This window comes from Parabacteroides sp. Marseille-P3160 (assembly GCF_900162725.1).
Classification (GTDB): Bacteria; Bacteroidota; Bacteroidia; order Bacteroidales; family Tannerellaceae; genus Marseille-P3160.
This window is the reverse complement of record NZ_LT799418.1, coordinates 1,475,754-1,533,424: the sequence shown is the minus strand read 5'-3', so window position 1 is coordinate 1,533,424 and position 57,671 is coordinate 1,475,754. Positions and strand designations below refer to the sequence as shown.

Annotated in this window: 35 protein-coding genes and 1 pseudogene; 17 read left to right on the top strand and 19 right to left on the bottom strand. The window is 42.8% G+C overall.

Annotated features, from left to right (window positions below; genetic code table 11):
- Nucleotides 1–100: 100 nt before the first annotated feature.
- The 3 genes from BQ8014_RS06165 to BQ8014_RS06155 form a co-directional block, all read right to left on the bottom strand.
- Nucleotides 101–484 (bottom strand): VOC family protein, encoded by a 384-nt coding sequence (locus BQ8014_RS06165; protein ID WP_080903606.1) that lies wholly within the window; start codon nucleotides 482–484, stop codon nucleotides 101–103.
- A 16-nt stretch (nucleotides 485–500) separates the two neighbouring features.
- Nucleotides 501–1,223 carry an MBL fold metallo-hydrolase gene (locus tag BQ8014_RS06160; protein WP_080903605.1) on the bottom strand — a complete coding sequence of 241 codons (723 nt, stop codon included), beginning with the start codon at nucleotides 1,221–1,223 and terminating at the stop codon, nucleotides 501–503.
- A gap of 256 nt (nucleotides 1,224–1,479) precedes the next feature.
- A complete protein-coding gene (locus BQ8014_RS06155) occupies nucleotides 1,480–1,728 on the bottom strand; it encodes a hypothetical protein (RefSeq protein WP_080903604.1) in 249 nt (82 codons plus the stop codon).
- Nucleotides 1,729–1,987: 259 nt separating this feature from the next.
- On the opposite strand from BQ8014_RS06155, the gene BQ8014_RS06150 reads away from it, so the two are divergent.
- Both BQ8014_RS06150 and BQ8014_RS06145 read left to right on the top strand, forming a co-directional pair.
- Complete coding sequence (locus BQ8014_RS06150) at nucleotides 1,988–3,211, top strand: aminotransferase class V-fold PLP-dependent enzyme (RefSeq protein ID WP_080905847.1); 1,224 nt, start codon at nucleotides 1,988–1,990, stop codon at nucleotides 3,209–3,211.
- Nucleotides 3,212–3,220: 9 nt separating this feature from the next.
- Nucleotides 3,221–3,820 (top strand): ribonuclease HII, encoded by a 600-nt coding sequence (locus tag BQ8014_RS06145; RefSeq protein WP_080903603.1) that lies wholly within the window; start codon nucleotides 3,221–3,223, stop codon nucleotides 3,818–3,820.
- Between the two features lie 5 nt (nucleotides 3,821–3,825).
- On the opposite strand, the gene BQ8014_RS06140 is transcribed toward BQ8014_RS06145, so the two are convergent.
- The 8 genes from BQ8014_RS06140 to BQ8014_RS06105 form a co-directional block, all read right to left on the bottom strand.
- Nucleotides 3,826–4,251, bottom strand: coding sequence for a SufE family protein (locus tag BQ8014_RS06140; RefSeq protein ID WP_080903602.1), 426 nt, complete (start codon nucleotides 4,249–4,251; stop codon nucleotides 3,826–3,828).
- Between the two features lie 17 nt (nucleotides 4,252–4,268).
- Nucleotides 4,269–5,261: a M20 family metallopeptidase gene (locus tag BQ8014_RS06135; RefSeq protein ID WP_080903601.1), complete on the bottom strand. Its 993-nt coding sequence runs from the start codon at nucleotides 5,259–5,261 to the stop codon at nucleotides 4,269–4,271.
- A 15-nt stretch (nucleotides 5,262–5,276) separates the two neighbouring features.
- Nucleotides 5,277–7,061, bottom strand: a complete 1,785-nt coding sequence (locus tag BQ8014_RS06130; RefSeq protein WP_080903600.1) for a gamma-glutamyl-gamma-aminobutyrate hydrolase family protein — start codon at nucleotides 7,059–7,061, stop codon at nucleotides 5,277–5,279.
- On the bottom strand, nucleotides 7,061–9,016 hold the full coding sequence (gene gyrB / locus BQ8014_RS06125; protein ID WP_080905846.1) for a DNA topoisomerase (ATP-hydrolyzing) subunit B: 1,956 nt from the start codon (nucleotides 9,014–9,016) through the stop codon (nucleotides 7,061–7,063). Before gyrB ends, BQ8014_RS06130 begins: the two co-directional genes overlap by 1 nt.
- Nucleotides 9,017–9,117: 101 nt before the next feature.
- Complete coding sequence (locus BQ8014_RS06120) at nucleotides 9,118–9,888, bottom strand: TatD family hydrolase (protein ID WP_080903599.1); 771 nt, start codon at nucleotides 9,886–9,888, stop codon at nucleotides 9,118–9,120.
- A complete protein-coding gene (locus tag BQ8014_RS06115; protein ID WP_080903598.1) occupies nucleotides 9,888–10,862 on the bottom strand; it encodes a polyprenyl synthetase family protein in 975 nt (324 codons plus the stop codon). Before BQ8014_RS06115 ends, BQ8014_RS06120 begins: the two co-directional genes overlap by 1 nt.
- Nucleotides 10,863–10,994: 132 nt before the next feature.
- Nucleotides 10,995–14,336 carry a DUF5107 domain-containing protein gene (locus tag BQ8014_RS06110; RefSeq protein ID WP_080903597.1) on the bottom strand — a complete coding sequence of 1,114 codons (3,342 nt, stop codon included), beginning with the start codon at nucleotides 14,334–14,336 and terminating at the stop codon, nucleotides 10,995–10,997.
- A gap of 7 nt (nucleotides 14,337–14,343) precedes the next feature.
- Nucleotides 14,344–15,729: a sugar porter family MFS transporter gene (locus BQ8014_RS06105; protein WP_080903596.1), complete on the bottom strand. Its 1,386-nt coding sequence runs from the start codon at nucleotides 15,727–15,729 to the stop codon at nucleotides 14,344–14,346.
- Nucleotides 15,730–15,888: 159 nt separating this feature from the next.
- Here BQ8014_RS06105 and BQ8014_RS06100 point away from each other — a divergent pair, with 159 nt between their 5' ends.
- Complete coding sequence (locus BQ8014_RS06100; protein ID WP_080903595.1) at nucleotides 15,889–16,779, top strand: AraC family transcriptional regulator; 891 nt, start codon at nucleotides 15,889–15,891, stop codon at nucleotides 16,777–16,779.
- Here BQ8014_RS06100 and BQ8014_RS06095 read toward each other — a convergent pair whose 3' ends face one another.
- The 7 genes from BQ8014_RS06095 to BQ8014_RS06065 all read right to left on the bottom strand — a co-directional run bounded on the left by BQ8014_RS06095 (nucleotide 16,780) and on the right by BQ8014_RS06065 (nucleotide 32,088).
- Complete coding sequence (locus BQ8014_RS06095; RefSeq protein WP_080903594.1) at nucleotides 16,780–17,835, bottom strand: aldose epimerase family protein; 1,056 nt, start codon at nucleotides 17,833–17,835, stop codon at nucleotides 16,780–16,782.
- Between the two features lie 14 nt (nucleotides 17,836–17,849).
- Nucleotides 17,850–20,198 (bottom strand): T9SS type A sorting domain-containing protein, encoded by a 2,349-nt coding sequence (locus BQ8014_RS06090; RefSeq protein WP_080903593.1) that lies wholly within the window; start codon nucleotides 20,196–20,198, stop codon nucleotides 17,850–17,852.
- Between the two features lie 546 nt (nucleotides 20,199–20,744).
- On the bottom strand, nucleotides 20,745–22,325 hold the full coding sequence (locus tag BQ8014_RS06085; protein WP_080905845.1) for a RagB/SusD family nutrient uptake outer membrane protein: 1,581 nt from the start codon (nucleotides 22,323–22,325) through the stop codon (nucleotides 20,745–20,747).
- Between the two features lie 35 nt (nucleotides 22,326–22,360).
- Nucleotides 22,361–25,402 carry a SusC/RagA family TonB-linked outer membrane protein gene (locus tag BQ8014_RS06080; RefSeq protein ID WP_080903592.1) on the bottom strand — a complete coding sequence of 1,014 codons (3,042 nt, stop codon included), beginning with the start codon at nucleotides 25,400–25,402 and terminating at the stop codon, nucleotides 22,361–22,363.
- Nucleotides 25,403–25,423: 21 nt separating this feature from the next.
- Nucleotides 25,424–27,430 carry an alpha-galactosidase gene (locus BQ8014_RS06075; RefSeq protein WP_080903591.1) on the bottom strand — a complete coding sequence of 669 codons (2,007 nt, stop codon included), beginning with the start codon at nucleotides 27,428–27,430 and terminating at the stop codon, nucleotides 25,424–25,426.
- A 19-nt stretch (nucleotides 27,431–27,449) separates the two neighbouring features.
- Nucleotides 27,450–29,657 (bottom strand): alpha-galactosidase, encoded by a 2,208-nt coding sequence (locus tag BQ8014_RS06070; protein WP_080903590.1) that lies wholly within the window; start codon nucleotides 29,655–29,657, stop codon nucleotides 27,450–27,452.
- A gap of 16 nt (nucleotides 29,658–29,673) precedes the next feature.
- Nucleotides 29,674–32,088, bottom strand: a complete 2,415-nt coding sequence (locus BQ8014_RS06065; protein WP_080903589.1) for a glycoside hydrolase family 95 protein — start codon at nucleotides 32,086–32,088, stop codon at nucleotides 29,674–29,676.
- Nucleotides 32,089–32,519: 431 nt separating this feature from the next.
- On the opposite strand from BQ8014_RS06065, the gene BQ8014_RS06055 reads away from it, so the two are divergent.
- From BQ8014_RS06055 to pfkA, 14 genes and pseudogenes are all read left to right on the top strand, one after another.
- On the top strand, nucleotides 32,520–36,518 hold the full coding sequence (locus tag BQ8014_RS06055) for a hybrid sensor histidine kinase/response regulator transcription factor (protein ID WP_080903587.1): 3,999 nt from the start codon (nucleotides 32,520–32,522) through the stop codon (nucleotides 36,516–36,518).
- Nucleotides 36,519–37,229: 711 nt separating this feature from the next.
- Complete coding sequence (locus BQ8014_RS06050) at nucleotides 37,230–37,652, top strand: RNA polymerase sigma factor (RefSeq protein ID WP_080903586.1); 423 nt, start codon at nucleotides 37,230–37,232, stop codon at nucleotides 37,650–37,652.
- Nucleotides 37,653–37,664: 12 nt separating this feature from the next.
- Nucleotides 37,665–37,799: pseudogene (locus BQ8014_RS20005) on the top strand (RNA polymerase sigma factor); the annotation flags it as partial.
- A gap of 126 nt (nucleotides 37,800–37,925) precedes the next feature.
- Nucleotides 37,926–39,038, top strand: a complete 1,113-nt coding sequence (locus BQ8014_RS06040) for a FecR family protein (RefSeq protein WP_160150039.1) — start codon at nucleotides 37,926–37,928, stop codon at nucleotides 39,036–39,038.
- Nucleotides 39,039–39,191: 153 nt separating this feature from the next.
- The gene (locus BQ8014_RS06035) at nucleotides 39,192–42,614 is read left to right on the top strand and encodes a TonB-dependent receptor (protein WP_369808782.1); all 3,423 of its coding nucleotides are present in this window, start codon (nucleotides 39,192–39,194) and stop codon (nucleotides 42,612–42,614) included.
- Nucleotides 42,615–42,631: 17 nt separating this feature from the next.
- The gene (locus tag BQ8014_RS06030) at nucleotides 42,632–44,479 is read left to right on the top strand and encodes a RagB/SusD family nutrient uptake outer membrane protein (RefSeq protein WP_080903583.1); all 1,848 of its coding nucleotides are present in this window, start codon (nucleotides 42,632–42,634) and stop codon (nucleotides 44,477–44,479) included.
- A 16-nt stretch (nucleotides 44,480–44,495) separates the two neighbouring features.
- Nucleotides 44,496–47,588 (top strand): SusC/RagA family TonB-linked outer membrane protein, encoded by a 3,093-nt coding sequence (locus tag BQ8014_RS06025; RefSeq protein WP_139785089.1) that lies wholly within the window; start codon nucleotides 44,496–44,498, stop codon nucleotides 47,586–47,588.
- Nucleotides 47,589–47,622: 34 nt separating this feature from the next.
- On the top strand, nucleotides 47,623–49,413 hold the full coding sequence (locus tag BQ8014_RS06020) for a RagB/SusD family nutrient uptake outer membrane protein (RefSeq protein ID WP_080903581.1): 1,791 nt from the start codon (nucleotides 47,623–47,625) through the stop codon (nucleotides 49,411–49,413).
- A 24-nt stretch (nucleotides 49,414–49,437) separates the two neighbouring features.
- Nucleotides 49,438–50,397 carry a DUF1735 domain-containing protein gene (locus BQ8014_RS06015; RefSeq protein ID WP_080903580.1) on the top strand — a complete coding sequence of 320 codons (960 nt, stop codon included), beginning with the start codon at nucleotides 49,438–49,440 and terminating at the stop codon, nucleotides 50,395–50,397.
- A 115-nt stretch (nucleotides 50,398–50,512) separates the two neighbouring features.
- A complete protein-coding gene (locus BQ8014_RS19685) occupies nucleotides 50,513–52,327 on the top strand; it encodes an FAD-dependent oxidoreductase (protein ID WP_080905843.1) in 1,815 nt (604 codons plus the stop codon).
- A gap of 402 nt (nucleotides 52,328–52,729) precedes the next feature.
- Nucleotides 52,730–53,737 (top strand): type IX secretion system protein PorQ, encoded by a 1,008-nt coding sequence (porQ, locus tag BQ8014_RS06005; RefSeq protein ID WP_080903579.1) that lies wholly within the window; start codon nucleotides 52,730–52,732, stop codon nucleotides 53,735–53,737.
- A gap of 3 nt (nucleotides 53,738–53,740) precedes the next feature.
- Entirely contained in the window at nucleotides 53,741–54,439 is a 699-nt protein-coding gene (cmk, locus tag BQ8014_RS06000) for a (d)CMP kinase (RefSeq protein WP_080903578.1), read from the top strand.
- Entirely contained in the window at nucleotides 54,436–55,302 is an 867-nt protein-coding gene (locus BQ8014_RS05995) for a 4-hydroxy-3-methylbut-2-enyl diphosphate reductase (RefSeq protein ID WP_080903577.1), read from the top strand. The genes cmk and BQ8014_RS05995 overlap by 4 nt, the downstream gene beginning before the upstream one ends.
- An 84-nt stretch (nucleotides 55,303–55,386) precedes the next feature.
- The gene (gene pfkA / locus BQ8014_RS05990; RefSeq protein ID WP_080903576.1) at nucleotides 55,387–56,367 is read left to right on the top strand and encodes a 6-phosphofructokinase; all 981 of its coding nucleotides are present in this window, start codon (nucleotides 55,387–55,389) and stop codon (nucleotides 56,365–56,367) included.
- 51 nt (nucleotides 56,368–56,418) lie between these two features.
- Here the strand turns inward: pfkA and meaB are convergent, their stop codons facing one another.
- Nucleotides 56,419–57,534, bottom strand: a complete 1,116-nt coding sequence (meaB, locus tag BQ8014_RS05985) for a methylmalonyl Co-A mutase-associated GTPase MeaB (RefSeq protein WP_080903575.1) — start codon at nucleotides 57,532–57,534, stop codon at nucleotides 56,419–56,421.
- Nucleotides 57,535–57,671 lie beyond the last annotated feature (137 nt).

The following is a 57,671-nucleotide window of genomic DNA, read 5'->3' as shown; positions in this document are numbered from 1 at the left end:
GCCCCTTAATACTACATCAATAAAGTCTGTTCATCCAGTAAATATACATCCGTCGAGTCATAAAAAAGGACAAAGGATGAATGCCCTGTCCCCATTCATATTAAACTTTTACCAAAGGTAAAATCTCAATCCAATAGTCGTCCGGATCATGAATAAAATAGAGTCCCATAGACGTATTCTCGTAACAAATGCAATCTAATTCTTTATGATATTTACGGACTTCGTCGTAATCACCTTCCACTCGGAAACAAAGATGACTTTCGTTATCTCCCAATTCATAACTACCCTCTTTATCCTTTAACCAGGTCAGTTCCAGCAAAAATCCGGTTACCCGATCGGTCAGATAAACCAAAATGAAAGAACCGTCTTCCGCGACCTTCCGTCGGGCTTCCGTCAGTCCCAACGCTTTTTGATAGAAGGTGATGCTTTCATCAAGATCCGTCACATTAATATTAAAATGATCAAAACGAGCTTTAATTTCCATATCAGTATAGTTTAAATTAAAAGTCCAAACTCTGCCCGGGAACGGATAAAACCTCATAATCGACTCCATGCGATTCGGCATAGGGACGAAAAACTTCCACTTCCGCAGGTCGTTCCCAGAAATGCATCGGTACGAAGATGCGAACGGGAATGCGATCGATAAACTGGCGTCCTCCGCGATCGAAATCCTTTCCCAATCTAGGATCGATCGGGAACATCGCCAAGTCCAGACGGTCGACCGACTGCGCCATAGCATCCAATTCCCTCAAATAATTATCTTCCGCCTCCCGGATTTCTTCCTCGGTCGACTCCTCTATCCAATGCCAGTTATTCAGATCTCCAGCATGAAAGATGCGTTTTCCACACGCCTCGATATAAAAAGAGATACCGACATCTGTCGAACCAAATGCCTGTATCCGCAGGTTTTCATCATTATATATATCTCCTTTCTTAAGATAGGTTGCGTCTTCCGCCTTCGCCAACTTACGTTTCAGTATATCTTTGGAAAAAATATAATGGATATCCTTGCGTTCTTCTTTCCATGAAAGCACGACCGGGCTAAAGTGATCCGGATGGGAATGGGAAGACAGCACATATAATTCTCCCGGAAGATGAAGGATCGTATCCAGCGACAAAGGGCTTCCCGATTGATTGGATAATCCGTTAAAATAGTCAATCACGATGCTTAACCGTTCGCCCGTCAAGATAAACCCACTATGGTAAATATAAGTTAATTTCATATGATACTGAATTTACTTCATTACAAAATTATAATCTCTCTCCGAATAACAGTCACTCCCAATAACAAAAAATCCAGTTAACTAATTATTATCAATAGGCTAACTGGATTATTATAATGAATTAACCAGTTCTCGACAACCAGTTAAACTGAATAATCATAAGGAGTGGAAAACTTATTTTTCAGAAAAGAAGACGAACAAAAAAGCCCCGTACTATTAATACAGGACCTTTTATCCCTATAACAAAGCGAATCGCTTACTTTCCTTTTTTAGTTGTCGCATCAGCCACTTTCTTATCTGAAGCTTTTGCAGAACAACAACTCTTTTTCGTCTTGTTTTCAGCAGTTTTAGTTGTGCTGCATCCCGTCTTTTCGGACTTAGCTTCCTTTTTGCAACAAGACTCCGTTTTGGCAGGCTCTTTCTTAGCCTTCACATCTTGAGCGTTTATCGTAGCGCCGAAGCTGATAGCCGCTAATAAGGTAAAACTTAACAATAACTTCTTCATTTCTGATTCTCTTAATTATAAAATAATTCTAATCATTTTCTCTGTAAAGGAAAGAAATTCTCGGACATATTGTTTACCTCTTTAGAAAAATTAAGTTCTATAAATAATTATACATTATCTCATTAACCGGCAGAATCTATAACACCTTTTTTTAATTTACCCCAATGCCCCATAGCATTCATCGTTCATACTTCATCGTTCATAGTTCATGAAAGATTCTTATCTTTGGAAATCATTTATTATACAGAAAGAGAAAAGTATGTTAGATATTCAATCAATCCGGAAGGATTTTCCCATATTACAACGCACGATATACGATCATCCGTTGATTTATTTTGATAATAGCGCAACGACGCAGAAGCCTCGTTGTGTAGTAGAGAAGATTGAGGAAGAGTATTATAATGTGAATGCTAACATTCACCGGGGGGTACATTTCCTGAGCCAGCAGGCAACGGAAGCACATGAGGAAGCCCGGAAAACAGTCCAGCGATTTCTGAATGCCCGTTCCCCCTCCGAGATTATCTTCACCCGGGGAACAACAGAAGCGATCAATCTAGTGGCTTCCAGCTTCACAGACGCCTGCATGTCCGTCGGCGACGAAGTGATCGTTTCAGTGATGGAGCATCATTCCAATATTGTCCCCTGGCAGATCCAGGCGGCAAAGAAAGGGATTTCGCTGAAAGTCGTTCCCATCAATGAACGGGGAGAACTAATTGTCGAAGAATATGAGAAGCTCTTTTCAGAAAAGACAAGATTGGTTTCCCTCACCCACGTTTCCAACGTACTGGGGACGGTAAACCCTATCAGGCAACTGATCGATATCGCCCATAACCACGGAGTTCCGATCCTGATAGACGGTGCACAAGCCGTGCCCCATATCCCGGTGGACGTGCAGGCGTTGGACGCTGAATTCTACGCATTTTCAGGGCATAAGATCTATGGCCCGACGGGAATCGGCATATTATATGGCAAGGAAGAATGGCTGGACCGGCTCCCTCCCTATCAGGGGGGCGGAGAGATGATTGCCAGCGTCTCTTTTGAGAAAACAACGTTCAACGAGCTACCATTTAAGTTCGAGGCTGGTACGCCGGACTATATCGGAAGTACCGCCCTGGCCGAAGCCCTCCGGTATGTAAGCCGTTTGGGAATCAATGAAATTGCCGCTTACGAACATAGTTTGTTGCAATACGCGACGGAACAACTGAAACAAATCGAAGGAACGCGTATCTTTGGAGAGGCGGCAGAAAAGAGCAGCGTCATTTCGTTCCTCATCGGTTCGATTCATCACTACGATATGGGGATGCTGTTGGACCGGTTAGGCATTGCCGTACGCACCGGCCATCATTGCGCCGAGCCGCTGATGCATGCGATGGGCATCGAGGGAACGGTCCGCGCTTCTTTTGCTTTCTATAATACGATAGAAGAGATCGATAGCTTCATTGCTGCAGTGGAAAGAGTGCGGAAAATGTTTTTAAATAAGTAGTGGGGAAAAATGCTTTTACCTTATTTACAAACGGGACGGCTGGAAGCTGGTTGCGATGAAGCCGGACGGGGATGCCTGGCCGGTGCGGTCTTTGCCGCAGCCGTCATCCTGCCTGCCGGATTCCGGAACGAATTGCTGAACGACAGCAAACAACTTTCCGAAAAGTGTCGGTATGCCTTACGTCCAGTTATCGAACAGGAAGCCATTGCCTGGGCGGTAGGAACGGCTTCCCCGGAGGAAATCGACCGGATCAATATTTTAAGGGCCTCTTTCCTTGCAATGCATCGGGCAATCGGGCAATTGCATCCTTGTCCGGAGCAGTTATTGATCGACGGCAACCGCTTTACCCCCTATCCCGGCATACCGCATACGACTGTCATCAAGGGAGATGGTATCTATATGAGCATTGCCGCCGCTTCCATCTTAGCCAAAACGTACCGCGACGATTATATGAAGGAACTGGCCTCCCGCTATCCGGACTACCATTGGCCGGAAAACAAGGGATATCCCACGAAAGCGCACAGGGAAGCGATCCGACGGCTCGGCATCACGCCTTACCACCGTAAGACATTTACTTTAATTCCGGAACAACTCTCGTTTAATTTCTAATGGATTCAATTTCCTTCTTTAGCATGGAACGCCAAAGCGTATAAGCGCATCTGCTTCAACATGGCTACCAGTCCATTGGAGCGGGTCGGAGAAAGATGTTCCTTTAATCCGATCTTCTCTACAAAATAAAGATCGGCATCCAGGATTTCCTTCGGCGTATGATCGGACAAGACGCGGATCAGTAAGGAAACAATCCCTTTGACAATAACGGCATCGCTTTCCCCTTGAAAATGAATCTTCCCGTCGATATAATCCGCCTGCAACCAGACGCGACTCTGACAGCCCTCGATTAGGTTGCTCTCCGTCTTATATTTTTCATCCAGCGGGGCGAGCGAATTCCCCAAATCGATCAATAAAGCATATTTATCCATCCAGTCGTCAAAGGCTGAAAACTCTTCAATTACTTCGTCCTGTATTTTGTTAATAGTCATCCTTGGATATCTCCTTTCTAATTGTCATAGATTACCTGCAAAACGGTTTGTCCGACTGCCTTCAACGTCTCCCGGTCGATATTCTCCATAGTATCGTTCAGCGTATGCCAGTAGTGTCCAAACCCCGTATCGCTTTCCGGATCATAATTAATAATATCTACGCAGGGAATATTTCGTCCCTGAATCACGTATAAATGGTCATCCGTCACCGCTGTTCCGGGCGCATGGATAAAAAACTTGCCATAACCCAGGTCACGCGCCGTATTCCACAGCAGGTCCACATAACGGGCGGCATAACGCATCGAAATCATCTCTTTATAGAAGGTTGCATTCTTTGCTCCCACCATATCCAATAGGATACCATACTCTGCCTTGTAATTGGGGACATGGGGATTCTTTGCCCAGAACTGGGAACCCAAGCACCACGTGTTTTCCTTCTGGTTATCGGTAACAAACTCCGGTGTGCCGTAATCTTCCGCATCGAAAAATAGAATGTCGATCCCTACTCCATCCGGCGATTTTTGTTGCAACAGACGGGCTATTTCCAACAGGACTCCCACCCCGCTGGCGCCGTCGTCTACACCCAGGATCGGCGTCCGGTGATTCGTTTCGTCCGGGTCATGATCGGCATAAGGACGTGAATCCCAGTGGGCAAAAAGCATAATCCGTTTTTCCCGCTCGGGATGGTAAGCTCCGATAATGTTTCGCGCCTGCAAAGAGGTGCCGTTATAAGCTGTCAGGGTGGCTTCCTGTATGAAGATTTCCGCACCGAAGCGTTTCAATTCCGCGGTTAAATAATCCCCGCAATCCTTGTGGGCTTTTGTGTTGGGCACCCGCGGCCCGAAGGCCGCCTGCTTCCCGATGTAGGCATAGGCGCTGTCCGCCTTGAAATCCGGCGCCGCTTGCCGGGCCTTCGGCTTCGTTTCGGCTGAAGACGATTTCTCACTTTTCTGCGAGCAGCAGGAGAGTAATAAAATAGCGGATAAAATAAAATAATAAACCCTGTTCATATAAAATACTTGATTTTAGGCCGGGCTTTCCGCCGCCGCTTGCACGGCTGTCATCACCCGAAGCAGATTCTCTCCCCACAATTTAGCGATATCTTCTTCCCGGTAGCCTTTTTCCAATAGCTTAACGGTAATATTTATCAGTTCATTTGATGCACGGCAACCTATCAACTCGCCGTCGCCGTCAAAATCGGAGCCGATGCCCACGTGATCGAACCCGATCAAATGAACGATATGATCGATATGGCGGATGGCATCGTCGATCGAAGCCTTGTCCGCATCCGTATTCACGAATTCTTTATATAAGCAAACCTGTACGACGCCTCCCTGCGCGGCCAAAGCTTTCAACTGCTCGTCCGTCAGGTTCCGGCGATGATCCGTCAAAGCGCGGGCGGAAGAGTGCGAAGCGATAATCGGTACCCGACTCGTTTTCAATGCATCAAAGAAGGTACTGTCGGCAGCGTGTGACACATCGACCATAATGCCCAGGCGGTTCATCTCCGCCACCACTTCCCGGCCGTAAGGGCTCAATCCGCCCCATTCGTTCGTTCCGGCCGCCGAATCGCAAAGATCATTGTCCCCATTATGACAAAGCGTGATGTAGGATACGCCCATCTTTTTGAAACGCTCCACATTGGCCAATTCTTTTCCCAAAGCATATCCGTTTTCAATGCCCAGGAAGATCGCTTTCTTTCCTTCCCGTTTCAGACGTCGCAAATCATCCGGAGTCGTTGCGATTCCCATTCGTTTGCCGTTGATCAGTTCCTGCCGTCTTACCTCCGTTAGGCGCTCTACGGCATAATCTGTCGCTTTCCTAAGCGAATCGTTATCCCGTTTCCCTTGTGGAATATAGGCGACCATGAAAGCGGCGTCGATCAGCCCCTCTTCCATAAAAGGCAGATTGACTTTTCCCCCTTCCTTTTTCCCCAAGTCAAAATGACCGGGAAAAACCATCGGGGTATCTGTGTGCGAATCGAGCGTCAGGATCCGCCGGTGCAGTTCTTTTGCCTTCCGGAAGGTAACGGCTTTCTTTATGTGATAGCGGAACAGATCCAGCATCGGGCTCTCGCCAGCAGTCATCGCTTCGGGATGCCATTGGACGCTGAATATTGGATAATAAGGATGTTCCATAGCTTCATTAATTCCGTCCGGAGCAATGGCCGTCGTTTCAAACTCAGGAGGAAGTTCCTTAACCGCCTGATGGTGAAAAGAATTTACTGCCAACGTATCGGCATTCCCGAAAATCGACTGCAAACCGGTATTCGTATTTCTCAGCGTAATGGTATGCGAAGGATATGGACGGGGTTGCTTCTGGCTGTGCTGAATGACCGGAATTCCCGCCTGCGAAACCAGATCCTGGTAGATGCTCCCGCCAAAAGCGACGCTGAAAAGCTGGTGCCCGCGGCATATGCCCATCAAAGGAATCTGCCGGTTAAATGCCAGACGCAACAATCTTAGTTCGTATAAATCCCGGAAAGTATCGCCTTCTCCCAACGCCGGTACCGGCTCTTCCGATACAAAAAGAGGGTTGATATCCCCTCCTCCGGTGAAAATCAACCCATCCAAATCCTCTACGAGAACCGTCAGCGCACTCAAGTCCGTTAGTGCCGGAATCAGCACCGGCGCTCCTCCCGCCCGTAACACGGACAGGTAATAGTCTTCGGCAAGACAAGCTTGCCCCTCCTTCCGGTTCATCGAGATCCCAATGCGGGGAAGCCTATCTTCCAATGCGGGAACATATTGATCCGCTTCCTGAAAAACGGATTTCAAATTAAACGAATGAATCGTTGCATTCAGTTTCATCAGGCATCAATATTTGCATAAGTTGCATTATCCTCGATAAATTCACGTCGCGGAGCCACATCTTCGCCCATCAACATCGCGAAAATGGAATCGGCTTCCACTGCGTTCTCAATAGTAATTTGCTTTAGTGTACGGTTTTCCGGATTCATTGTCGTATCCCAAAGCTGGTGATCATTCATTTCTCCCAAACCTTTGTACCGTTGCGTATGGATTTGATTCTCATTGCCGCTTCCGTATTTGTCGATAAAGGCCTGGCGTTGTTGCTCCGTCCAACAATATTCTTCAACCTTGCCTTTCTTACACAAATAGAGCGGAGGAGTCGCCAGATAAACGTATCCGTTATCGATCAGAGCCCTCATGCGACGGAAGAAGAAAGTAAGGATCAACGTCGCAATATGACTTCCATCCACATCCGCATCGGTCATAATTATCACTTTATGATATCGTATCTTACTTAAATTCAACTCTTTTTGATCTTCCTCGGTTCCGATGGTCACACCCATTGCACGGAAGATATTTTGTATTTCCTCACTTTCAAATACCTTATGATCCATCGCCTTCTCGACGTTCAGTATCTTACCACGCAACGGCAGAATCGCCTGAAAATTACGGTCGCGCCCCTGTTTAGCCGTACCGCCTGCAGAATCTCCCTCGACGAGGAATAGCTCGCAGATCGCAGCGTCTTTGGAAGAACAATCGGCTAGCTTGCCCGGCAATCCGCCTCCAGTCATCGGCGACTTGCGCTGTACCATCTCGCGGGCCTTGCGCGCCGCCTGACGGGCGGTTGCAGCCAGGATGACCTTGTCTACAATCACTTTCGCCTCCCTCGGATGCTCTTCCAGATAGTTCCCAAGGGCTTCTCCGACAGCCATATCCACGGCTCCCATCACTTCGTTGTTCCCCAACTTGGTTTTCGTCTGCCCCTCGAACTGAGGCTCGGCCACCTTGATCGATATAACGGCAGTCAGTCCTTCCCGGAAGTCATCACCCTGAATCTCCACCTTCGCCTTTTCCAGCAATTTGGAGTCTTCGGCGTATTTCTTCAAAGTACGCGTCAGTCCACGGCGGAAACCGGCCAAGTGAGTTCCTCCCTCGATCGTATTAATATCATTCACATAAGAGAATACACTTTCGTTATATGTAGTATTATAGGTCATGGCGACCTCCACGGGAATTCCCTGTTTTTCCGTCACGATATGGATCACATCCTGAATCAGGCGTTCCTTGGAACGGTCGATATAATTGACAAATTCCTTCAGCCCCTGTTCCGAATAAAAAATTTCGCTCTTATAGCTGCCGTCTTCCTTCTTCACCCGTTTGTCGGTTAGCAACAGCTTGACGCCGGCATTCAAATAGGACAACTCGCGCAGGCGATTCGCCAGAATATCATATTTATATTCCGTAGAGGTGAAGATGGATGCGTCCGGCTTAAAAGTAATCCGGGTACCCGTTTCCGTACTTTCTCCGATCGTATGAAGCTCGCTTGTTGGCTGTCCGATCGAGAATTCCTGCATATAGACTTTCCCGTTCCGGCGCACTTCCGCCTTCAGGTAAGAAGAAAGAGCATTCACACAGGAAACACCGACGCCATGCAGCCCTCCGGAAACCTTATAGCTGCCTTTGTCGAACTTACCTCCGGCATGCAACACGGTCAAGACCACTTCCAGCGCGGACTTGCCTTCTTTCTCATGGAGATCCACCGGGATTCCCCGTCCGTTGTCCGTAACGACAATGGAATTATCTTCATTGATCACGACTTCAATATGGGTGCAATAGCCGGCCAACGCTTCGTCGATAGAGTTATCTACCACCTCATAAACCAAATGGTGCAGGCCCTTTTCGCCAATATCACCAATATACATTGCCGGTCTTTTCCTGACTGCTTCTAAACCTTCCAATACCTGAATACTATCCGCAGAGTATCCTCCCGATGCATTCTTCTTTTCTTCACTCATGAATTCGTATTCTTTTAAAAAACTCAATTTTAATCTCTAAAAAAGCTAACAAATATAGTCATTTTTATTGACTTCGCCGATGAAAGAAAAACAAAAAACCCTTAAAAGCGAAACAACTCCAGGGCGTTCTCCCGCGTTATCCTCACTATCTCTTCCAACGGAATCCCGAATGTCCCGGCTACCTTGCGGGCGGTTTCCCAGATATAGGCCGGACAGTTCCGCTTGCCGCGATAGGGGGCCGGCGCCAAATAAGGAGCGTCCGTCTCCAGCAGGATTGCCGAAAGGGGCGTAGAGGCGATTGTTTCTGCCAGGACGGACTTCTTAAACGTAATGACCCCTCCGATCCCAATCTTGAAACGTTTCATTGAGAGAATTTCCTCCAGTTCTTCCGGCGTGCCGGTAAAGCAATGGAAAACGCCTTTCAGCCGCTCAACACCCACCTTATGGAGGCTGTCGAACACCTCCGGGAAAGCGTCGCGGGTATGGATCGCTACCGGCAGATCCAAGTCGATGCTCCAACGCAGTTGTTCCTCAAACACCTCCTTCTGTTCTTTCAGGAATGATTTATCCCAGTAAAGATCCATCCCAATCTCACCGATCGCACAATAAGGACGCTTCGGCAACCAGGATTCGATTTGCGCCAACGCCGTTGCATATTCCCGGCCGACACTCGTCGGGTGCAAGCCCATCATCGGATAGGCGAAACCGGGGTGCGTATCGCAAAACGCATGCATCGCCGCAATGCTTTCCAAATCAATATTAGGCAAAAGCAGGCGACCGATGCCGGAAGCCTTAGCCTCTTCTGTCAGCACCTCCCGGTCGGCGTCGAATTCCTCCGCATAGATATGACAATGGGTATCGATCAATTCCATCAGGCATTCCGACTCATTAAATGTTCACCTACTTCATATAAAACCGCCAGCCGCTCCTTAGGAGCCTTCACCTTCGACAGGTTTTTCAAAGCTTCGGCATAGAAGTAGCGGATTCGCTCATCGGTCAGTTCCTTAATTCCCAATCTGTTATAGAGAGAGGTCATCTCCGCAATCTTTTCACCGGGCACAAAATCCTTTTTCTCCAGCCATCCGACCAGTTCCTCCTTCAGTTTCCCGGAAGCCAGCTTTAGGGCTTGCACCAAAAGGAATGTTTTCTTATTGCAAAGGATATCCCCGCCGATATTTTTCCCGAAGGTCTGGCTGTCACCGTAAACATCCAGGAGATCGTCCTGAAGCTGAAACGCCAGTCCGATATTGATTCCGTACCGGTAAAGATGCTCGGCGTCCTCTCGCAAAGCTCCGCCCACGATCGCACCTGTTTTCAGGCAACAAGCGATCAGGACGGCCGTCTTCAGCCGTATCATTTCGATATATTCCTCCTCCGAGACGTCCATCCGGGATTCGAATTCCATATCATATTCCTGTCCTTCGCAGATCTCCAATGCCGTTTGGGTAAAGATGTCCAGCACCTCTTTCAAGCGATGGGATACGGTCTCACCGATCAGTTGATAGGCCACGATCAGCATGGCATCACCCGAAAGAATCGCCGTATTGGCATTCCACTTGTTATGTACTGTCGGTTTATTGCGCCGTTTGTCCGCTTCATCCATCAGATCGTCGTGCAGGAGAGTGAAATTATGGAACACTTCCAAACCCAAAGCTGGATAGATAGCATCCTCCACGTCTTCTCGGTAAATATTACAAGCAATCAGTGTAAACGCCGGACGAATCCGTTTACCACCCAAAGTCAGTGTATATTCAATCGGTCTAAACAAGCTCCGGGGAGGTTCCTCGAAGCGGAGATTTTTGATTTCCTTCTCGATCCTCTGCAATATCTCATTGAATGAAAGCATACTACTCTTCACATTAATAAAAAATTCGTTTTTTCAGGAATACAAAGTTAGTGTAATCCCGCCAACCATCCAATCAAAAAACGGATTCACTTTCATCATCATGCAGAATGCCTAGTTTTGAAACGGTTTCCTTTAGGGTAATGGGCAGCAATGAATTTGAGCTCCCTGGTGGTTTATATCCAAAGAGAGAACAGCATCTAAAAAATCTTTTGCCTTTTCCTTTTCACCCAAACCCAAGGAACCCAACCCCATTACATAATTGCAATGAATCCGGTTTCGTTTATTCAGATCATCTTCCCAGATAGCCAGATCGGGCAGAGAAACTGCAAAATAATTGATACGGCATTCATCAAACAAATGTTTCTCTCCGTGCTTAACCAATTTATTGAAACAACTACAGGCTTTATCCTCTTTCCCTAACGCTCTCCATGCCAATCCCTGGTAAAAGATCTGGTCTGGTTGCGGGTCGTTATAAAAGAAGGCTTGCTGTGGTTCGGAAGAGCCTATTACTGCTTGTTCAAAACAAGCATTCGCTTCTTCCTCTTTTCCTGCATAACGGTAGGCAACCCCTTTGTAATACCAGATATTATTCTCTTCTGCATTTTTTAATTTGCCTTCACCCAAATTAGGAGGATAAGAATCCGTTTCTTCCAAAAGAGCCAATGCTTCCATATAGCGCTTATCCGCAATCGCTCGTTTGGCCAACTCAACACGGCAAAACACATATTGCCCGGTGATCTTACCTTCGCCTCCTTCCCAGGGATGAAACTTCCGGTGGTCAATAAGATCCTTCGCTTCTTGATACCGTTCCAATTGATTGTGCAAGGTAATGTATTCAATAAAAAGATCATCCCGTTCATCCACCTGATCCTTGTATTTATCGAGAAACTCAAGTCGCCGGCCGTATGGGTATCCGAGTCGTTTATACAACTGGTCCAACTCCATTAACACACGGGAATCCCGGGTATTCAAAAAGAAGGCTTTCTCTAATGTTTCCAATGCTTTCTGCGGGTCATTGCGTTTATTATAATAGGCCAAAGAAAGATTACGCCATACGGTCGGAAATGCAGCATCCAGTAAAGCGGATTCCTCCCAGCAAGAGATTGCATTTTCATATTGGCGATTGGCATACCAGAAGTTCCCTAAGCTATAAGCAGCTTTTGATGCGCGTCCGGAATTCAGGGCCATGGCATTCTGTAAAATAAGAATTTCTTCTAATCGATTCGGAAAACAATAGGAATGATCTTCCTTTTCAGCCTTCTGATAATAGAGTAATGCGGTTTCTTTATCCCCTTTGCAGGAATAGAAATAACCCGTTGCATAATAAGCCATCGGATAAACGGAACTTCCGCCTATATTATATTCATTTAATAATTCAATAGCTTCCTCATAAAGTCCGGCAGTTGAAAAATCAAGTGAATATTCAATATAACTGTGTACCCGGTTTTGCAACAACTGATTTATTCCGGAAAGAACGGTTTTATCTCCTGTCAGCAAATAAGACTCAAAGCGACAACCCATATTAAAGCGATCTATCTTTAACGATTCATTTATAAACCCGATCGCTTCCTCTTTCCTTCCCAGTTTCCGCAAAAGAGAAGCTTTCAACTGACGGGATTTATGATTATGCCAATTACGGATCAGGGAGTTATCCACGTGACGCAAGGCTTCCGTATAATTTCCACGCATACAATCAATCTGTGCCAAAGCATAATAACCGGCATCTTTCCAGGCGGCATTCCAAGTCGATTTATAGAAAGCATCATAGGCTTCCTCCAACTTCTGTTGCATTTTATAACTCCAACCCAGATTATAATAGGGTTCTCCGTCATATGGATTCGGATTACGTTCCGTCAGGGTTTCAATGGCCTTTCTAAAATAAGGTTCAGCTTGGGCAAATTGTCCTTTACGCATCAAGAATAAACCGACGGCATTATTACATCTTACCTCTCCCGGTTCCCGGCGCAAGGCTTCCCGATAATAATCCATTGGATTGTAGGTAGCATGACGGTATTGTTCCAAATGTAATCCGGTAAGAAACAGTTGTTCGACAGAAGCAATCTCTTTGGGATCTTTCGCCGCTTTGGCCGGATCCGGTATCGGTTTAATTTCCGGCTTTTCAGCCTGGTAAGAGAGCAGCAGTTGCCCTTGGGCATTTCTTACTTCTGCGATTATATCTTCAGAAGCTATTTCCTTTGCAATAAAAGCGACAGAAAAAGGATTTCCGGGAGAAATATCCGTAATCCGGTCAAAGAGTACCCTACCGTCCACATGCTTTACACAAAGATGTATCTCTTTATTTTCTGCCGTCATATAAACGGTTAATCTCCCCTGCCCTTCTTCCACCTCCAGGTTAAGCAGTACCTCTTTTGTTGCATTTTTTACATAACCGACTTCACTATAAGGCATAAAATATTGTTTCCAGGTCTTTTCTTCATAAGGTTGCAGCCAGGAGAAATCCGGTTGATTATCCGTATAGACACCGGTCATCAATTCAATATACGGTCCGTCTTCATCCGTCAGATTCCGGTCCCAAGCAATGCCGAAGTCTCCGTTACCCCAAGTCCATTGTTTTTTCCCCGGCGAAACATGATGATCGGCAACATGCAACAAACCGGCTTTTACCTGCTCTTCATAGCCTCCGACAAAGTCATATTTAGATTGAATCGCCATATAAGACGTAGGAACCGGTATGTTCTTATATTTGGAAATATCTACACCGGCCGAATAATCCTGTTTGTAATAAACTCCCGTCGCAATCGGAAAGGAAGAAACATCCCGCTTCCCATGATCGAAAACCGCATGTACATCCGGTGGAAAGACCGAATGGTAGTGATCGTTCACAACGACAGCCGGATTAGCCCACCAGAGAAAAGTCTGCGGAAAAGCCGTTCGGTTATAAATTTGAACCTTCACTTCCAAATAAGCTTTGCCGGGATACAGGGTAAAGCCCTGCATCCCTTTGGTCCGAAACATACGCTCTACTTCGTTGCACCAGATTGTCTTGCTGCCATCCGGATTCTCCTCGATGGAATAATCTGTAGGCAAAAAGGTGGAAGGACGATGATGCTGCGGCCAGTTAAATTCGATTCCCCCTGAAATCCACGGCCCGGTCAGTCCCACTAATGCCGGTTTTACAACCTGATTATAATAAACGAAATGACGTTTCTTCACTTTATCGTATGCCATATGTACACGTCCTCCCAATTCAGGAAGAATCATGATTTTGAGATACTCATTCTCTATAAATAGCACACGGTATAATTTGTCTTTTTTATCATCCGAAATCTTCTCTATTACCGGATATGGATACACAGCCCCACTACTCCCTTGGTAGACTCGCTTTTCCAAGAAAATAGGATTCTTTTCTTCTGTTCCTATTTCATAGGTGGGCAACCATAGTTCTTCTTGCCAGGCACGAACTTCACTCGTATGTACAGTGCTCCGGATTAAATATTCTGTTATCTTTTCCATCAATCTCTTATTTTATTAACTCTTTTTCTAATTCTTCCAGGCTTTTGCCTTTTGTTTCCGGCAGTTTTCGCCAGACAAAAACACCTCCCGCAAGACAGATCAATCCATACAACCAGAAGGTTCCTGCCGCACCTAAGCCACTATTAAGCAGAGGAAATGTATAGGTCAGTATAAAACAGGCAGACCATAAAGCAAACGTACATACCGACATCGCGACTCCCCGTACATGATTCGGAAAGATTTCCGAGATGATAACCCACATCACCGTTGCCAACGTCATCGCATAACAGGCAATAGCCATCACCACAATTACTAACAAGATGATCCCGGAGAGATGGAAATAATAAGCGGCCCCCATAAAAGAGTAAATCACGGCTAATCCGAATGCACCTATCAATGCAAGTGCTTTCCGGCCCCACCGATCTACGACAAACATGGATATAATCGTAAATATGACATTTGTAATACCTGTTACCACAATATTCATCAATACATCGGAGACTCCATAGCCCGCTGCCATAAAGATTTCCTGTGCATAATTAAAGATCACATTAATACCGCACCATTGTTGCAAAACAGCCATTACAACCCCTATAATCAAGACTTTGCGCATGGACGGATGCAATAATTGCCTGAATCCTCCCTGTTTATCCATATTCGTTGAAGTCGCCTGAATTGTCCTTAATTCAGTCTTAGCATACTGCTCGCCACCAATCTTGGAAAATATATGAAGGGCGGCTTCCGGTTTACCGGTTGAAGCCAGCCAACGTGGGCTTTCAGGTAAAATAAAACCTAAAGAGAAAAACAGTACAGAAGGCACCGTCATCGCCCAAAACATCCAGCGCCATCCCATCTGGCCATTCCAGGACAGGCGAATAATCTCATTTGTCGCATCCAATGGCACCGGCTCAGCAATCAGCCAGTTTACTACCTGCGAGGAAAGTATTCCCAAAACGATCGTCAATTGGTTTATCGCCACAAAGCGCCCCCGCAAATGTGCCGGCGAAATCTCTGCAATATACATCGGGGACAGGTTAGAGGCAATCCCAATCGCAAAACCACCCGTTAAACGAAAGATATTGAACACTGTAAACGTTTCCGCCATTCCCGTACCGATAGAAGAACAAAGGAACAGAGCTGCCGAAAGAATGAGTATCGGCTTTCGTCCGAAACGATCACTGAGCTTACCGGCGGTCAAGGCACCCAGCAAACAGCCGATTAATGCACTACTCATTGCCCATCCCTGCAACACCGGCTGGCCTGCAATTCCGAAATACTGCTCATAGAAAAGCTTGGCACCGCCAATCACTACCCAATCGTAGCCGAACAGAAGTCCACCCATTGCAGATATTAGTGCAATCAGAAAGAGATACAAATTTGATTGTGTTTTCATGATATCATCTCTGTTTTTATAACCTGATACAAAGTAAGCAGGTTAGTGATTCAACTAATATAGAAGAAATTGTTTTTGACATGGATAATCTTACTTTTTTTATATCTCATCTATCTCAAATCTATTTATCTTTGCCGAAAGAAACATCCCAGTTATTACATGCCACGAATAAAAGAAGGATTCAGAGGGGAACGGGCAATAATAATTCCTTCGTTCATTCAAGATGACCTGAAGCAGGATACTTTGGGAAGCGAACTGTATATCACCGACATAGGATATTATCCGCATGCCCGTTTTCATTACCGCAAACGAACCGAGGAGGAAGCTAAAGAGTTTGTCCTGATCTACTGTGTGGAAGGAGAGGGATGGGTCAAACTCGAAAATAAACAAGAAACGGTCCTGCCTAACCAATTTATTATTTTGCCCGTACATAAAGCCCACTCTTACGGAAGCAATGCGGGAAATCCATGGACAATATACTGGATGCACTTCAACGGAAAAAAAGCCTCTTACTTCAGCAGTAACTTTGACCGTCCGACAAATATCTCTCCCCATGCGGATTCCCGGATCAAGGAAAGGCTCTATTTGTTTGAAGAAATCTATTCATCCTTAAACCGGGGATACAGCAAGAACTATATGTTATATGCAATAACCAGTCTTTTTCATTTCTTAGGTTCAATGAAATTTATCGGGGAATATCGCGATTCAAATGCGGCAGGACATGAAAGGAAGGATGTGGTAGAAGAGGTAATCCATTATATGTGTGAGAATATCAGCCGTAAGCTCTCCCTGGAAGATCTTGCAAAGACAGTAAAATTGTCGGCCTCCTACTTTTCGAACCTCTTCTATCACAAGACGGGCTATTCCCCTTTACGTTACCTGACTCATCTGAGAATGCAGGAAGCCTGCCATTATCTGGATTTCACCGACATGAAAATCAATCAGATCAGTCCATTAGTCGGTTATGAAGATCCCTTATACTTTTCACGCTTATTTACTAAGACCATGCGGATCTCACCTTCCGAATACCGGGCGCAGAAGAAAGGGTGATTAGTCTTTCACCGTTCTGAAGCAATAACGGGTTTGGTGGTCATACACTTCGCCGGGGTTCAATCGGCAAGAAGGAAAACCGGGATGGTTGGGTGCATCCGGGAAGAATTGCGTTTCCAGGCAAATGCCTGTATGCAGAGCAAAAGGGATTCCCTTTTTCCCAATCCGGGAATCCTCTAAATATCCGGCGGTATAAAGCAATACACCCGGTAAATCCGTTTCTACAACCAATTCCCGTCCGCTAACCGGTTCGACCAGACGGGCAGCCGGTTTCATTTCCGGCGAAACAGACTCCTTTAACACGTAGCAATGATTATACCCCCTGTTTTGGATCAGCCGTTCATCGGCAGCAGATAAAGAATCTCCGATCGCATGAAGGAAGGTAAAGTCAAAGACGGTTCCGCCCACCTTTGTAAACTTCCCGGTCGGGATAAAATCCGGCGCAGTTTCCACAATCTTCGTGGCAGGAATGAGAAGATGATGAGCTGCAATGCCGGTAGTAGGCGAACCGTTCAAATTAAAATAGGCATGATTCGTCATATTAAGACAGGTCGGAGCATCCGTTATTCCGCGATGACGGATCAGAAGCGTATTCTCTTCATCCAATTGATAATCCACCGAAACGAACAAATTGCCGGGATAGCCCCCTTCCCGATCAGGAGAATGCAAGGTAAAACGAATGCCGGAAGCTATTTCTTCCCATTGCCAGACCTTTTTGTGAAAGCCGGAAAAACCTCCGTGATTCGTATGGGCTCCTTCATTCCTTTCCAACTCGTACGCCTCATTTCCAATAAAAAAGGTTGCATTCGCAATGCGGTTGGCAAAACGCCCGATCGTCGCTCCCATATAAAAAGGATCGGACAGGTATCCCTGCACATCTTCATAACCTAATAAGACATCTTCCAGCGCTCCGTTCGCAGCAGGCATCACAGCCGACACCCACGTTGCACCTAAATTGGTCAGTGCAACATAGGCGCCGGAGTCATTGATCAAATGAAACAAAAAGATCGTCTCTCCGGAAGCTGTCTTCCCTCCTGTTTGTCGTGTTATCTTCACCTATCTCGGTTGTCTTATCTTCTAACAAACTTCAGCGATTCCACTTCCTTTGAGGTAGTCACTGCCTGTACAATATATATGCCTTTAGGAAGTCCGGAGATATTAATCTCGTGTTGCGCTTGTTGCTCATAGACTTTCTGCCTCTTCACCAAGATCCCTTGTGTAGAAAATAAGCTAATATTCTCTAAAGGTTTGTCCGTGTTTAAAAACAAGCGGTTTTCCGTGGTCCAGCCGTTCATATCGCCACTGACAGCTTTTATCGCCTGATTATCCGTTGCATTCTCATTTTTCTCAAGGCGGTAAACGCGAGTATCTCCTGCAGTGATCATATAAGATAATGCTTCTCCCTGCAAGGTCACAATTCTATCAAACCACAGCTCTTTGATCTCTTTAATTTGAGAGGAGAAGATTCCTAATCTGGATAAATCAACAGTTCCCGAAACCATTTCAGACGAAAAGTTGAAGATAGCCACATAGATATATTGACCGGCATTCAACATAAAGAGGCTTTCTCCCCTATTCCTTCCCCAGCTATTTGTGCCGGAAGCCAGATACCCTTCTATCGGGAAAAAGGACTTCCCGATTTGAGCAATCGCATTGATATCCGCATTCGTCGCATACTTTTCCGCTCTTGTGCGGGCTTCCGGATTACCGGTATATGTACCTTTCTGACTGAAATTATCTCCCAATATATACGTTCCGGTGATTACACCGGAAGTGATGCGTGTACGGTTTTCACTTTCGCTGTAAGAATCTTTATAAAGCACTAAATGATCCCCGTCATTATACGGATATACTTTATCGAGCCACCAACCGAACGATAAACTATTCATTACATACTCGCTATCTTCTTTGGCTCCCCAGGCATCGCAACTGATCCGCCTTGAATTACCGTATTGGGAGGGAAAGGCAGGAGCAATAGACAGGGCCAAAAACATATCTTCCCCACATAAATCCGCCAGATATTGCATACCCTCATTATAAGCCTGTACTCCCGTCGTTACTTCTTTATCATAATATGAATCGGCTTCCAAAATACCATTATTTAGAAAGTCCAGCTTAATATATTTGAACCCCAGCCGTTTAAACATTTTGATAAAATAATCCATCCGCAGACGGGTTCCCGGATGCGTCGGGTCTAAAGCCCGGGAAGCAATTTTCCGGATCTCTCCGTTCGCATACAAATAAGCGTCTTCATATTTCGTATTACTCCCTTCCATCGTCCGTTGCCCATTCTCTCCCCAATCGGAAAAAGGAGACCAGTAAATTCCGGGAATTTGTCCATTGGCCACGCACCGGTTCACAAAACCCTGCAATTGCGTCTCGTTCAAATTGTCCCAGTACGAATCCAGAATAACATACGTATCTCCATTATTATGAAAGCCTTTGGATTGCAAATTGGTCTTTATATAATCCGAGACATCCAAAGCCCCGGTATAATTCAAATGTTCAGCCATAGCCCCCCAGCTATTCCAACCAAAAACATTACCCTTCTCCCATTTACGGGGAGGAGTAACAAGTGCATTGGCTTCACCATAAGTATCCAGTCCCTTACGCCAATCCCCAAACCACCCGACCAACAACTTCGGGGATTTCAATTTCGTACCGGAAATAGCTCCGTGAGGAATAGAAACACCTAAAGAACTTACGTCGCGCGTCAACGAGTGAGTTATACCGCCGAAACATTCCAGCTTATTAATTTGCTGGTTCTTGCTGACAGCGTACCGAATCCCGGTTTTCCACGTATCATGTTCCACCGAACCCAGTACCAGACCTTCCCGGCTCTTCCCGTTATAAACAGCGGTTACTTCAAAAGAAACCGAGTCTTTTTCCAACGGAAAAGCGGAATATCCTACCCACGCATCATTATCGAACGGAACGGATAATATCCTGTTGGAATCATCATTATTCAGAAAAGAGCTGACCGTAGAAGTTACAATCGGGGCGATATAATTACTGGATGTTTCCTCTGCCGATACGATGGATGCTTCCGTCAAAAAGTAATCTTTGTCCGGATAAAAATAAAATACCTGCTGTAAATCCGGTTGTCCCTCCTGCCCGGAATAAGTGATCGTGTGTTTTACACCACTGCCAAACACATCCGTTATATTCTCTTGGGTAAAAGTGGGTGCGGCATATTCCGTACTCTGAATAAATTGATTTTTATTCTTCGCCTGTACAAAAACACCGGCTAAAATGGTTTTCCCACTATATACATAATCGCAAGTCTTCGAATCGTTATGATATACAATTTCCCACTTGCCCCCTTCTATTGTCTGCCGATCGGCAGCCAACACAGTTTGCATAATCAATAAATGACTGATGCAAAAAATAAGAAATAAAGTTATCCGTCTTTTATTCATTTGTTTGTATTTTATAAAACCTATTCTTTTACCGGTTTATCCCGTTTCAAGTATCAATTTCCTGCCTGCCAATGATTGATTTCCCGCTTGATTCCGGTCTGTTTGTTACAATCCAATTATATTTTTGACAATTGTCAAAAATAAGTTCAACAGTTGTCAAAAAATAATTCAACAGTTGTCAAAAATATATTCAACAATTATTAAAAATATAATTCGATTGCAGCAATGAAACCATCCATAGGCAACAAAACGATCTTTGAGTAGCAGCAACAAGGTAAACACATTTACCCTTTTTTGTTCGGCGTAGCGTCTTCGCTATGTCGTGTTAGAAACAAAGCTCCAGCTTTGTATATTATATATATGCAAGGCGGAGCCTTGCTTTTAGCTACGACGTAGCGAAGACGCTACGCCGAACTAAAGCAAACAAAACGATCTTTGAGTAGCAACAATGATTTAATCCGTATGTTCATCTACTCGAAAGTCTATTTTTAAGAGGTTGCAATATAAGATTAAAAAGGGCATGGATCGATACCATGCCCTCCTTTATCAGTTGCTTTGTGTATATCCCGGATTCTGGTCTTCCCCGCTGAAATCTTCATTACTTTTAATTTCGGTATCCGGTATCGGATAACGTACATGGAAGTCCTGGATCGTACCCGATTCTCTTGCCCAACGGTTACGTTCTTTTACCAACTCCACAAATTTACCGGTACGTATCAAGTCCATACGGCGCCAACCTTCAAAACAAAGTTCACGGAAACGTTCATCCATCACTTTTGTCTTAAATTCGTCTTTCGACATACCTGTATTCCACCTTTGATTAGCCGGCAAAACACCACCCCATGCACGGGCACGGATCTTATCATTGACCAATGTTACCGCATCCGAGGTATTCCCCTGTTCATTCAGACATTCTGCGTACAACAGGATGATATCCGCTAAACGGATCACTGCAAAGTTCTTGCCGGAATTCCACATATTCGCAATAGTTCCATTGTCTTGGTCAGTACGTGGATCTTCAAACTTTTTAATATGAGGATCGAGCTCATCGGTAGTACCGGTCCATTGCGTTTTAGACAAGTCAGGAGTTACACCATGATAGGTAAAATCGTAACGCAAACTGGCATCTTTACGCAAATCACCCTCTTCCCAAATACCTCCTTCTGCAACCGTATGGTAAGCGAACGGAGTCGGAACCAAAAAATCGTAACCGGAGAAATAACATCCTTGTGAAAACCAGGAATCTACCGCTCTAGATCCACAGTCAAACTGCCAATAATTACAATCCGGCCAAATATTGTTGAATTGCAATTCAAAGATAGATTCAACTGAATTCGGTTTATCATACGCATACAAATCGGCAAAGTTAGGAACCAATGAATAACGTCCCATCATTTGCTCAAAACAGGTTTTTGCCAAAGCAAAGTCACGCAATCCGGTTTCAACCGGTGCATACATATAAGCTTTCCCAAGCATTGCCAATGCAGCGCCTGATGTAGCACGTTTCGGGTCGTCCCATCTTTCGGGTAAATTATCCGCCGCCGTTTTAAAATCGTTGATAATGTATTTCCAAACTTCGGTCAAGGGTTGACGTCCCAACCCCAGTTCTAAGGTACGGCTCATATCAATAATCGGGATCTCCCCCCAATACATACTCAACTCCATCATCAGCATTCCCCGGATAAAGCTGGCTTCTCCCAATAACTGTTTTGCTTTGTCAGGCTCTTCTTCCGTTAAGCCAAGCGCATAAATAGCTTTAGCCGCGGCAGTTACAACCGGCCATCGGTTCCCCCAGATAGCAGCCACCTGCGTAGAAGTAGGGTTCAGCAATCCATTATATTTATCCATACCGGCCTGAGAGCCCGATGAAATGAGTTGGAAATTCCCCTGCTGGCTTTCGTCCAGTCCCAGATTAACCATTAATCCGTTGCGACCTTCCTTACATCCCCGGTATTTAACATACAAGCCTTGAACCAGCGGTTCTACATTTTCTATTTTTGAGAAGACCTGTTCTTCCGTCAAAGCAGTCTTTGACTCTTGCGTCAGAAAGTCAGAGCAAGAGGTGCTGCTTACTGCAAACGCCAAAGCGACTGCATATATGATTGTGCTATTCTTTATATTTTTCATTGCTACTTTCATTATAATATTAAATATCCAATTGATTAGAAACTTACGTTCAAACCGAATACGTACATTCTTGTAGGAGGATACCAATCGCCTGTTTCAGGATCATATCCATTATAGTCGGTTAAACAGAATAAATTAGAGCCTGTTGCATAGACCCGCAAATTACCCAATTTCAATTTTTCAACGATCGAACGTTCAAAGGTATAGGCCAACGTCAGCGTCGAGAGTCTCAGGAAAGAAGCTTTCTGCACACTGAAATCCATACTACTTGCACTGTAATGATTATAATCAAAACCTGTCACGGGACGCGGAAACTTAGCCGTAGTATTATCCGTGGTCCATCGGTCCAGTAAATCAACGGAGGCAGCGCTATTTCCCACACTGGTAATTAAACCTTCATAGTAAGGACTTAGTTTTCTCGCCCCATAAGAATAATTGAATACCGCATTCAAACTAATGCCTTTCCATGAGAAATCAGTGGCAAAACCACCGTAGAATTTAGGGTCGGTAGAACCGATTACTACCCGGTCATTTTCATCAATCACTTTATCATCATTTACATCCAACGGATATAAATCACCGGCACCTACATGATAACCGTTAAAGTCGATCTTACTTAATCGATCCAGATCAACCGCCTGAGCAATACCGCCGGTTCTCCAGATATAAATAGTGTTTCTGGATTCCCCCAAAAATAAGTTTCCTTCTTTCTGGATATTACGATCAGCGTCTACATTATAAATCACGTCATTCGTACCATATAACTGGGTAATTTTATTCTTATCTGCCGATAAGGTAGCAGAAGCATTCCATTGGAAATCTTTTGTGTCAATAAGATTTGCATTCAAAGAGAATTCAACTCCTTTATTTTCAATCGCGCCGATATTTTCAAAAGCTTCATTAAAGCCACTTGTCGTTGCTAACGAACGCTTCATCAACAAATCCTTATTCTTAATGAGGAAAGCATCTGCGGAAAAACGAATACGGTTATTCAAAAATCCCATATCGAAACCGAGATTGAGTTGTCTTTGTTTTTCCCACGTAATATCCTCTGTCCCCCTGCGTCCATTGGATACATAGGAAACTTCCCCATTGTTTACACTTGGGCTGTAAAGGCTGCGAAAGGCAAAATCGTCAATATTTTGGTTTCCCACGACGCCATAGCCGACACGCAGTTTAAGCTGGTCAAAAAGAGATTGATCTTTCATAAAGGCTTCTTCTGCTATATTCCATGCGCCGGAAAATGAAGGGAAGATACCCCATTGGTGGCCTTTGGCAAATTTGGAAGAACCGTCATAACGAGCCGTGGCTGTCAAATAATATTTCCCGGCATAGTTATAATTAGCCCGTATAAGATATGACATCAATGTTGCCGTGACAAAATCGGAACCAATATCTCTCTCATCTTTCTTATAAGAAGCGCCGATATTATAATAAGAAAACAAGTCCGTACCAAAACCTTTACCGGTCACGTTCGTATAGTTGCGGTCTGTCCGGGTGGTACTCGTACCCAACAGGCCATTGATATGATGCAGGCCGAAGGAAGTATCGTACGAAACGGTATTGTCCCATTGCCAAGTGGTACGCGAATCACGGTTCTGTTTAGCTTCTCCATCCTGCGAATAACGGATAGACTCATAAATATCTTTCGGAGTATAGGTAAATTCCGTCTGCTCCGCATAATCCAAAGAAAGCGAAGTACGGATATTCAAACCATTAATCGGATTAATATTCAAATAATTGGCCGAAAGAATCCGATTCCGTGTACGATCGTGATCGACAGTTAACGAACGGATCGGGTTGAAATTATTTTGATCGAATATACCTTGATAATTCAAGGTCGGTAATTGGTCATCGATTGCCAACATCGGGTTTGCATTCCGCGCCCGGTTCATCACGCCATCGTCCACTATTTCATCTTTCGTACGCATATAAGTAGTATTCGTACCGACTTTCAACCAAGGTTTGATCAGTTGTTCCGCATTGATACGACCGGTATATTTATTCTGGCCGGATTTCTTCATCAAGCCTTTTTGGTCGGAATAACCCATACTTAAATAATAGCTGCCTTTATCCGTACCTCCGGAGAAGTTCAGAGAATGATTTTGCTGCAAACCGGTACGGGTCACCTCGTCCAACCAGTTGTAGTTGTCATTGTTCTTATAGGCGTCAAACTCATAATCGGCAAAGACCGTATTGCTCCCCATGATTATATCGTTGACATACTGATCCACATTCCCACCCGGATTGGTCGACCGGAAGCCGTTTACATACGCATCTTTCCTTAAATCAAATAACTGCTGTGTATTCATCGTCTTCGGTACTTTTGCAAACTCCTGTACTCCAAACCAAGCGTCATAACTCACTTTTCCTTCCCCGCTTCCTTTTTTAGTCGTAATCAGCACGACTCCATTTGAACCGCGGGAACCGTACAAGGCCGTAGCAGAAGCGTCTTTTAAGACTTCAATCGAGGCCACATCGTTCACACTGATCGAATTGAAGCCCGAAGCATAGTTATCCATCACTAAACCGTCCACCACATAGATCGGATCGGTAGACGTATTAATGGTATTTACACCACGGATTTTGATGGAAGCATCATCTCCGGGGCGTGTACCTTTCGAGATAAAGACACCGGCTACACGTCCCTGAATGGCTTCATTAATAGTCGTAACCGGTTTTTCAGACAACACTTTCGCATTGACACTTCCTACCGCACCCGTTAAGTCGCTCTTCTTAAATGAAGCTCCGACGACAATCACTTCATCCAACGATTGAGCATCCTCCGTGAGGTCAATATTGATAACAGTCTGATTATCGACCTTTACCTCTTTTGAGTTATACCCGATATAGCTAAAGACTAAAACAGCATCCGGAGAGGATATCGCTATGGAATAATTTCCATCCACATCCGACATCGTTCCTACGGTTGTCCCTTTGACAGTAACACTGGCTCCCAACAGCGGCTCCAACGTTCTACCATCAGTGATTTGACCTGTTATCGTCCTGTTTTGTGCAAACATCTGTGTGCAACAAAACAAAAACAGCATAAAACTAACCAATTTCATCCTTTTCATAATTTACTGACATTAATAAGGTTAATTATTCTTATATTTAAATAGTAACACATCTTTAGCGGGAATCGCAATGTCGAACGATTCTTTGACCGGCACGTTTTTCCCACTCCATAATTCTTTCATTTGATATTCTTTCTTTGCATCCAATCCAATCCGGTCTAAAGAGATTGTCGTTTTAACCTCCTGTTCGCTATAATTAAATAAAGCGAAGTAGAAGGTTCCGTCTTCCTCCTGACGTACAAATTGACTTTCGGAAAACTCCCCGTTTCCTTCCACCGGGCGAAAAGCTCTTCCGGTAGCCACTGCATTTATTTCGGGATTTGTCAGAAACTTTTCGGCTTTCTCTTTTCCCTCTTGTGAACCACCCGCACTAAAATCATCTCCAGTAATAAAAATCCCTGTAATAATACTGGAAGTGATGCGTGCCCTGTTCTCTCCTTCAGTCGCTTGTTGTAAGACAATATGGTCGGCATCATTATACTTGTATACGTAATTTTGCCACCAACCATAGGAGGATGCATTCATCGTATATTCCGTATCTTTTATTTTATTCCATGCATCACAGGCAATTCTTCTGGATTGGGCATAATGAGCCGGAAAAACGGGAGAGATGGACAGATTGATATACATGTCCCCAAAGTACTTATCCAGTAATTTCATTCCATAATTATAGGCTTGAATACCTGTCTGAATTTCCGGCCGATACCACTTATCCGCTTCCATAGCACCATGCGTCATAAAGTCCATCTTCACATATTCAAAACCGGCGCGATGAAACAGATCGGAGATTTTCTTCATTTGCTGCTCGATTGCCGGGTGGGTAGGATCGATGGCATAAGCTCCATCCAATTCCTGCGGTTGTTCGTTCGCATATAAATAAACATCTTTAAATTGGTAATCGGGAGCGTCGCTTATCACTCTTTCCGGATTTTTCCCCCAATCGGTAAATGGAGTCCAGTAAATTCCGGCCTTTTGTCCATTGGCTTTACAATGATCGACAAAGCTTTTCAATTCTTCCTCCGTGAAACGGTTCCAACCTGAATCCAAGCCGATCATCACGGTATTATCAGAATCTGCAAAATGATTATTCTGCAATTTATTCTTAAAGAAATCAGAGACTTCCAATGCCTTACCATAAGTAAGATTAAATTGCAGTACTCCCCAACTATTCCATCCAAAAGGTATTCCTTTCTCCCATGTTTTGGGAGGAGCAATCGTTGCATTTGCTTTGGCATACGTCTCCAATCCTATTCTCCAATCATCAAAATAGCCTAACAAGATTTTGGGAGATTTAATACGAGTTCCTTTTAAGGCTCCATGCGGCTTAACATCCCGTGTAAGTGTATCCGCCGCACCTCCGTAACAAACCAAAGTAGCCGGATTCGAATGATCGCTTTTGCCGATATCTATCGCGGTCTTCCAACTGTCATGCTCCACGGACCCAATTACCAAACCTTTGCGTGTTTGATTATTAAAAATCGCAGTCGCTTCATAACTGGTCAGTTTATCGAATGTCAGCGGATGAGATTGATAGCGGATCCACTTATCATTATCAAAAGGAATGAACAAGGCCCGGTTATCTCCTTTCTCCAAGACCGGTGACATCCGGTCGATCGTTACCGGAGCCATATAGTTGGAGGAAATTTCCATTTGATCTTCCAAAGTGAAATCCGTAAGAATATAGTCTTTGCCCGGATATACATAAAAAGATTGTATCAGCGTGGGTAATCCTGCCCCTTTAAAGGTCAGTCTTAAGACCGAGCCCTTTCCGAAGAGATCTTCAACAGTTTCCCGCTCTACTTCTTTATTTGTATAGTCCCTTGTTGTTATCAGCTTGCCACTCAATTTATAAGAAGCATATACATTTTCGTAAATCCGCTTACCTTCTTTTTCGATATGGACTCCTTTACTTTCCGGATCATAGTTTATTTTCCAATTTCCGGATCTGATTGAAGCCGTATCCCCACAAGAAAATAAGAGGAAACTCAAGAGTATAACAGCAAACCATTTATATACATTTCTATGCATGATGAATAAGGGTATAAAATTAAAATTCCGTGATTAATAAGACTGCACTCTCAAATGGGTTCCCTATGGTTAAGTTGATCCCTGCCTTCATTAGATATTCTCCGGAGAAAGTCTGTCCGTCTCCCCAGAAAACACGACTACCCGAATGCTTATTAATCTCCTTTACCGTATATTTTTTAGCCGGATCCAGTCCTTTCAGTTTTGTCTCAAAAAATGTGGTCCGTCCATGATATTTTAAACTGTAAGCAAAGAATACCGATTCTTTTTTATCTTTCGAAACATACATCAGGGAGGCCCATCCATTTTCTCCATAAGGAGAGACCAACCGGTATAAATCCCCTAACTGTACGACCGGACGGATCTGTTTATAGGTTTCCACCGCCTGTTTAGCAAAAGATAAATCCTCTCCAGCCAAATCTTTAGGTTGGATTTCCATTCCCAAACGACCGGACATCGCCACATCAAAACGGAACTTAAGCGGTGTGATCATCCCGGTCTGATGATTCGGGCTGGGTGATACGTGCGATGAGGTAGCCATAGCCGGAAAGAAATGATTCGTTCCGTACTGGATCGCAACACGATCTAACGCATTCGTATTATCACTCGGCCAGAATTCATCATGAAAACGAAGTGCGCCGAAGTCCAGCCGTCCTCCTCCGGAAGAACAGAGTTGGATCATTACCTCCGGATGTTTGGCTCTGATACGTTCATAAGCGCTATAAAGCCCGTTTACATAATCGATCCAGAAATGGGTCTGATCGCCAGCCGATAAATAATCGGAGCCTACATTATCGACATGCCGGTTCGCATCCCATTTAATATAGCTGATATTGGGAGACAAGGCAATCACCTCATCAAAGGTTTGCACGACAAAGTCCTGTACCGCCGGATTACTTAAATCCAACAGCCATTGATTACGCATCGGTATGATCTCTCTTTTCCCGCTCTTTACGATCCACTCCGGATGTTTCTCCGCTAATTCACTTTTGGGATTCACCATTTCGGGTTCGATCCAGATACCGAATTTCAATCCTTTGTCTACCGCATATTTCGCTAAATAATCGATCCCGCGCGGTAGCTTTTCCCGGTTCACCTGCCAGTCACCCAAGCCGGCATCCGCATTATTCCGTGGATATTTATTTCCAAACCACCCGTCATCCAAAACAAACATTTCCACTCCGAAATCAGCGGCTGCATCGATCATATCCGTTATTGTCTTCTCCCCAAAGGAAAAATAAGCACCTTCCCAACTGTTTAATAAGACCAGACGCAACCGATCGCCATGTGCCAACGCATATTTTTGCGACCAGTCATGTAAATTACGGGAAATTTGTCCTTTACCGGACGAGCTGAAAGTCCAAACCATTTCCGGCGTTCTCAACGTTTCATTGGGAAGAAGGTGATAGGTGGAAGCAAAAGTATTCATTCCGGTGAGAGTATGCAGCACCCCGCATTCATCAACTTCAAAAGAAAGAGAGAAATTACCGGACCATGCCAATGAACCGCCATAGACTTCCCCGTGGTCTTCATCGGCCGGACCATTTAATGACAGAAGGAAAGAGGTGCTTTCCGATTGATTGGTCCGCACTCCTTTTTTAGATTCAATCCGTTTGATCCCATGTGTCAGTTTTTCTTCTACCATCTGCATTTCAGCAGCCCATGTTCCATGAAATTGAGTCAGATAATAAGATTCGGCATGTAGGGGAAGATAGGCCGACGCCAGGTTTTCTACCTCCAATGCTTTCTTCTCCTGATGTTTGATCGTAACAAACTGAGTGATGACGTTTTCCTTTTGATAAGCCATGAAATGTACATCGACAAAAACCGGATACAACGTATCTTTCATGCGGATAATAGTTTCAATCCGGTTGGCATCCAGGTTCTTTGTTTCCTGATTTACAAAGACTAAATCCGTTGTTAAGACTCCGTCGGCGTGCGTTAACTTTAAAGCCGGATTCAAAAAGTAGCGCCCCCCGTATGCCGGATAAAGTGTAGGAGCATAACCGGTACCGTTGTCAGGTTGTTCCTTAAAACGTTTTCCGGGAAAAGCGGAGGCATCTGACAAATGATCACCAAAATACTGGAAAAGGACCTTTTCATTCACAGAGGTAGTGAAGACCATAGTCAAGTCATGGGTCGATACCTTAATAATCTCTTTGTTATTCTCTTGCGAGAGTAAACCAATACTATAAAAGAGTAAGATAAGGCTAAGTAATACTGTTTTCATGGCGGATATAATCTATTTATTTAGTTTTTAGTTCGAGAACATCTTCCTTTTGCAACGCTATGGTTAAGAAATTACCCTTATTGATCTCCGGTTCAATTTTCTCTCCATTCTTTCTAAATACATAATTTCGGCTGTTCTCTGGAAGTTTAAGAGTAAAAGTGTTTCCGAACGTTGCAAATAAGCGCAGTTGCTGAATAGAAGAATCACTCCACTTTAAATCAACGACTCCGCCCCCTCTGACACAAAGCCCTTTAAAAGATCCTGTACTCCATTGCAAAGGCAGAGCCGGCAGACATTCGATATAGCCTTCCTGACTTTGAATAAGCATTTCAGCCATCCCGGAGATGCCGGCTTCATTACCATCGAAAATAAAAAGATCATAGGGTGCACCGGCTATTCCTTCAGGAGAGATAGTCAATAAGTTTTCACGGGTAAAGTCTTGCAATAAAATAGACAAACTCTTATAGGCCTCTTCCGGTTTCTTTAACCGGGCATAGAAATTAATCATATTGGCACGGCTCCATTCGACATCTTCCCATCCTTCGGAGTGCAACTGATTGTAGATGGATTGTCCGGCGGCTTTCGCCAACCCGGGAGTCTTGGCCAATGAAATTTGATTAAAAGGATATAAAGCCAATAGATGGGAAGAATGACGGTGATTCGGATGTGCCAGGTCAAAATCGGTAAACCATTCCTGTATGGTACCGGCTTTTCCTATCTGTATCGGAGGCAATTTAGCCAATGCTTCTTCCAATAATTTACGGTATTCCACATCAACATCTAATCGTTTGGAGGCTTCGATACAAGAAGCGAAAGTCTCATAGGCCAAAACCCGGTCGCAGGTCGGCATCATAGACAACGACAATTCCGCGCCATTATACAAGAATGAATTTTCCGGTGAAGTACTTGGGCCGGTCATTAAATATCCGTTTTCCGGATGTACAACCATATAGTCCAATAAAAAGTCTGCTGTCTTCTTCAGGATCGGATAAGCTTCTTTTCTGAGAAAATCATTATCCTGCGTATACATATAATGTGTCCATAAATGCGAAGCCATCCAGGCGGCAGCTGTCGGAAACAATCCCCAATTAACGCTCTGCCCGGGAGCTGTATATCCCCATACATTTGCAACCGTATGTGCCACCCATCCGGGACTACCGTATACTTTTTTTGCTGTTTCTTCACCGTATTCCGATAAGGATTCGATATAATTAAACAATGGAATATTGCATTCATGCAGGTTGGTCACATTCGAAGCCCAATAATTCTGTTCCGTGTTGATATCCAAATGATAATCGCAGGTCCAACCCATATTATTAGCCAGGTTATCATTCCAAATACCTTGAAGATTAGCCGGCAAAGGAGAATTTTCCCGGGAAGAAGCAATCAATAAATAACGTCCGTATTGAAAAAAAAGCGCATCTAATCCGGGGTCTTCCCCCTCCTTACGTTTGCGGGCCCAACGGACGTCTGTCGGCAAATGATCCGTACCCTCTCTTTCTCCTAAAGACAGCGAAACACGGTTAAATAGTTTTGAATAATCATTTATATGGTCATTTTTAATCCGGCCATAAGGTTTCAAATATGCTTTATCGATTGTTTGCGAACATAATGCAATATAATCCGGGCTCTTAAAATCAGTCCGAACATCCACAAAGACCATCACTTCATTGGCATTGCTTATCTTTAGTTGTCTTCCTGCTTGTTGTATCTCACCACCGTTCACCGACAACTTTACTTTTCCTGCAAAATGTACGCCACCGGGACCTTGCCGGGGAAAAGAGGCTTGCCCGGAGAATTCCATGGCATCTCCCGATAGCTCTATTTCTGAGTCCAACAATAAATCCAACCCCATATCAAAACTGAGTGCTCCCTTTTTATCCGCGGTAAACTTCATAACCAATACATTATCCGGATTCGAACACAGATATTCACGCCGATAAGTCACATTATCTATCCGGAAAGAGACATTCGCCACCGCTCTTTCCAAATCCAACGTTCGATGGTAATCCGTCACCTCGGAAGAATCCTGATGAAAGGTAAAGCGTAAATCACCAACCGGCAGATGAGAGCCGAATGAATGCGGCCGGCCGGATAAATACTCCGTCGCCATTTTATTCCCCTCTTCTAATTTACCTTCGAAAAACAATTGGCGGATCTCAGCCAGTTTTTCCTTGCCGCAAGAGCGCTCCTGAGCAGAGTCCGGTTGTCCCGACCACATCGTTACCTCATTCAAGGCAACTGTTTCAGTCGAAATTCCTCCATAGACCATTGCTCCCAGGCGACCGTTTCCTAACGGAACGGATTCCATCCATTCATCGGCCGGCTGTTCATACCACAATGATAAATTTACTTTCTCTTCCGATTTACACGAAAAGAATGCACAGGGTAGAACTACATATATAAAGAACCATTTAATAATGCTTTTCATGAATACTTGATTAACTGCGCCAATATTAAATCTTCAAAATCAACGCTACAAACTAAAGGGTTAATACCGAATAGAAGAAAAACAATTCTGTCAATAAATAAAAAGCCTGTCGCACCTCTTCATTTCATGGGAACGGATAAGACATTTGTTCTATTTTTTGACCGATTTGCGGAAAAGGCAGTAGGATATCTTCTCCTTTATCTGTTTATGGCAGACATCAACAGTCTATTATTTAGCAATTAGATCAGATTCACAAACACTTGCAGGAAGAGAAAGGCGGGATAATCTATTCCGTCCGCCGAAATCTAAAATGAATTTTACATGAATTTTGTGTACATTTAGCACAGGTTATTTATATACAGATAACATGCATCTATTATTAAATCTATATATTTGCATGGATTCACAAGTGAAAACTCAATATGTATTGTATGCCCATCCGAAAAAACTACCTGTTTGTTATCCTTCTCTTATGCTTTTTCTCTTCGCTTTTCGGAGAAAGCTATTCCAACCACTATTACTTCACAAAAATAGAGGGAGACAACGGTTTGTCACAAAATAACGTTAAAGCAATCACACAAGACAGTTGGGGATTTATTTGGTTAGGCACACGTAACCGACTGAACCGGTATGACGGAAAATCTATCAAAGTATTCGATTGCAATGACACGATTCTAAAAAAAAGAAACAATAACATCGGCGCCTTATTAGAAGACGGAGAGAGAAATTTATGGATAGGAACAGATAAGGGAATCTTTCTATATAATCCCTTCACCGAAATTTTTTCTTTTTTCAATAATAGCACTTCGGAAGGTATCCAAATGGAAGATTGGGTAGCAGACATACAGTCCGATGCAGATCATAATATATGGACTGTGATCCCTAATCAAGGGTTATTCAGATATAATCAAGAAGAGAAACAACTCTATTGTTATCATTTAGGAAAATCCCTTTTGCCCAATCAGGGGAATGCCCAGTCCATCTGCGTTGGACCTGATGGAAAAGTATGGGTAGGAACAAATGGCGGAGGGGTACATCTGTATGATAAAAAAACAGATTCTTTCATTCAGTATCTGGGAAATGCCAATGGAGAATCGCTGGCAGGAGAGAATATTTATACACTTTGTAATTACGGAGAAGATTTAATTATAGGAATTCATGAAGGGAAACTCCGGAAATTAAACAAACAAAAGAATACCTTGACAGATGTTCAGGCGCCGGAAGTGCACTACAAAATCATCCGCGATGTGGTAGCCTATGGCAACAAAATATGGGTGGGAACACAAGCCGGGATTTATGTTATTGACGAGTTGAATGAAGAGGTGGTGCATATAGAAGAAGATCCGTTGTCCGAATATGCCTTGTCCAATAATATCGTTGAAAAAATATATAAGGATAGAGAAAACGGCATATGGATCGGAACAAACTTAGGCGGAGTCAACCATCTGCCTGACCGGAGTAAGGTTTTTGAGCAATATGTTCCTTTAAGCCACTCTAATTCGATTAATAGCCGCCGAGTACGAACCCTGAAAGAAGACAAAGACAATAAGATATGGATTGGTACCGATGACGCAGGGATTACGCTCTATGATCCGAGAACCAATAGGTTCAGCAAAATCGGTTCCCGAACCGGAACTAACCTGGGCAGTAATATTATATTGGAATTACTCTTGGATGAGAATGAAGTGTGGGCCGGCTTTTTCAAGAATGGCTTGGATATTATTAAACTACCTTCCTATCAAACGACACATTACACGGCGGAAATCCTTGGCTTAGATGAAGCAAGCATTTATGCATTGTGTAAAGACCGGAAGGGTAAAATATGGCTGGGAAATGGGTGGAGCATTTTCACCAAGGCACCGAATGAGAAGAAATTTACCCGGATGGATGCTTTCGGGCTTAGTTTTATTTATGATATCGTGGAAGATTCAGCGGGTAATATATGGGTAGCTACGATGGGAAACGGAGTGTTTAAGTATCATCCTGAAACAGACAACACCCTCCATTTTACCAACGAAATCGGCAATGAAACGTCTCTCAGTTCTAATTCAGTCAGCAATATTACAGAAACAAGAAACGGAGACATCTGGTTTTCGACAGACCGCGGAGGTATCTGTCGGTATAATAAGAAGGATAATAATTTCACCACATTTTCCATAAATGAAGGCTTACCGGACGATGTCGCCTATAAAATTCTGGAAGACAAACAACAAAATCTATGGTTCGGCACCAACAAAGGATTGGTCAAATTCGATCCTGCTACAAAAGAAATCCGTGTTTTCACCAAAAAAGACGGTCTGCCGGGCGATCAGTTCAATTATAAAGCGGCCTTAGCCTCCCATTCCGGTAAATTCTACTTTGGCAGTTTGAACGGGCTCATTGCTTTTGATCCGTATAAATTTAAAGAAAACACCTTTGTCCCTCCTGTCTTTATCACGAAATTGACCCTATTCAATAAAGAGATAGACCGTAATTCCAAAGATTCTCCATTGAAAAAAAGCATTCTCTATACCCACGAGATCGTATTGAAATACGATCAATCAAACATTGGCTTCGACTTTGTCGCCCTTAGTTATACAGCTCCCTTAGCGAACAGATATGCGTATAAAATGGAAGGGATTGACAAGGAATGGACCTATACAAGCCACAATCAAAGTGCATCCTATGCCAAGCTACCTCCCGGAGAATATACCTTTCGGGTTATCGGCTCGAATAATGACGGACTGTGGAATAAACAGGGAGCTTATATCAATATTAAAATTCTTCCTCCCTGGTGGCAATCCAAAATAGCTTACATCCTTTATGTATTGTTAGTAATAGGGTTTATATATTATTGGATTCGCTGGTATAAGCGTAAGAATGAAAGAAGAAACATTGCAAAACAACGGCTCTTTGAGATCGAGAAAGAGAAGGAGCTCTATAGTGCTAAAGTGGAGTTCTTTACAGATATTGCACATGAAGTACGCACCCCACTGACCCTGATTAATGGCCCGTTGGAATCGATCAAAGAAATGGATATTAAGGATCCTCAGATCCTTAAGAATCTACATATCATGAGCAAAAATACAAACCGCCTTCTTTCCCTGATCAATCAGCTACTTGATTTCCGAAAGATCGACAGCAATAAACTCTCCTTAACGATCGCAATGACCAATGTGACAGAGATCCTACAGGATATTTCGATGCAGTTTGAACCTCTTATCCACAGGGAGGTGAAAAGCTTTAAGCTCTCCCTGCCTGAAGTACCGGTAATAGCTCCAATAGATAAAAATGAATTCATTAAGATATTGAACAATCTCTTCTCCAATGCTCTGAAATATGCTAATCAAAAGATTGAAGTATTCATGGAAACAAAAAACGACCGTCTTGTTATCAGCATTCAAAACGACGGAGAACTGATTCCGGAGGAATATCATGAGAAAATCTTCACGCCCTTCTATCAATTGAAGAAAGACAAAAGCAGGGCTTCCAGTTCCGGCATAGGACTGTCGCTGGTCCGCTCCCTCGTTGAGCTCCATAAAGGAACGATTCATGTGGACACCACATCCGGAATGAATAATTTCATACTGGAGTTACCACTGACTCAAAACGAAATAATGGATACGACCGCAGAAGAAGAATCCGCCGATAACTATGAAATACCTGTGCATAAGAGAGGGAGAGAGATTCATGAGACCGTATTGGTAGTAGAGGATAACCCCGAAATGTTATCGTTCATCACCGACCGATTACAGAAATTCTTTAGGATAGAAAAGACAACGTCCGGGAAAGAAGCTTTAAAAATTCTGGCGGAGAAAAGCATCGATATTATTGTCAGCGATGTAATGATGCCCGATATGGATGGCTTTGAATTGTGCCGGCAACTAAAAATGAACATCGAATACAGCCATATTCCCATCGTCCTCCTTACCGCTAAGAACGATTTGGCTAGTAAAATCAAGGGATTGGAAATGGGAGCAGAAGTATATATTGAAAAGCCTTTTTCTTCGAATTACCTCATTACTCAATTAACAAGTTTATTGAATAACAGGAAGAGGGAAAGGGAGGCTTATCTGCAAAAGCCTTTTATCCCGGTACAACATATGGTCATGAATACGTCCGATGAAAAATTCATGAATCAGGTCATCCAGCTTATCCAGGAAAATATCTCCGATGCTTCTTTTAATGTAGAGAAACTCGCGGATCTCATTGGCATGAGCCGCTCAAGCCTCCATCGTAAAATCAAAGGATTACTGGAACTGCCGCCCAATGATTTTATCCGCCTTATCCGTTTAAAAAAAGCAGCGGAAATTATACAGAAGGACGGATTCCGGACAGGAGAAGTATGCTATATGGTTGGTATCAATTCTCCCTCCTACTTCATTAAGTTATTTCAGAAACAGTTCGGGATGACCCCCAAAGATTTTGAAAAGCAGCATCGTCGGGAGTAATTTTGTTGCGACTTTCCTTTCCCCTTACTAAAAGACATATATTCAGGAGCCAAGATTCCGATTGGTGCTTGGAAGATTTTACAAGGTTGCTATCCAATTATATTTTTGATAATTATTGACACTACTGTCCAAAGAAATTTGTCACATAGTCTTCATAGATAACCATTCTCATCATGTCAGCCTTGATTCATGATGATTGTCTTTTGCAATATGGTCTGCAAAAGGACGAAATCAAATCGTGAAAAAATAAAACCCGTATATCGCATTAATATTTAATAATTTAAATCATGCATAAGAATTTTTCATTGGACAGTAATGAATCAGTATAAAACACTCTGTAACGAGCCATAAAAAATAAAAAGTATTTTCCTTCAAAAAAGTGAGTATAAATCCGGAATATAATTGTCCATTCTGCAATAAGTAAAAAAATGAAGTGTGAAGTTTCACATAAAAACTATTCCAAGTTTTCTTTTGAAGATTTCCTTCAAAATGATTTTTTCATATCTTCAATGAAAAACACATACAATCATGACCCTGTCAAACCCTTAGAATAGCAAAGTAATATCCTCTTTATAGAAAAACTTTTTAACGCATCATTCATTAGAAATCCTGAAAAAGTTCAGATATTTTGGAGTTTGGTTTGAAAAGCCATATGTGTTGGTAAATTGATGCTATATAATAAGTAATTTATTACAATAATGATATTAAAGTATGAAAGAGGAAAGGCCGTCTGATTTAGAACTTGATAGGGCGTGGAAGAAATTTCTTGCCGGAGATGACGAGTCTTTTAACCTGTTATATAACCGATATGTTCAGGTTCTTTTTAGTTACGGATTACAATTTATTTCCGACAGAGAATTACTCAAAGATTGTATCCAAGATACTTTTGTCAAAATGTATGATGCAAGGGAACATTTACATCATGTATCTAATGTAAATGTATACTTGCGTATAACATTAAAAAACCGGCTCATTAATATTCTGAACAGAGAAAGAATGTACTCAAGAATTATTAGCATTCAAGATATTTTACCTGTTGATGAGAATACGATTGAAAAGCATATCGTGTTTGAAGAAGAGGAACTGCAAAAACAGGATAAAATAGAAAAAATGATGAATCTTTTAACGGCATAACAGAAAAAGGTTGTCTGTTATCGTTATGTGGAAGATATGAGCCTGGAAGAGATAAGCCTTCATTTGGGAGTTAATTATCAATCAGTACAAAATACCCTGCAACGAGCCATAAAAAAAATAAAGAAGCATTTTCCCTCAGAAAAGTGAGTATAAATCCGGAATATAATTGTCCATTCTGCAATAAGAAAAAAAATGAAGTGCAAAGTTTCACATAAAAACTATTCCGAGTTCTCTTTTGAAGATTTCCTTCAAGATGATTTTTTCATATCTTCAATGAAAAATACGACACCAGAAACTTCAGAGTATTGGGATCAGTTCCAAAAAGAGAATAAAAATCTAAAGAATTTTGATGCTGCAAAAGATTTTATAGAATCAATCAATACATATCATTACAATTTATCATCCTATGAAATCAACAAGATAAAACAGGGCATTCATAAAAAAAAATATCGCAGAAAACACAACCAGAATTTATTTTATTGGAGTATCGGTGTCGCTGCAAGTATTGCTTTATTAATTATCTTTAGATTTACGGGAGTAGAAAATAAGGAAATCATCAGTCCGAAACCTGATATTATGGCCTTTGCGGATATAACTAAATCGGAAAATAAAGCTGAAGATATCCAATTGATACTTTCCGACAAACAAACGATCCGATTAGATCAGGAGGAAACCGTCATCACTTATGACACCACCAGTATTTCTGTAGATAAAAAAACAATTACTCAAAATGAAACTTCAGGGTTCAATCAATTGATCGTCCCGTTAGGTAAAAGAAGTATATTGAATTTATCTGATGGTACGAAAGTATGGGTGAATGCTGATACTCGCCTGATCTATCCTGTATCATTTGCCAATGATGTGAGGGAGATATTTGTAGACGGAGAAATTTATATCGAAGTAACAACTGACGCAAAGCGGCCGTTTGTTGTCAAAACAAAAGACTTAGACGTACGGGTATTAGGTACCAAATTTAATGTCACTGCATACAACGCAGATGATGAGAAAAAAATAGTATTAGTTTCCGGTTCTGTACAAATCAATTCTAAAAAGGATGAAAAAACCACCCGTTTGCATCCTAACCAAATGTATATCTCTGGGAAAGAACAAAATCATATAGAAAATGTGGATACAAAAAAATACACATCATGGATTGATGGTATATACTATTGTGAGAATGAGAATCTAGGAAGCATCCTTCAACGCTTAGCAAGATATTATGGGGTAGAAATCACCTGTGATCTCCCTATTAGCAAAGTGGTATTTTCCGGGAAACTCGATTTAAAAGATAATCTGTCAGATATATTTAATAACATTTCTTTCACTTTACCCATATCATATGTGGAAGAAAATGGGAAAATTATGATTTCCGGGATAAAACAATAGAGAGTGATATATATAAGATATTGTTAACTTATTAAATCTAATAGTATGAAAAAAAACAAGGAAGAAGCTAATAAAACAGGATAAAATTTAAGCTGTTAACCATCGCATTAAGGAATTATATTATTAAGAATAACCCACTTATTATTACTATGTATGATAAAAAACACTATTTATTTCAAATACATTAGGATAATGTGCTTGATGTATTTCTTACTATTTTTCACTATAAATCTATGTAATGCAACAAGCACCGATTCCCAAGATAAAATGATCTCGCTGGATGTACGGAATGTGACCTTAAAAGAAGTCTTTTCTGAAATAGAGAAAAAAAGCGAGTTTATTTTCTTTTATAAAAAAGCAGATATAGATATGGAACGAAAAGTATCCATTAAAGTAAATGATAAAGCCATAGATCAGATATTGTCACAACTATTTAAGAATACCAGCAATATCTATAAGATTTCTGACCGACAAATAATAATCAGCAAAAAGGGAAACCCGGACCATACAAATCCTACAATAGAACAGATCGGAATCACTGTTACCGGTACTGTTTTGGATAGCAATGGAGAAACATTACCGGGCGTAAACATCAGAATAAAAGACACTTCCTCTGGTGTGACGAGTGATATTGATGGAAAATTTACAATAACGATTCCCAATGAGACAACGATTCTTCTCTTTTCGTTTATTGGGTTTACTCCACAGGAGGTAACCGTAGGTAGACAACGCAACATTACTATCCGATTAAAAGAAAGTAGTCAGGAAATAGAAGAGGTAGTAGTGGTCGGATACGGAACACAGAAAAAAGAAACACTCGTAGGAGCTGTGTCCCAGATTGACAATAAAGCTCTAATGCAATCCGGAACAACCAATGTTACAAATGCCATCGCCGGAAAGTTATCAGGGGTATTGACTATGCAGCAATCCGGTGAACCGGGAAATGATGACGCGGAAATTATCATTCGTGGTCTTTCCAGTTGGAACGGTTCCTCTCCTTTAGCTCTTGTAGATGGTGTAGAAAGAGATTTCAGAGATCTGGATCCCAATGAAATCGAATCCTTTTCCGTGTTAAAAGATGCTTCGGCCACAGCCGTATTCGGTGCAAGAGGCGCTGACGGAGTAGTAATCGTGACTACCAAGCGAGGAAGAGAAGGAAAACCTAAATTAAATATTTCCACTTCCGTAGGTATGGAAAAAGCAACTCGTATACCGGATCATATTGATTCATACACTACGATGAACCTGTTAAATGTAGCTAGGATGAATGAACAACAGTTCACAGAACTCATTCCACAATATGTAATTGAAGAATATCGTAACCCCTCATCCAGATTAAATGCTTTGCGTTATCCCAATGTAAACTGGTTTGATCTTGTTACCAAGCCATATTCTCCGACTACTACAGCAAATATTAATATCACGGGAGGAACAAGTTTCGTAAAATATTTTGCTTCATTGGGTTATACGGGGCAAGGTTCTTTTTTTGAAGGAAAAAAAGAAAGTCCTATAGATTCCCGTTTTTCAAATAACCGTTTTAATTACCGTACAAACCTTGATTTTAACCTATCAAAATCTACTACTTTATCCTTTAATATAGGGGGAGAGGTTGGAATTAAAAATCAGCCAACGATTGGCAATATATGGTGGACTTTGTACAGTACATCTCCAGCACGTTTTCCCGCTTATTTCCCGGCATGGGTATTGGAAGAATATCCGGATCCTGATTATCCGAACGATTCAGGAATCCGTTACACGGAAGCCATTGGAGAATATTTGGACAATCCTTACTCGGCATTTAATCAAAGGGCGTTTAATCGTTATCTGGAGACAAAGTTATTTACGGATGTAGTATTTAATCAGAAGCTTGATTTTCTGTTAAAAGGATTATCCTTTCAAGGAAAGGTCTCTTTAAGCACCTATTACCGGAATATTTCTTTAACAGCAGCTACAAGTAATAATTATCCGGAATATCAGTTTGATTATGACAAAGCGGCAAGAGGAGAAAATCCTTGGTTCAGAAAAGGACAAACGGATGAGGTATATAAAATGCCACCCATAGCAATTGGTATAGGTACATTACAGGATGGTTACTATAGTGATTTATATTACGAATTCTCCACTAATTATGCCCGGTCTTTTGGTGATCATACCGTTTCCGCATTAGCTTTAATTAATTTCCAACAAAAAAATCAGGGCACAGAATTTCCTTATTACAATCAGGGCGTAGTTGGACGTATAACCTATGATTATAGTAATAAATATTTAGCGGAAGTAAATGTCGGTTATACCGGTTCGGAACGGTTTGCTCCCAGTAACCGTTTTGGATTTTTCCCGTCAGGTGCAATCGGTTGGGTGGTTTCCGAAGAGGAATTTTTCAAAAAAGCGTTACCCTGGTTCGGTAAATTGAAAATACGTTATTCCGACGGACTGGTCGGTAGTGACAAAGCATCCAGCAGATGGTTGTATATCAGTGATTATTTTGAAGACACAGCAAACTATATACGGGAAGATAAAGCAGCCAATACGCGAGCTCAATGGGAGGAAGCTAGAAAGCAGGATCTAGGTATTGATATGGGATTTTTCAGCAACAAAGTTCATCTCGCGGTCGACTTATTCAAGGAACACCGTACTAATATGCTGCTGACTCCTCAAAGTACTTCCATGCTATTAGGTATCCAGTTCAAAGATCTGAATTTGGGAGAATTGAAAAAACATGGCTTTGAAGTGGAATTAGAATATAAAAACACGAATCCTCAAGGTTTCTACTATTTTGCTAAGGGAATGGTAGGAGTAAATGAAAACAGAATTCAATTTAAGGATGATCCTCCTTACGCACCCGATTATCAGAAAGAAGCGGGAAAGCCTTTGGGAGCACAGACAAGCGGGGTTCAATTGGCTGGTAGCGGGTATTTTACATCCGTAGATGATATACATATCCTGCCTTCTCCATTGGCTGCATCAGGGCTCAATATAGGAGACTATGCTTTTATAGATTACAACGCAGACGGAACTGTATCCAATCTGGATGCCTATCCAATCAAAGGTTCTCTTTATCCGCCAGTGACCTATTCTTTCTCCGCTGGTTTTAACTATAAAAACTTTGATTTTAATTTCTTATTTCAGGGGAATGTTGGAAAATATGTACAATATAACCAGAATTTCGAGGCTGAATTTACCAAAGGAAACTATCAGGTACATGCCTCTCAACTGGATTATTGGACACCAACTAATCCAAATGCCAACCATTCCACACTGCATTTTCCGGGTACGGGTTATATACGGAATCTGGCATGGTTGCCTGCCGTTGAAGCGACCGGTTACAGCACATATATTGAAGGGCGGTTTTGGAGGAAAGCAGATTATCTAAAACTGAAAGAAATATATATGAGTTACAGTTTTGCACCTGGTTGGGCAAAATCATCTGGTATTTCCCTGATCAATGTATACATGACGGGAAACAACCTATTAACTTTCACCAATCTTATTGAGGGAGATCCCGAACGAAAAGACTTCAGTAAAGGCTTTTATCCACAATTACTTAGTGTGAAACTCGGAGTAAAAATCTCTTTTTAACATAAAAGGAAATAGTAATGAAAAGAATTATATATATTATCCTATTCTCAGGAATACTTTGTTTGTCCTGTGAAGATTTTCTTGACAGAGCACCCGAATCGGGTTTAACAACAGAAAAAGTTTTCTCCAAATATGAAAATTTCCGGTTATTTTTTGATGCGGTGTATAATGGAACGAGTAAAGATGACCCTACTAACGAAAGTTGGTATGAATATAATATTAAAACAAGCTATAGCCTGTATTTGACAGTCAGTGATTTCCGAAGTACATGGGAAGCGTTGACTGAAACGGCAGATATGGGACGTATTAACCGTCAACCCATCAAATACGGACAGATAGAAGCTAATCTCCAATGGTTTACCACTCATCGGGTAGCTCCTATCCTGCACTCCATGTTTAAGGATATTCGAATCTGTAATGTCGCATTGCAGAATATCCACATGTTGGCAGATGCCGATGAAGAAACGATCAACGACTTTAAAGGGCAAGCTCATTTCGTCAGGGCGTATTGTCATTTTTCCCTGATGAAGCTTTGGGGAGGAATGCCTTATATCGATTATGTGATTGGTAGTGATGATGAATGGGATATCCCCCGTTTATCTAACAATGAAACATTAAATAAAATCGCTGCAGATCTGGACACAGCTGCTTATTACTTTGGCCTTGCTGGAAAAATGCGCCGGGATCCGGGACCGGGCAAGACGGGACATCTAAACGATCCGGAGCAATGGAGGCCGAATGGGGTAGCATCCAAAGCGTTAAAGGGTAGAGCCTTACTATATGCTGCCAGCCCATTAAGTAATGTTAATGGGACGAAAGACTGGGAAGATGCAGCTATTGCTTGCTGGGAAGCCATAAAGATAGCCGAACAATATGAATATGCCTTACTTCCAACAGCAGAATATAAAAAGAATTTTGTCGGAGTTAAATACACGAACGAACAAATATGGGCATGGAATTATGGAGATAAGGCTATAAATTATACCGATAAAATACAAACCCAGTTGTTAAATAATGCTATGCGCAATAATGCAACATCTCCAACTCCGGAATGCCCTACCCAGAATATGGTGGATCGTTATGAGACAATATGGGGGGATCCTTTATTTACAGCTAACGAAAGGGTTGAAGCCGTAGCTAAAGGAAATTATAAGTATCAGAACCCTTATGCCAACCGGGATCCGAGATTTTATATTAATGTATTATATAATACGGCACCTGTTCCGGGATTCGGCACAGCAAAAATATACTGGGAAAATGTCGATGGAAAAACCGTTTATAGTGAAATGCTTAATCCAAGCCATACAGGAATTACCCAAACGGGTTATTACCAAGCTAAATATTGGGGAGGGCAAAGCGTTAAAAACAATATTTCCACTTATTATACCGATCCTTTGATCCGGCTGGCGGAACTCTATTTGAACTACGGTGAAGCTGCCAATGAAGCATACGGACCAAATGGTAGAGCTCCGGGTGCAACAATGTCGGCATTAGAAGCCGTCAATACAATACGGGAAAGAATCGGCATGGTTCCAGTACAGGCTCGATTTACTTCATCTATCGAATCGTTTAGAGAAAGGATTAAAAATGAGCGGACAGTTGAACTTTATGGTGAAGGGCATCACTTCTTCGATATCCGAAGATGGAAAGATGCACCGAAACTGATGAATGAACCATCCAGAAGGATGGATATAGAAAAGGTTCCTGTAAGTGAGGAATATCCTACGGGATACAAATATGATGATTCTCAAGTCTTACCTGCTACCCGGCAGGTACGGTGGACCTCAGATGCTATGTATTATTTCCCTTTTCCAATCGTGGAAGAAAACAAAATGAAAAATTTTGCACCCAATCAACGGTGGTAAAATAAAAAAAAGTAATATGAAATTAAATATATCAATTCATAAGATTTACATAACGTTCTTACTGATTCTTTTACCAGTAAGTATGTTATCGGCTCAAGACACAAATAATCCGAACCGCCGAAATTATACCTTGTTGGTAAAAAACGAGGCAGGGAAACCTTTGGATGAAGTATCTATTATTGTTGGAGAAGGTGTATCCCATGCATGGACTAATAATGTAGGGACAGCTGACTTTATGGCTACTGATAAAGATTTTATTACTATTTACAAACAGGGTTTCAAAAAGAAAATATTTTCAATAACTAATATTCCCCAAGAAGTAATATTGACGGAAGCGCTACTTTTTAAAAGTGATGATGATGGCGTTGCTTTTCCATTTCTCACTTATAAAAGACGAGATATAACCAGTTCCGAATTTGTCCTCCGGGGAAATGACTTGGAAAGTTATCCAACATCGGACCTCAGAAATGCCTTCGTCGGACTTGTTCCCGGTTTAGATATTATAGAACGTAATGGAAGTCCGGTCCTTTCGGCCTTGGAAAAAGCAGCTGTGGATGGAATAACCCCTAAAGTAAATATGTCAATGCGTGGCTATAAACCGATTTTCATTGTTGACGGACTTGAGGTAGACATCGCCGAGATGCCTCTTGATCCTCAGGAAATAGAATCGGTAACATTTGTCAAAGATATTATATCAAAGGCGATGTACGGACCAAAAGGAGGGGATGGCATTATTAATATTAAGACAAAACGAGGCAAACAAAACGAACGTATCGTAAATGCCAGCATCGAAAGTGGGATAAGTATGGTGGATCGCTTCCCGGAATGGGTATCAGGCGCCGAATACGCCGAACTAAATAATTTAGCGCGTAAGAATAGTGGCATGAACCCATTATATTCTGCCGACGCGATTGCCAAATATGCCCTGAACGATCCTTATGATCTTCTTTATCCGAGCATTGACTTCAAACAAATGCTTTGGAAGGATACACGTCCTTTTATGCGGGCAAATGTATCCAGCAGCGGAGGTAACAATTGGGTAAAATATTATGCCTATATCGGATACAATCATGAAGGGGATAATTTTAATATCGGGCCGAACTCCGATTATAACAGAATAAATGCACGTTCAAATATCGATGTTAATGTTACCAAAGATTTAAAAGTAAGTCTCGGTATTTATGGAGGTGTCACGATTAAAAATGCACCCAGTTATGCTTCTACAGTAACTAATACGGAAATGGAATTATTATTAGAAGACATGAGAACCGTCCCGCCTATTGCTTTCCCGGTTTATGCTTCAAACGAGGAGGGAAATAACCCTTGGTACGCAGTCTCATCCAACTATAGCAGGAATCCGATAGGGAGTTTGGAAGCTTGTGGATATTATAAAGAACAGACGCGTTCCAGTGCAGCTAATATAGCTTTGGATTATGATTTTACAGACTTAATCCCAGGATTGAAATCCCGAACATTTCTTTCATTTAATCTTTTGAATTTAACACGAATAGGGAAACTGAACAATTATATAGCTTATATGGTGAACCCTACACTGACACCCGAAGGAGAAGAAACCATAGAATTAACAAAAGTACATGATGGGGTAGACAATACAGATCAGTCGAAAATACTTGATTATTATTATCAACGTTTGGCATTTCATCAGTCTTTAAGCTATGACAAAGCTTGGGGTGATCATGAAATGCAATTGGGATTGATTTACTCCTTGTTCAATGGGATGAAAGATTCCAGACGTGAGCCAGACCGCCAGCAAAACGGTATATTCACGGCCATGTATTCCTTTCAGAATAAATATTCCATAGAAGGAGCGTTGAATTATGCCGGAACATCAAGTTTCAAAAAAGGCAAACGTTATAACCTCTTTCCCGCTTTAGGATTGAGCTGGGTAATCTCCGATGAAAACTTTCTACAAAATACGGATTTTCTTGATTTCCTGAAATTACGTGTAAATGGAGGCATTTTGGGTTACGACGGACTGGCTACTGCCTTTTATTATCAGGATAGATGGTCTACAGCTTCTTCTATAGCTCCATTCGGGCCGCATAGCGCTAACCAGTGGTTTGGTTCCAGCACGGAAACAGTCTCACAAACCTATCCCAACAGAATCGCGAATGAAGGTCTAACCTGGGAAAAACGGAAAGAATTCTCAGCAGGGCTAGATGCTCTTATGTTTGACCGGAAACTGCATTTAGAGTTCAATTATTACAATAATATCCAGGATGGAGTTATCGCTAAAATGAATTACATGTTACCTTATATAACAGGTTATTCGTCTGCGAGCCCTTGGGTTAATTATAATAAGTTCCGTTATTACGGGGCCGAATTCTATCTGGCATATTCCGGTAAATCAGCTGATTTCAAATATAGAATTGCGGCAAACGCCAATATACGCAACAGTAAAGTATTGAAGTATGACGAACCTAATTATAGAGAATCTTATCTCTCATATATCGGAAAGTCTAAGGATGCCATTGCGGGTTACACCTATGTGGGGCGTTATGCTTCGGATAGCGAAGCCCAAGCTGTCATCCAGAATTTTGATGAGACACTATCTGAGAATGACTTAAAATATCATGATAAAAACAATGATGGAGTTATTGACGAAAACGATATATCATATATCGGCCATGACAGTCCCCGTCTGATATATGGACTAAATGTGAAATTAGAATACAAAAATTTCGAACTAAACATAACTGGCTCCGGTCGTGCATTCTATGATATTATCAAATCAAATACCTATTTCAGAAACGGATCAGGAGATAATACCTATTCAAAATATGTAAAAGACAATATCGATGGAGCATATCCCCGTTTGACTTACCAAAGAATTAACAATAACTTCCAAACCTCTGAATTCTGGTTGGCAAACGGTAGTTTCTTTAAATTACAAAATATGGAACTGGCTTATAATCTGCGATTGAACAACAAAGGAATCGGCATTCAGTTTATCCGGTTCCATTTACGCGGAGCCAATCTGTTCACCATTTCAGAATTGAAGGATGTCGACCCCGAATCAATAGACTCGGGAATTACAATGTATCCTTTGTTTAGAACGTTTACAGGTGGTCTAACAATGTCTTTTTAATGACTCATTTGGCATTTAAATAAATTATTATCACATGAAAATAAGAATAATAACTTTTTTAGCAATTATTGGTTTTTTGAGTTCCTGTAGTGAATTCATGGAACCCTATCCCAATGGAGGATATACGACTGATGATATTTGGGAATATCAGAATATGGTACAGGGTTTGATTGTACAATGTTATGACTATCTGCCTAGAAATTATAACAATACAGAAGGTTCCTATCTAGATGGGGCGACAGATGATGGTGTGATTACTAATACATCACATGCTATTCGCCGTCTGGCTGTCGGAGCATTGCCTTCCTCATCGGATCCTTTTTTGGAATATTGGACGCGTGATTATAACGGTACATACCTGACTAATTTATTCTTGAAAGACAGAAACGGTTATAACACTCGTTTCCTGGTCGATGAACATAAAAACGATCTTGTCCGCACCAGGTTACAAGGAGAAGCTTTTGCTTTACGGGCATGGTTCCTTTGGGATCTGCTACAAAAGTTCGGGGGAAAAGGGCTTAACGGTGAAATGTTAGGGGTGCCTATTCTGTTGGAGCCTATAGAAATAGAGGAAGCAGAACAACTCACTCGCAATACCTATGATGAATGTATAAAACAGATACTCTCCGATTGCGATTCCGCATATAAATACCTTCCCATTGCTCATCGGGATTTCCTTGTTACAAACGAAACCGACAAGGCTTATGCCGGATCACGCTACTGGGGACGTTTTGACGGAATTACTACCAGAGCTATCAAAGCCAATGTATATCTGACATGGGCCAGTCCCAGATTTAATCCGAATAATGATATAGCACGTTGGGATTCGGCTGCCGTATACGCCAAAGAGGTAATGGATTTTAAACTGACTATCGATAATGTAACCAACGGTTTCAACAAGACTGATGGCGTTAATTGGTTTAATCCGAATTTTCCAGGGATTATCTTCGCTTCGCGCTATGTCAATGCCAATGATGCTATGGAACGGATGTTCTATCCCGGAGGATTCCAGGGTAACGGTGTCATGGGAGCCACTCAGAATTTGGTTGATGCTTTTCCGATGAGTAATGGCTATCCCAAGGAGCATCCTAAGGGAACTGCATTATATGACCCTAAGGATCCGTACAAAAACAGAGATCCTCGTTTCTATAGTATGATTTTCTATAATCAGGCTCAGGCAAAGAAAAATGAAACCGGAGCTGTTATGTATACTTTCGAAAACTGGGAAGGAGGCAAGGATGCCCCGGGACCAATTAATAACAGTCGTACCAATTATCACATCAAAAAATTTGTATTTATGGGCTTGAATTGGTCGGATAACAGTCCCAATAAACAGCCGCATTCAAAATTTTTCATTCGTTGGGCACATATGTGTCTGGCTTTTGCAGAAGCAGCCAACCAAGTGGTAGGTCCTATTGACGTTTCTAAATACGGAATATCCGCAAAAGAAGCTATTTCGTATCTAAGATCGAGGAAGACTTATAGTAATAACAATGGATTTCTAACAGATCCTTATCTGGATGAAGTAGCTACCGCCGGGAAGGACGAATTTGATAAATTTATCAAAAACGAACGTCGTTTGGAAACATGTTTCGAAGGTATGCGTTTTTTCGATTTGCGTCGTTGGTCAACTTCATTAGCAGATTTGAATGAACCGGTCCGTATGGCAAAAATCATCCGTAACAGTGATGGTTCCTTCACTTATGATTTTTCCCAAACAGTCGAATCACGGGTCTTTAAATCAGCCTATCTTCCCATTCCTTATCAAGAAATATTACGTATGGATAATTTAGTCCAGAATGAAGGCTGGGATAGTTGGAAATAAGTATTAATTATAATTTTTTTAATCATGAAAAAAATATATTTCCTGCTCGCTCTGAGCATATTGGTCTCTTGTTATGACGACTATATTGAAGATTACGATTACAATGCTGTCTACTTTACACAACAGACAAATGTCCGGACCTTTGTGGTCGGCGAAGGAATGCAGATAAAAGTCGGTGTCGCTTTGGGTGGAGTCAGAGAAAATACATTCAACCGTGAAGTTGATTTTGTTCTTGACAATAATTTGCTCACGGATGAAATCCTTACCACCATGAAGGGAGGAGTAAGCCATATAAAAGACTATGTATCGTCTGTTTCGGAATTATTGCCTTTACCTGCCGATTATTTTACATTAAGTGATAATAGCAAGATGATTATCAAGGCAGGAGACCATAAAGGAGTAATTACTGTCAAAGCAGATTCTGTTAAATTTCTGGCAGATACTAAAACGTTAGTTGCCAATTATGCGCTTCCTTTTTATATTACCGATGCTGATACCGATTCGATACTTTCTTCTAAAAGATATTCAGTCATCGGGTTACGCTATGAGAACATGTTGTTTGGAAACTATTGGCATGGGGGTGAGACGGTGGTGAAAGATGCCTCCGGGAATGTAGTAGAAACAATTAAATATTATACGGCTATTCCTTCGCCAGAGTCCAAGGTCATGAAGCTGCAAACAGTAGCTCCACACTCTTTAATCACTAACAGAATCAGTGACAGTGCCGGTTCGTTTAAGATCACATTAGACGGAGACAATATCCTGATAAGTAAGGCGGATGATTCAAACATTGAAGTTTTACCGGATGGCGAAAGTAAGTTCAACCGGGCAAAATTACTTCAGGATAGAAAGCTCTATCTGAAATACAAATATGATAATGGCGACGGGACGACATCCTATGCAACTGATACATTGACTTTCCGCAATAGGATCAGGGATGGGGTCAACGAATGGCAAGATGAAAACCCTGCAAATTACGAATAAACAACTGATGAGCATAAGGGCAATGTCTGTTAATACCCTTTATTCAAAGAATTACAACTTCAAACATCCGATTTTAGTACGATCAATCACCAAGCATAATATAAAAAAGAATCTTATGAAAGGAAAAATTCTATTAACATTCTGGATATATACTTTTTTCATATCCGTTTCTTTTTCTCAAAAAAACAGTATGATCTTAGTTGAAGCCGAAAGCTTTACCGAACGTGGGGGCTGGGTTCTTGACCAACAATTTATGGATCAAATGGGATCCCCTTTCCTGATGGCTCACGGTCTGGGAAAACCCGTTGCAGATGCCTCAACCCAAGTCTCTATTCCTAAAAAAGGGAAATGGCACGTCTATGTCCGGACATGGAATTGGTGCGCCCCGTGGAAAACCAATGAAAAACCCGGACGTTTCCAACTTTCCGTGAACGGCATTAAGTTATCCAACGAATTAGGGGTGGGTGATCAATGGGATTGGGAATACGCCGGAAGTATTGACATCAAAGGAAAAGAAAATAGGGTAGCCCTGCATGACCTGACAGGGTTCAATGGCCGTTGCGATGCTATACTCTTTTCACAGAACAAAGACGTCGATATACCCAATGAAGGCGATAAGATGTATAAGTTCCGTAAGAAATTATTGGGATTACCGGATAAACCTGAAAATGGCGGTACCTACGATATGGTGGTGGTGGGCGCCGGTACTGCAGGACTGGGTGCAGCGATAAAAGGTGCCCGTGAAGGCTTGAAGGTCGCTTTAATTCACAACCGTCCTGTACCTGGAGGTAACAACAGTGTAGAGGTTCGGGTAGTAGCGAGCGGCGGACTTAATTTGGAACCCTATCCGAGATTAGGTGATGTTATCAAAGAAATCAAAAATGTTTATCAGAGACCCGATAAAGTTGATGCTATTATCACATCGGAAAAAAATCTGACCTTTTTCCCCAACATGCACGTATTTAACCTTGAAAAGGATGGAGATAGGATCAAATCTGTTACCGCTAAACATATCGAAACTAATAAGGAAACGATTTTCTATGCTTCGGTCTTTGTCGATTGTACCGGTGATGGAAATGTGGGTTTCCTTGCGGGTGCCGAATATCGAGTAGGACGTGAAATGCGAGCTGAAACACGTGAAACATTGGCTCCTGATCGTCCTGATAATATCGTATTGGGAACTTCATTAACATGGTGGAGTAAAATGACTACGCAGCCTTCTTCTTTCCCCGAATGTGAATGGGCTATACAGTTCAACGAAGAAACCTGTGAAAAGGTAACCCGTGGCAGCAATTGGTGGGAGACCGGTTTTCGCTACGACCAAGTGAACGAAGCCGAGTTTATTCGCGATTATTTGTTCCGTGCCATTTACGGCAATTGGGCCTTCTTGAAAAACAAGAGTAAAGATAAATCAGGCTATGCTAATCGTGAACTGGAATCTGTTTTTTATGTAGCCGGCAAACGCGAATCACGACGTTTGATAGGCGACATTATACTCAAACAACAGGATTCCGAAGGAGAATACATCAAATACGACGATGCCTTTGTCACTTGTACCTATAATCTCGATCAACATTTTCCTACTCCAAAAAATAGTTTCTTCTTTCCTAATGAAGAGTTTATTTCTACCATGAAACATTATTTTAATGATTTGGGAACCCCACGCCGTTACCTACGCGACGACCAAGTAATACCTCCTTTCCGCATCCCTTATCGCTGTATGTACTCAAGAAACGTGGATAATCTATTTATGGCAGGCCGTAATATCAGTGTATCGCATATCGTGCTATCAGCGAGCCGTGTACAGGAAACGACAGGGATGATGGGAGAACTGGTAGGCCTTGCGGCTTCATTATGTAAAAAATATAATTGTCTGCCTAGAGATGTGTATAAAAATCATTTAAAAGAACTGGAAAGTAAAATTAAATAAACAAATATTTTGAATGTAAAGCTACTGCCTGAAACGACTATAAACCTTTCTTAGAAGGGCTCCAAATGCTTATCTAGACTGTTTTTAAGAAGTTACTCAAAACACGGAGAACATGATACGTTGTTAATATATCATATCATGTTCTCCGTGTTTTGAGTTAAAAGCAAATTAACGAGGATCCCCAGAAATTAGAATTTAGAATAAAGCTTGCTTATTTTATCCTACCTTTCCAAAAGAAAATCCAAGGAAAAAATCATTCTTGGTATAACTTTTTCCCGTTTTCTTCGTTTTGATAACATATCGGTTCGAGCATACATCGAATGAAGGAAGGACTAATAAGGTACAACCGAATGAATTTCCGGATGAATCGATGTATCTTTGAACCTATTTTGGGGCAGTAATATGAGAAATATACATTGGATACTTTTTCTGTTTCTTTTATCTCCTGTTGTTGTTTTAGCACAGGATGGTAAGGGAGTCTTTAATTTCCTCCGTTTCCCGACTTCTTCGCGGGCCAATGCACTGGGCGGCCATACCGTCGCTTTGGTTGAGCCGGACCCATCGCTGATTTTCCATAATCCGGCCTTGCTGGGCGGGGAGATGGATCAGATGATCAATGTCAACTATATGAAGTATTTCGGAGACATCCATATCGGAAGCGCCGTCTTTACAAAAGCTTCCGGGGAACGGGGAGCTTGGGGAGTCGGAGCTACTTTTATTAACTACGGTACAATCAAGGAAGTGACGGTGGACCATGTCTTCCTGGGAGAGGTATCCATGAAAGACATTAGCCTGAACGGCTTTTATGCCTACGACCTATCCGACCGTTGGCGGGGCGGCCTTTCTCTGAAGTTCCTCTATTCTTCGCTGGCAGACTATACCTCCATCGGATTGGGGGTGGATGCAGGACTGAGTTATTATGAATCCGAAAAGAATTTCTCTTTCGGATTCACCCTGAAAAATATCGGCGCCCAACTGACGGCCTATGACGAAGAACGGGAGAAAATGCCTTGGGACATCCAGATGGGAATTACCAAGAAGATGGAACACGCCCCCATCCGCTTTTCCTTGACGGCCATGTACCTAAACCGGTGGAAATTCGATTATATCGACGACAATAATCGCCCGAAGGAGATAGAAGAGAATTTTTCTAAAAGATTGTTTAAGCACTTTATTATAGGAGTAGATTTAGTACCTTCCGACAATTTTTGGATCGGAGTCGGATTTAATCCGAAAACGAATATGGACATGAAACTGGCAGAGGGAGGAAACGGCATGGGAGGTTTCTCCATCGGAGCAGGCTTGAGAGTGTCCAAGTTCGATGTTAGCGCATCGGTTGCCCGGTACCATCCGTCGGCCCTTTCGCTAATGGTCGGGATTTCTACCTCCCTACATGATTTTAAACCCTGAGAAATGAAACTGATTATTGCAATAGACGGATATTCTTCCTGCGGAAAGAGTACGATGGCCAAGGAATTGGCTCGCAGGATAGGTTATACCTATATAGATACCGGCGCCATGTACAGGGCGGTCACCTGGTACGCCCTCCAAAAAGGATGGATAGCGAACGGGATAGTCGACGCCGTACGCCTACAACAAAGCCTGGATGAAATAGAAATTACGTTCCGTGTCAATCCGCAGAACGGACGGACGGAAACATGGGTGAACGGCAGAAATGTGGAGCAAGAGATACGCAGTCTGGAGGTAGCCAAGTGGGTCAGCCAGGTGGCCGCCTTGTCCTTCGTACGCCGCGCCCTGGTCGATCGCCAGCAGGCGATGGGAAAAGATAAGGGCATCGTGATGGATGGACGCGACATCGGCACGGTGGTCTTCCCGGATGCAGAACTGAAGATTTTCGTCACGGCTTCGGCCGAAGTCCGTGCCCAACGACGTGTCGACGAAATGAGAGAAAAAGGAGAAGAGGCTTCCTATGAAGCCATATTGGAAAATGTCCGAACCCGGGACCGGATTGATACGACCCGGGCAGACAGCCCGCTGAAAGCTGCCGGGGATGCACGGATCCTCGACAATACGCACCTCAGCCTGGAAGAACAAAACGCCTGGTTGTTCGAACAATATCAACAGGTTTTAACTAATTGTAAAGAAGTATGATTGAAGTAGAAATAGATAAGGGCTCCGGATTTTGCTTCGGGGTCGTCAATGCAATCAAAAGCGCCGAACGTGAACTGAATGATTCGGAATCTTTGTATTGCCTCGGCGACATCGTGCATAACAGCCTGGAAGTCGAACGCCTGGAAGAGCGAGGGCTTCAAACAATCGAACATGAAGAATTTTCATCTTTAAAAAACAAGAAAGTCTTGCTCCGGGCTCATGGCGAGCCGCCGTCCACTTACCTGGCGGCCAAGGAGAACAATATTACGATTATCGACGCGACCTGTCCGGTCGTGCTACGGTTACAACAACGGATCCATCGTTGTTATGAAGAGATTAAGGACAAAGAGTCCCAACTGGTGATCTATGGTAAAAAGGGACATGCAGAAGTGAACGGTTTGGTGGGACAGACCAACGGGACTGCCATTGTAATTGAGAAAGCGGAAGATTTGGATCAATTGGATTTCAACCATGATATCTTTCTCTTTTCGCAAACCACCAAACCCCTGGACGGTTTCCTCAAGATCGTCGCTGAAATCGAGCGACGGAAGGCTCCACAGACAGTTTTCAAATCCTATGATACCATCTGCCGCCAGGTCGTCAACCGCGTACCGAATGTCAAAGAGTTCGCAGCCAACCACGACTGGGTTTATTTCGTTGCGGGCAAGAAAAGTTCCAACGGGAAAGTGCTATTCGAAGAGTGCCGGAAAGGGAATCCAAACACTGTTTTTATCTCCGATCCGGAAGAGATAACCGAGCCGCTTCCTCAGGGAATCCGGCGCGTAGGGGTCTGCGGAGCCACCTCCACTCCTAAATGGCTGATGGAAAAAGTAGCGAACCGCATCAAAGAATTAAATCCTTGATAAGATTTACATAAGAAATAAAAAAGGAGAGGATTATAATCAAAAAAATGCTAAATTTGCAACTCATCTTTAAAAAAGATAGGTATGTCTGCAATTAAATGTATTGGTATTTTGACATCTGGAGGAGACGCTCCGGGTATGAATGCTGCCATCCGTGCAGTCACTCGTTCTGCAATTTATAACGGTATGACCGTTAAGGGTATCTATAGGGGCTACAAAGGCCTAATCACAGGAGAGGTCGAAACATTTAACAGTCAAAGCGTTAGTAATATAATCCAGCGGGGCGGAACGATCCTGAAAACCGCCCGTTGCATGGAATTCAAAACTCCGGAAGGCCGAAAAGTGGCTTATGACCGTTTGGAGGCCGAAAAGATCGACGCCTTGGTCGCAATCGGAGGAGACGGAACGCTGACCGGCGCACGGATCTTTGCCCAGGAATTTAATTTCCCGATCGTAGGACTGCCGGGTACTATTGACAACGACCTTTTCGGCACGGATGTAACCATCGGTTATGATACGGCGCTGAACACAATCATCGAATGCGTCGACAAGATTCGTGACACAGCTTCCTCCCACGAACGTCTGTTCTTCATCGAGGTAATGGGGCGGGATGCCGGGTTCCTTGCCTTGAACGGAGCGATTGCTTCCGGCGCCGAAGCGGCGATCATTCCCGAAATATCAATGGAAACCGACCAACTGTCGGATATGATAGAAACCGGATTTCGTAAATCCAAGAACAGCAGTATCGTACTGGTTGCCGAAAGTGAAATTACCGGAGGTGCCATGGGCGTTGCCGAACGGGTAAAGAAAGAATATCCGCAGTTCGACGTCCGCGTATCCATCCTCGGCCACTTGCAACGGGGAGGTTCCCCTTCCGCCCAGGACCGTATCCTGGCCACCCGGATGGGAGCCGCTGCAATCGACGCCTTATTGGACGACCAGCGGAATGTCATGATTGGGATCCAGAACGACCAATTAGTCTATGTGCCGTTCTCTAAGGCAATCAAGAATGACAAGCCGATCAACAGGGAACTGCTGAATACCCTGCGCATCGTTTCGATGTAAGAAAACGGAGTGTAATAAGATAGGATAATAAGGGATCTGGGGATGAATATTTTATTCGTCCCTATGATCCTTTTCTCTTTCGGGATGGCCTAAATAGAGTTGCATCATGCGGCGGGCAGCGATATAGGAACTCACTTCGTTGTTCAGTACGCGCGCCTCCATGAGAGGCAATTCCTTCTCCACCAGCGGATGGTGGTAAAATTGATGGCGGAGGCTATATTCGATGCTTTCATACATCTGGTATTTTGCCTGTTCCCGCCGTTTCTGTTCGAAATAGCCGTTGTCTTTCGTAAATTTAATATATTCCAGGATCATATTCCAGACTTCCTTGATCCCTATCTGGTAATAGCCTGAATAAGTCAGGACTTTCGGAATCCAGCCGGAAGCGGTAGGAGGGAAAAGATGCAAGGCGTTCCGGTAGTGGGATGCAGCCATTTTGGCTTTTTCGATATTGTCGCCGTCCGCCTTATTGATAATAACGCCATCCGCCATCTCCATGATTCCCCGCTTGATACCCTGTAATTCGTCACCCGTTCCGGCCAACTGGATCAACAAAAAGAAGTCGACCATTGAATGAACGGCGGTTTCGCTTTGCCCGACGCCTACGGTTTCGACAAAAACGGTATCAAAGCCGGCGGCTTCGCAAAGGATAATCGTCTCACGGGTTTTCCTCGCCACGCCACCTAAAGAACCGGCGGCTGGAGAAGGACGGATAAATGCATTTTTCTCACGGGAGAGGGCTTCCATACGGGTTTTATCACCTAAAATGCTCCCCTTCGTGCGTTCACTACTCGGATCGATCGCCAAGGTTGCCAACCGGTGCCCTTGTTTCAGGATGTACATTCCAAAGGCGTCGATGGAGGTACTTTTGCCGGCTCCCGGAACTCCGGTGATACCGACACGAACCGATTTCCCGGAAAAAGGCAGGCATTTTTCAATAATGTCCTGAGCTAAGTTCTGATGTTCTTCCCGTGTACTTTCAACCAAAGTAACCGCCTGACTGAGCATCGTGATATTTCCCTTCAGAATGGCCTCCACAAACTCTCCCGCCGAATAGGTTTTCTGCCGCGCCTTCGGCTTGAAATACGGATTAACGGTGGGAACATTTCCGATCCCCTTATTCACCCTCAATCCTTTATATTGGGCATCATTCTCCGGATATTCCATCTTTATTTTTCTTTTTCCGCCGTCACTTTAATTTGACGAACGGGACCGTTCGGGTCATTACATACAAGGGTAATCAAAGCATCCAATGAAGATTCTAACTTTTTCGGATTCAATTTCACTTTGAGTATGGCGGTTTT

What these genes read in the sequence shown, in the direction of transcription:
- BQ8014_RS06165 (WP_080903606.1), bottom strand. Translation starts at nt 484, where the DNA reads ATGGAAATTAAAGCTCGTTTTGATCATTTTAATATTAATGTGACGGAT.
- BQ8014_RS06040 (WP_160150039.1), top strand. Translation starts at nt 37,926, where the DNA reads ATGAAAAATACGACACCAGAAACTTCAGAGTATTGGGATCAGTTCCAA.
- BQ8014_RS06055 (WP_080903587.1), top strand. Translation starts at nt 32,520, where the DNA reads ATGCCCATCCGAAAAAACTACCTGTTTGTTATCCTTCTCTTATGCTTT.
- BQ8014_RS06115 (WP_080903598.1), bottom strand. Translation starts at nt 10,862, where the DNA reads ATGCTTTCATTCAATGAGATATTGCAGAGGATCGAGAAGGAAATCAAA.
- BQ8014_RS06085 (WP_080905845.1), bottom strand. Translation starts at nt 22,325, where the DNA reads ATGAAAAATATAAAGAATAGCACAATCATATATGCAGTCGCTTTGGCG.
- gyrB (WP_080905846.1), bottom strand. Translation starts at nt 9,016, where the DNA reads ATGAGTGAAGAAAAGAAGAATGCATCGGGAGGATACTCTGCGGATAGT.
- BQ8014_RS06070 (WP_080903590.1), bottom strand. Translation starts at nt 29,657, where the DNA reads ATGAAAACAGTATTACTTAGCCTTATCTTACTCTTTTATAGTATTGGT.
- BQ8014_RS06135 (WP_080903601.1), bottom strand. Translation starts at nt 5,261, where the DNA reads ATGAACAGGGTTTATTATTTTATTTTATCCGCTATTTTATTACTCTCC.
- BQ8014_RS05995 (WP_080903577.1), top strand. Translation starts at nt 54,436, where the DNA reads ATGATTGAAGTAGAAATAGATAAGGGCTCCGGATTTTGCTTCGGGGTC.
- BQ8014_RS06075 (WP_080903591.1), bottom strand. Translation starts at nt 27,430, where the DNA reads ATGCATAGAAATGTATATAAATGGTTTGCTGTTATACTCTTGAGTTTC.
- BQ8014_RS06035 (WP_369808782.1), top strand. Translation starts at nt 39,192, where the DNA reads ATGATAAAAAACACTATTTATTTCAAATACATTAGGATAATGTGCTTG.
- BQ8014_RS06065 (WP_080903589.1), bottom strand. Translation starts at nt 32,088, where the DNA reads ATGAAAAGCATTATTAAATGGTTCTTTATATATGTAGTTCTACCCTGT.
- BQ8014_RS06150 (WP_080905847.1), top strand. Translation starts at nt 1,988, where the DNA reads ATGTTAGATATTCAATCAATCCGGAAGGATTTTCCCATATTACAACGC.
- BQ8014_RS06105 (WP_080903596.1), bottom strand. Translation starts at nt 15,729, where the DNA reads ATGAAAACACAATCAAATTTGTATCTCTTTCTGATTGCACTAATATCT.
- BQ8014_RS19685 (WP_080905843.1), top strand. Translation starts at nt 50,513, where the DNA reads ATGAAAGGAAAAATTCTATTAACATTCTGGATATATACTTTTTTCATA.
- BQ8014_RS06110 (WP_080903597.1), bottom strand. Translation starts at nt 14,336, where the DNA reads ATGGAAAAGATAACAGAATATTTAATCCGGAGCACTGTACATACGAGT.
- BQ8014_RS06020 (WP_080903581.1), top strand. Translation starts at nt 47,623, where the DNA reads ATGAAAATAAGAATAATAACTTTTTTAGCAATTATTGGTTTTTTGAGT.
- BQ8014_RS06120 (WP_080903599.1), bottom strand. Translation starts at nt 9,888, where the DNA reads ATGGAATTGATCGATACCCATTGTCATATCTATGCGGAGGAATTCGAC.
- cmk (WP_080903578.1), top strand. Translation starts at nt 53,741, where the DNA reads ATGAAACTGATTATTGCAATAGACGGATATTCTTCCTGCGGAAAGAGT.
- BQ8014_RS06160 (WP_080903605.1), bottom strand. Translation starts at nt 1,223, where the DNA reads ATGAAATTAACTTATATTTACCATAGTGGGTTTATCTTGACGGGCGAA.
- porQ (WP_080903579.1), top strand. Translation starts at nt 52,730, where the DNA reads ATGAGAAATATACATTGGATACTTTTTCTGTTTCTTTTATCTCCTGTT.
- pfkA (WP_080903576.1), top strand. Translation starts at nt 55,387, where the DNA reads ATGTCTGCAATTAAATGTATTGGTATTTTGACATCTGGAGGAGACGCT.
- BQ8014_RS06030 (WP_080903583.1), top strand. Translation starts at nt 42,632, where the DNA reads ATGAAAAGAATTATATATATTATCCTATTCTCAGGAATACTTTGTTTG.
- BQ8014_RS06080 (WP_080903592.1), bottom strand. Translation starts at nt 25,402, where the DNA reads ATGAAAAGGATGAAATTGGTTAGTTTTATGCTGTTTTTGTTTTGTTGC.
- BQ8014_RS06100 (WP_080903595.1), top strand. Translation starts at nt 15,889, where the DNA reads ATGCCACGAATAAAAGAAGGATTCAGAGGGGAACGGGCAATAATAATT.
- BQ8014_RS06155 (WP_080903604.1), bottom strand. Translation starts at nt 1,728, where the DNA reads ATGAAGAAGTTATTGTTAAGTTTTACCTTATTAGCGGCTATCAGCTTC.
- BQ8014_RS06145 (WP_080903603.1), top strand. Translation starts at nt 3,221, where the DNA reads ATGCTTTTACCTTATTTACAAACGGGACGGCTGGAAGCTGGTTGCGAT.
- BQ8014_RS06140 (WP_080903602.1), bottom strand. Translation starts at nt 4,251, where the DNA reads ATGACTATTAACAAAATACAGGACGAAGTAATTGAAGAGTTTTCAGCC.
- BQ8014_RS06025 (WP_139785089.1), top strand. Translation starts at nt 44,496, where the DNA reads ATGAAATTAAATATATCAATTCATAAGATTTACATAACGTTCTTACTG.
- BQ8014_RS06015 (WP_080903580.1), top strand. Translation starts at nt 49,438, where the DNA reads ATGAAAAAAATATATTTCCTGCTCGCTCTGAGCATATTGGTCTCTTGT.
- meaB (WP_080903575.1), bottom strand. Translation starts at nt 57,534, where the DNA reads ATGGAATATCCGGAGAATGATGCCCAATATAAAGGATTGAGGGTGAAT.
- BQ8014_RS06050 (WP_080903586.1), top strand. Translation starts at nt 37,230, where the DNA reads ATGAAAGAGGAAAGGCCGTCTGATTTAGAACTTGATAGGGCGTGGAAG.
- BQ8014_RS06130 (WP_080903600.1), bottom strand. Translation starts at nt 7,061, where the DNA reads ATGAAACTGAATGCAACGATTCATTCGTTTAATTTGAAATCCGTTTTT.
- BQ8014_RS06090 (WP_080903593.1), bottom strand. Translation starts at nt 20,198, where the DNA reads ATGAATAAAAGACGGATAACTTTATTTCTTATTTTTTGCATCAGTCAT.